This is a genomic window from Micromonospora sp. NBC_01405, from assembly GCF_045040155.1.
GTDB lineage: Bacteria > Actinomycetota > Actinomycetes > Mycobacteriales > Micromonosporaceae > Micromonospora.
Genome location: NZ_CP109532.1, coordinates 5,624,059 through 5,680,852, shown reverse-complemented (window position 1 = coordinate 5,680,852; position 56,794 = coordinate 5,624,059). Strand labels below are relative to the sequence as shown.

Below are 56,794 nucleotides of genomic sequence, written 5' to 3'. Positions count from 1 at the left end.
GGTCGGAGTAGTCGTAGCCGAACTTCTCGTGGATGTCCTTGCTGGTCCACTTCTCGCTGTGGCCGTGGAAGCGGACCACCGCCAGGTCGGCCGTCGCCTCCAGCACCGGTGGCACCGACGAGCGGTGGCCCTGCGGCATGTCCACGCAGACGTACGCCAGCTCGTGCTCGCGCAGGAAGCCCAGCGTCTCGGCGCGGTTGGCCCCGTCGAACCAGGACTCGTGCCGGAACTCGAACACGGGGCGCAGCGGCGCGCACCGGCGGGCCACCTCCAGCAGGTACTGCTTGTTGTCCCGCTTGATGGTGAACCAGGGCGGGAACTGGAACAGCAGCGCGCCCAGCCGGCCGGCCCCGACCAGCGGGTCGAGGGCGGACAGGAACCGGGTCCACACCTCCTCGTACGACTGCGCGGGCAGGTCGCCGGGGTAGACGTTGCGCTTGTCGGTGTCCGGCCGTAAATCCTTGTAGAGCGCGGAGACCCGGGTCGGGTGGCCGGTGAGCAGGCTGAACGCCTTGACGTTGAAGGTGAACCCGGCCGGCGTGCGCTCTGCCCACAGTCGGGCGGTGCGCTCGGCCGGCGGCGAGTAGTAGGTGGCGTCGACCTCGACCAGCGGGAACTTCTTCGCGTAGTACGCGAGCCGCTTCTCCGGGGTGTCCGCCGTCTGCGGGTACCACCCGGAGTCGAGCAGGGTCCGGTCGGTCCAGGACGCGGTGCCCACCTTGATCTCACCCACGGTCGGGGTTCACCGCGTCCACACACACCCGACCGGCGTCCGGCGGCCGCACGCTCAGGCGGCCCGCCGCTCCCGGTTCTGCTTGCACCCCACACAGGAGGTGGCGGACGGGTAGATCTCCAGCCGCTCCACGGGGATCGGCACCGTGCAGCCCTCGCAGAACCCGTACGTGCCCTCGTCGAGCCGGGTCAGGGCATGCTCGAACTGGGCCCGGCGGTCGAGGATGGTGCGCAGCAGTGACTGCGCGGTGTCCCGCTCGGCCGTCTTGGTGCCGCTGTCGGCCTGGTCGTCGCCGGCGGTGTCACCGACCTCCACCAACCGCAGCACCTGGCTCTGGAGCATCGCCTGCTCGTACTCCGCGGAGAGCTCGTCGTAGCGTGCCCGCAGGGACGCCCGGATCTGATCGGCGTCCGCCTGGGATCGGGCGGTGGCTACCGTGTCGTGGACGAGCATCGCTGCCTGCCTTTCGTGTGGCCTGGTGCTCCGGGAGGATGTCCCGAACCCCGCTTGCATACGCGCGAGAGATCACCCGCGCCCTGTGAGCCGGGCGATTACCCCGTCCGCCGGGCCGTCAAACCGGCGATTTTTCCGCCCCGGGGCGGGCGTCCCGGCCTCCCGCCCCGGCGGGGCTCCGACCACCGTGTCCCGGTCTCCCGACCGGGCCGGGCGGGGCTCCGACCACCGGGTCCGGTTCCCACCGTCAGTCGGGGAACACCGGCTCCACCAGGGCGGGGCGGCGGGGGTCGTCGACGCGGACCACGACGTCGGCGAAGCCGGCCGGGGCGACCTCCTCGGCGTACCGGGCGAAGGCCGGCAGGGTCCAGCGCAGCGCGGGGTCGGTGCGCCGGGCCAGCGCGGCCGGGGAGATCTCCAGGTGCACGGCGAGGTCGACGGGCAGCCCGCCGCCGAGCAGCAGCGCGCCGCTGAGCAGCACGATCCCGTCGGGCGGCAGCGTGACGTACCCGGCCCGGCTGGCCCGGTCGGCGTGGGCGTCCCAGAGCGAGGGCAGCACCCGCCCGGAGCCGCCCGGCCCGGCCGGGTCGAGGACCTCCCGGCGCAGCCCCGGCTCGTCGACCCAGCTCTCGTAGTACGCGTCGGGGTTGGTCCGGCCGAACTCCAGCCGGACCGACGCGGGCCGCAGGAAGTCCTCGGCCCGCACGTGCAGCACCGGCCTGCCGAGCGCGCGCAGCGGGGCGATCAGCGCGTCGGCCAGCGCGTCGGGGGCCGCCGCCTGGGCGCCGTCCACGGCGACCCGGAGCCGGCCGGGCGCCTCGGCGGCGACGAGCCGTTCGGTCAGCTCGGTGACGAGCCGCTCGGGGGAGATGGGTCGTACCCGCATCCGACCATGGTGCCCGGTCGCGTGACGCGCGGCCGGGCGGGCGGGTCAGGCGCTGCGGTCGATGGTGACCCGCGCGTCGTCGGCGAGCCGGTAGCCGACGCCGTAGACGGTGGTGACCAGCGGCACGTCGACCCCGACCTTGCCGCGCAGCCGGCGCACGTGCACGTCGACGGTGCGCACCCCGGCGTGCTCGTAGCCCCAGACCGCGTTGAGCAGTTGCAGCCGGGTGAACACGCGGCGCGGGTGGGCGACCAGGTGCAGCAGGAGGTCGAACTCCAGCCGGGTCAGGGGCAGCGGCTGGCCCTCGCGCAGCACCGACCGGGACGACGCCAGGATGTGCAGCGCCGGGACGATCGAGGCCAGCGGGCGGGACGGCGACCGCCCACCGGGTGCCTGGTCCGGCCGGCGCTCCGGCGCGGGGCCGGTGGAGACGACGGCCTCGCCCAGTTCGAGCATCTCCCGGGCCGCGTCGAGCAGCTGCCGGGCCGCCGGGGTCAGCGTCTCCTCGGCGGCCAGCGGGATGTGGAGGGTCACGGTGAGAACGGGCGTCGTGGTGTTCGCGGGGCGGCGCTGACCGCCGGGGGGACGACCGGGGACCGCAGGCTGGGACGTATGCCATCCGGCGCGCGACGAGGCGGGGCTGACCGACATGGTCCTCCTTGGCTGGTCCGGGTGTATCCCACGGCCCGGGACGCCGCTGCATCGATGCTTCCCGGCGCCCGGGTGAGGGTCAAGGGGCGGCTGCGTTGCATGGATGTGACAATTGACGAACACATCGGAGCCGGATGCTCGCTCTGCGTACGAGGTTTGATGATTACAGCAGAGTCATCACGATGACGGGATACGGGGGTACCCGCCGGGCCCGCCTTGCCGTTTCGGCGGCGGGGACGCCCGGCAGCACGTCGTCGCCGTCCGACACGCGGACGCGTCGCACCCCCGTGGCGGGGTACGCCGCATCCGCGCTCCCGTCGCGGGACGGCGGACGGCGGACAGCGGACAGCGGGACAGCGGGGCGGCGGGGACAGCGGGGGCGGCTCAGCGGTGGGGGTCGACGCTGACCCGGGCCTCGTCGGCGAGCCGGTAGCCGACGCCGTAGACGGTGGTGACCAGGGGCGTGGCCTCGCCGAGCTTGGCGCGCAACCGGCGCACGTGCACGTCGACGGTGCGCGCCACGGCGTGTTCGTAGCCCCAGACGCTGCTGAGCAGTTGGAGGCGGGTGAAGACCCGGCGGGGGTGCGCGGCCAGGAAGTGCAGCAGGTCGAACTCGATGCGGGTCAGCGGGATCACCCGCGAGCCCTGCCGCACCACCCGGGACGCGGCCAGGATGCGTACCTCGTCCGGGTCCTCCGGCGGCGAGGGGACGGCGTAGGGCCGCGCCCCGGTCGACACCCCGTACGGTGCCGGCCCGGCCTCCGCGGGACGACCGCGCTCCGCCGGGGCCCCCGGCTCCACCAGCACCCGACGGTGTTCCGACGGGCCGGCCAGCAGGGTGCCCTCCCCCGACTCGGCCAGCTCCCGCAGCAGCTCGACGAGCCGGGCGAGTCGGGGCGTCAACTGCCCGGGGGTGAGCTCGACGGTGACGGTCAGCGTCGGCGCGGACCGGAGGTGGGTCGGCGGGAGCCGGTCGGCCCGCCCCGTCGGGGCGCGATCGGGTCGGCCCTGCGGGGCCCGGTCGGCGCGTCCCGACGGATGGGGGCGCGGTGAGATGGCGACGACGGACATGGTGCCTCCTGCGATGGCGATGCCTCCGCCGCGCCCGGTGGGGCGCGGCGGTCAGAAGTGCGCTCGGCCGGCGGTGACCGGCGACGCGACTGACGGGGAACGGAGCGGGGGCGTGGGGCCGAGGGTGGGCAGACCGGCGATCCGCCAGGCGGCGAAGCCGCCGATCACGTCGGTGGCGCGGTGCAGCCCGATGTCCTGGAGCGCGGCGGCGGCGAGCGAGGAGGTGTAGCCCTCCTGGCAGAGGACCACCACCGGCAGGTCGTAGCCGACGGCCTGGGGCAGTCGCGCCGGACAGCGGGGGTCGAAGCGCCACTCCAGCACGTTGCGCTCGATCGCGAGAGAGCCGGGAACCGTGCCGTGCGCGGCGCGCTGCGCGGCCGGCCGGATGTCGACCAGCAGCGCGCCGCCGCGGTACGCCACGTGGGCCTGCTCCGGGTCGAGCCGGCGCAGTCGGGACCGGGCCTCGGCGAGGATCTCGTCGATGCCCCGGGAGCCGGGGGGCGGCACGGGGGCGGGACAGTCCTGGGCGTGGTCGTGCGACATTTCTCGGTCCTTCCAGGGACGGCGGGCGGTCGTCCGCCCGATCGGGGTCAATGGGGATCTCACCAGGCGACGCCGGCCTCGGCGACCTCCGCCACCCGCAGCCGCCCGTCGTCGAGCCGGTAGCGGGTCATCCGGGTCAGCGCGGGCCGGTAGACGTGCATGCTGACCGCCGGCTGGTCGCCGCGGTTGGTCACCACGTGCACGTGCCGGGTGCCGAACCGTCGGCCGGATCCGGCCGCGAGGCGGTGCGGGCGCAGCCGGCCGCCGCTGACCGTCTCCTCGGTGAGGACACCGTCGACGACCAGGAACGCCCCGGAGGACCCGCCGTGGTCGTGCAGGTCGGTGCCCTGGCCGGGCAGCCAGCTCAGCGCCCACACCTCGTGGTCGGCGGCGACGGCGAGCCGGGCGTACCACCGCTCGTCGGGGTCGAAGTGCAGCGGGACCGGCCACCCGGCCGGGTCGGCGGCGTACCGGGCGGCGACGGCGAGCAGGTCGGGCTCGGGACGGCGGCTGGTGACCATGGTGGGACCTCGCGGGGAATCGGTGACGCGTGCCCCGACAGCATAGGATGTAAACCCTATAGGTTTAGTAGGCAATACCGCATGCTGGGACACCGGCTTCGCGCTGCGCCCGGCGGGGTCGCGCCGGCTCGGCAAGCTATCAGGCCGCCCGCCGCCCCCGCCGACTAGCCTGGACGGATGAGCGACGACCTGGACGCGGAGACCCTCGCCTTCGCCCACCGCATGTTCGACCTCGCCCGAGATGGGGCCACCGAGGAGCTGAGCGGGAACGTCGACGCCGGACTGCCAGTCAACCTGACCAACGACAAGGGCGACACGCTGCTGATCCTGGCCGCGTACCACAACCACCCCGACACCGTGGCGGCTTTGCTGGACCGCGGCGCCGACCACGCCCGGGTCAACGACCGGGGCCAGACCGCGCTGGCCGCCGCGGTGTTCCGGAAGAACCCCGACACGGTCCGCGCGCTGCTGGCCGTCGGCGCCGATCCCGAGCACGGCGGCCCGTCCGCGCTGGACACCGCACGCTTCTTCGACCTGCCGGAGATGCTCGACCTGCTCACCGCCCGCTGACCCCGGGACGGTCCCGGGCGGGGTATACAGGGTCGGTGGAAGATCCCGTACCCGAACAGATGCGCACGGCCGGCGCCGCGCTGCTCGGCGCGCTCGACGAGGCGGGGCGGGCCCGCGCCGCGTACCCCTTCGACGACGCCGCCCGACGACGGCTGGAGTACCGGCCCCGGCCGCGACCGGGGGTCTGCCTGGCCGACCTGGACCGCGCCGGCCGTAAGGCCGCACACCGGCTGCTGGCCACCGGGCTCAGCCCGGCGGCGTACGCGCAGGCGATGGCCGTCGTCGCACTGGAGGAGGTGCTGGACCGGGCCGAGGGCTGGCGGCGCGGGCGGCACAGCGGCGACTACTGGGTGGCGGTCTTCGGCGACCCGGCCCGCGACGACCGGTGGGCGTGGCGATTCGAGGGGCACCACCTGTCGGTGAGCATGACCGTGGTCGACGACCAGGTCTCCCCCGCCCCGGTGTTCCTGGGCGCGAACCCGGCCACCGTCCGGCACGCCGGGCATCCGGTGTCCCGGCCCCTCGGTGTCGAGGAGGACCTGGCCCGCGCCCTGCTCGACGCGATCGGTCCGGCAGGGCGGGCGGCGGCGATCGTCGCCGACGAGGCGCCCGCCGACATCATCAGCGCCACCCGACCGGACGCACCGGGGTCGATCACGCCACTCGGGGTGCCGGCCGACCGGCTCGGCCCCACCGGCCGGGCCATGCTCGACCAACTCGTCGCCGTCTACCTCGACCGGCTGCCGCCGGAACTCGCCGTCCGGGAGGCCGGCCGGCTCGCCGACGGCCCGCTGCACTTCGCCTGGGCCGGCCCGACCCGGCCGGGCCAGCGCCACTACTACCGGGTGCAGGGCGACGACCTGCTGATCGAGTACGACAACACGAGCGACGACGGCAACCACGCGCACACCGTGCTGCGCCGCCCGGCCAGCGATTTCGGCGCGGACGTGCTCGCCGCGCACCACGCGGAGGCACACCGCTGACCGGATGACCGGGCCCGGCCCGAGGCCGCCGACCTCTCCCGGACGGTCAGCACGGTGACGCGACGGCGCGATGGTGAGACGAAGGCGCGATGGTGAGACGGAGGCGCGATGGCCCGATGGTCCGCCAGCGCTCGACGGCCCGACGGCGCTTAGGCACGGGAGGCCGCAGTTGGTGGTGGCGGTCGCGCAGCCCGGGTGGGCGGGCCCGGCAGCCCGGCAAAACGGCGCGGCGGCCCGGCGGCCCGGCAGACAAGGCGGGGGATGCCCGGCGGCCCCTATGGAGCTGCCCCGTTTGTGCTACCGCCGACCCGGTAGCACAAACGGGGCAGCTCCATAGGGGCCGATCCATAGGACCCAACGGGTACGGCCGGGCAGCCGGGCGGTGGCGGCATGATCGAGCACTAGCGGACAAGGGAACAGCGGCGGGGCCTGGCGGGTGACGGCGCAACCGGGCAGTGGCGGGCGAACGGGCAGTGGCGGGCGAACGGGCAGTGGCGGGCGAACGGGAAAGGGCAGGGAAAGTACGGGGCGGGGAACTGGCGCGGGCGGGGAAACGGGAGGGGGCGTCAGGCGGGCCGGGCCGCCTCGATCAGGAACCGCCGGGCGTGGGCGACGAACGGGCCCTCACGCTCGATCCGGTCGTGCAGGCGGGCGAGCTGCGGGCGGTACCGCGCGACGGTGAACCCTGGCACCGTCCAGACCACCTTGCGCAGAAAGTAGGTCACCGCGGCGATGTCGTAGAACACCGTGCGCAGGGTCGCCTCGCGCAGGTCCACCACGGTCAGCCCGGCCGTCTCCGCGGCGGCCACGGCCTGCTCGGGCAACTGGCGCACGGGCGGGGGCAGCGGGCCGAGCAGGGCCTCGCTCAATTCCCGTACGGTGCCGCCCCGGATCTGCTGGGACAGGAACGTCCCGCCCGGCCGCAGCACCCGGGCGACCTCGTCCCAGCGGGTGCACACCGGGTGGCGGCTGACCACCAGGTCCAGCGTGGCGTCCCGCACCGGCAGGTCGCCGCCCCCGGCGACCCACAGGACCGTCGCGCCGAGCGGGCGCAGCACGCGCCGGGCCACCTCGACGTTGGGCGGCCACGCCTCGGTGGCCAGCAGCACCCGGGGCGGGTGGGGCACCTCGGCGAGCACCTCGCCGCCGCCGGTGTCCACGTCCAGCGCCGCGCCGGCCCGCGCCATCCGGTCGGCGACCAGCCGGGCGTAGCCCCAGGGCGGCCGTTCCTCGCAGGCGCGGTCGTTCAGCCAGGAGAAGTCCCAGCCCCGTACGGGCACGGCCGCGCCCTCGGCCAGCAGTTGCTCGAAGGTCCCTCGCCCGTTCATCCCGCCAGCCTGGCCGCCCGCCGGGCGGTGGAGCAACCCGATTCGCCCCGGCCGGCGCCACCCGACCGCGCCACCCGACCGCGCCACCCGGCGGCGGCCGGCACCCGACGGCGGCCGGCACCCGACGGCGGCCGGCACCCGACGGGGCTCAGGCGCGGGGGCGGACGATCTCCACGGTCGGGCCGGCCACTCCGCCCAGCGCGTCGAGGGTGTCCGCCTCGGCGCGGGCTGACTCGAACTGGCGCATCAGGCGGGCGCCGAGCCACACGCCGACCCCGCCCACGCCGAGCGCGACCAGTTCGGCGGCGAGCATCGCGCCGGTCGCGCCGCGCTGCGGCGAGTGCGACCGGACCAGGCAGGTCAGCAGGAACAACGCGGCCATCGTGACGTTGACCAGGTTGAACGTGACCTTGGTGCGGTGGGTCCGGCCGCCGGTGGCGTCCCACAGGTCGACCATGCCGGCCACGGTGGACAGTCCGGCGGCGACCAGCGCGGCGACCGACGTCCAGTAGCCGACCTCCCCGAGGAACGCCGGGCCCCCGGCCACGTCGGCCAGGTCGAAGACCGTGGCGCTGACGAAAAGCCCGAACGGGAACGTCACCAGCATCGGTTGGATCGGGTGCCCGTGCACTCGCAGCCGGCTCTCCATCGTGGTCTCCCCTGGTCGTATCAGCTCACCGTCGTCTCAGCTCACCGGTTCCAGGGTGCTACCCCCGGAAGGCGGGAGGGAAACGACGGGCCGACCGGGGCGGGACGCACATCGGACACTGCGGGGCCCGCTGACCGCCGTCGAACGGACCGGTGGTGGGTCAGTTCTCCCGGGGGCGGGAGACCGTGGTCACGAGGCGCTCGGCGACCTCCCGCACCGGGATGCCCAGTGACAGCGCGGCGCTGCGCAGCACCTGGAGCGCCTCCGGGGCGGGGCAGCCCCGCTGGGTCATGATCACTCCGGTGGCCTGCCCGACCACGCCGTCGGCGAGTTGCGCGGCGTCCAGCGCGTGGGCCTGGGCGGTTCGCCGCTCCCGGTCCCGCACCGCCGCGAGCAGCAGCCCGGCGTGCTCGGCGAGCAGCATCGCGGTGAGCTGGTGCCGGGTGGTCAGCACCGCCGACGCCGAGGCGTACAGGTTGATCGCGCCGATGACCTGCTCGTCGACGTCGACGGGAGCGGAGATCACCCCGCGTACGCCGAGGTCGCGGGCCTGGGCCGTCCAGGCCGGCCAGCGGGACTCCCGGACCAGGTCCTCCGAGAGGATCATCTCGCGGCGGTGGATGGCGCTCATCGCCGGCGAGTCGGGGCCGGGGCGCAGGTCGTCCAGGCCGGCCAGGGCCGGGTCGGAGGCGGCCACCCCCGCCGGCTCCCCGGCCCGCAGGGCGGTGAAGCCACACCAGGTGACCCCGGCGACAGCGGCGCGGGCGATCCGGACCAGACGGGTCAGCGCCTCGTCGAAATCGGTCACGACGATGAGACCGGCGGTCAGCTCCCGCAGCAGCGCCGCAGTCTCCAGGACGCTCAGGGTCTCGGTGCCGGCGGCCTGTGTCTCCAGGTTCACCGGGCCCTCGCCCCCGTCGCGGGGCCGGCCGGTGACCGGCGCCGCGCGCCGATCTTCGGCTGTGTCATCGTCTGCTCTCTCCCGATTAGTCCGGCCCGGGCTACTACCCTCGCCGACCCGGGTCGAAACGGCCGAAAGGCGGCCTACTTTCCCGGTCAAAGCCGGGATGGAGGCCGGATCACCGCAGCCGGGACGGCTCCCCCGAGCGGGGGAGCCGTCCGACGGCGGTCAGCGCGGGGCGGAGCTGAGCCGCCGGCCCACCGACGCGATGAGCCGGTCCAGCTCCGAGCCGAACGGGTTGTCGTGGACGAGGTACGTCCAGGTGGCGCTGGGGCGGACCAGGGTCGACTCGTCCGGCTCCCAGTCGTCGTCGAAATCGGTCTCGGTGAAGGTGTCGATGGTGCGGGTCTCGATCTCCGGGACCAGCGCGTTGAAGGCCGGCACCGCCGCCCGGTGGAACTCGTCGAGCGGATCGAGCCGGCCCAGGGCGCGCAGGTGCACGCCCTCGCGCACCTCCGACAGCTCGGCCAGGTGCTCGGCCCACAGCCGGTCGAGGTGGTAGAGGGCGATCGACCGGGCCACCCGGGCGAGCAGGTCCTCGTCCATCTCCTCGGCCTTCTCCGGCACCCGCTCCAGCAGCATCAGCGCGGCGATGTCGCTGGTCAGCAGGCGCTCCCGCCGCTCGGCGAGGGCCTTACGCTGCTGCTCGATGACCACGCTGTAGCGCCAGGTGTTGCGGTGGATCTCGTGGTTGACGCCCTCGGCTACCCGCTGGGCGTGCTCCACCGCGTAGTCGACCTGCGGGTCGGTGACCAGTCCGTCGGCGTTCATCCGGGGCGAGGCCGGCACGGCGTCGCCGGCGTGCCGGACCACCAGATCGTCCTCGAGGCTGACACAGAAGACCGAGCCGCCCGGGTCGCCCTGCCGGCCGGCCCGGCCGCGCAGCTGGTCGTCGACGCGGCGGCTGTCGTGCCGGCCGCCGCCGATCACGTAGAGGCCGCCCAGCTCGGCCACGCGGTCCCGGTCGGCCTGGTCGCTGCCGCCGAGCCGGATGTCGACGCCCCGGCCGGCCATCTGGGTGGAGACGGTGACCGAGCCGTACGCGCCGGCCTCGGCGATGATCGCCGCCTCCTCGTCGTCGTTCTTGGCGTTGAGCACCACGCAGGGCACCCCGGCGGCGTCCAGCCCGGCGGCGAGCTGCTCGGACTCCTTGACGTCGAGGGTGCCGACCAGCACCGGCCGGCCCTTGTCGTGGCAGCGCTTGATCTCGTCGACCAGCGCCTCCTCCTTCTCGGCCCGGGTGGCGTAGATCCGGTCCGGCTCGTCCTCGCGGATGCAGGGGGTGTTCGGCGGAATCACCGCCACCTCCAGGCCGAAGAACTCGCGCAGCTGGTCGCCGACCAGCACCGCCGTGGCGGTCATGCCGCACAGCTTCGGGTAGAGCGCGATGTACGCCTGCACGGCGATGGTGCCCAGCACCTCGCCCTCGGCGGTGGCGTCCAGGCCTTCCTTCGCCTCGACCGCCGCCTGGAGGCCATCGGGCCAGCGGCGGCGCTGCGCGACCCGGCCGCGCATCTCGTCGATCAGCTCCACCGAGCCGTCCCGGACGATGTAGTCGACGTCGCGGTGCAACAGGGCGTGTGCGTGCAGCGCCACGTTGACCGCGGAGAGCTGCCCGACGTGGTCGGAGTCGTACAGGTCGATGCCGCCCAGCTTGGCCTCGACGGCGGCCAGGCCGACGGAGGTGAAGGCGACGCTGCGGCCGTCCTCGGCCACCGTGTAGTGCCTGCCCTTGCGCAGGCCGCGGATCAACGCCGCGGCGGTGTGCACCGGGTCCTGCTCTCCGCCGACCGCGCCCGCGAGGACCATCGGCACCCGGGCCTCGTCGATCAGGATCGAGTCGGCCTCGTCGACGATGGCCGTGGCCAGCGGCGGCTGGACCCGGTCGTCGATGTCGGTGACGAGCTGGTCGCGCAGGTAGTCGAAGCCGGCCTCGCTGACCGAGACGTAGGTGACGTCGCGGGCGTACGCGTCGCGCCGCTCCTGCGGGGTGGACGCCTCGTTGACCCAGCCGACGGTCAGCCCGAGCAGGGCATAGACCGGCTCCATCCACTGGGCGTCGCGGCGGGCCAGGTAGTCGTTGACGGTGAGCACGTGCACCGGGCCGTTGCCGAGCCGGACGTGCCCGTACGCGGCGATCGTGGCGGTGAGGGTCTTGCCCTCACCGGTGGCCATCTCGGCGACCTTGCCGGAGAGCAGGGCCATCGCGCCGAGCAGCTGCACGTCGTACGGCCGCTGGTCAAGCCCTCGCCGGGCGGCCTCCCGGCCGACGGCGCAGATCTCCTCGTACCCGGTGGCGACGCCGGCGGCCTCGGTGAGATCGGCGTCGGTCAGCGCCGACAGCTCCTCCTCGCGGGCCTCGATGGCCGGCAGCAGCTTCTCCAGCGGGCCCAGATCGACCGTGGTGCCGGGCCGCTGGAGGAACCGCCGGAACCTGCTCTTGAACCGTTGCGACACGCCCATGAGCCGCAACGGTACGCGACCCGGGCCGGCTTTCGTGGCCCGGCCGGGCCACGGCGGGGCGAGGTGCCCGCCACGGCCCGCCACGATCAGCCGGCCAGCACCACCTGAAGCTCCTGGCGGCGGCGCTCGGCCAGGTCGGTGAGCAGCGAAGGGGCCTGCTCGAACGGCACCACCGCCGACACCAGGTGCTTGCGGATCACGTCGCCGTACGCCCGCAGCAGCTCGATCGTCTCGGCCGAGAGCCGCTCCCGGTCCCAGGTCGGGGCGAGCCCGCGCGGCACCCGCCCGATCTGGGCGCAGCGCAGCGACAGCCCGTTGTGGTGGAACTCCTCGCCGAACCGGACGGCGTCGGCACCGGCCTGGTAGAAGGCCAGGTCGATCACGGTGCCCTGGGGGCGCAGCAGGCGCAACGCGAGCTGCAACGCCCACGCCTGGCCCCGGCACTGGAAGACCACGTCGGCACCCCGGTCGCCGGCGGCGTGGTTCCACCGGGTCTTGAGCACCACCGCCGGGTCGTCGGCGTCCGGGTCGAGGGTCTCGAGGCCGAGCGCCTCGGCGACTGCCCGGCGCTGCGGGGTCGGGTCGAGCACGACCACCGAGGCCGCGCCGTGCCGCTTCGCGAACAGGGCGGTGAGCAGGGCCACCACCCCGCTGCCGACCACCGCGACCCGGCGCCCGCGCACCCCGTCACCGAGCGACCGGACGTCGGTGCCGCAGAGGTCGGCGGCGGCGTGCAGCACCCCGTTGGCGCAGATCGGGCCCATGTGCGCGACGTACACGCCGAGCAGCGGGTCGAGGTCGTCGGGCAGCGGGACGAACCGCTCGGCGACCGGGTCGGCGACGTACCCGGTGCGGTGGCCGTAGGTCATCGCACCGACGGTGCCCACGGCGACCGCCGGGGTTCGGCTCTCCACCACCCGCCCCACCTGCATGTAGCCCAGCCGGTCGACCGGGTACGGGGTGCTGGCCTCCCCGGGCTGGAACAGCCCGAGGCCGGCGTTCCAGGTGACGTTGAGGTACGGGTTGGTGCCCTTGACGAAGCTCAGCTCGGTGCCGGCGGACACCCCGCTGTACAGCGTCTCCACCCGGAACGTGCCGTCCCGCAGCTCACCGGCGTCCTGCTCGACCAGCTCGACCTTTCCGGGGCCGCTGACCACCACCACCCGGTCACGCATCGACGCCCACCCCCACCGGGGCCGCCGCGGTGGCCGTCCGGGGTGTCGCGGCCGGGCCGGTGGGCAGCGCCACCGGCCGGCCGGTGGCCGCCGACTCGGCGACCGCGAGGGCCAGTCGCTGGGTGCCGAGCGCCTCGGCGTACGGGACCCGGACGTCGTCGCCGACGCCGCGTACCGCGTCGACGAAGGCCCGGTCGACGGCGATCCGAGCGCCGTCGGGGTCGGCGGGCAGGTGCCGCTCGCCGTCGGCGTCGCGGATCGTCAGGCCGTCCTCGGCCAGTGACAGGGCCAGCCCGTCGGCGAGGATCTCCAGCCCGGCCCGGTGCTTCCAGCCGAGCACGCAGGCGGCGGCGAGGGTGCCCACCGCCCCGTCGGCGAAGCGCAGGGCGGCCGTGGTCACCGAGTCGATGTCGGCCCCGTCGACCGGTGGCGGGGTGCCGTCGCCGTACGCGGTGACCTCGGCGACCTCGCCGACCAGCGCGCGCATCAGGTCCAGCACGTGTGCCGCCTGCTCGACCACCGGGCCGCCGGAGCGGTCCCGGCGGGCCCACCAGGCCACCGGCGGCACCTTGTCCAGCCAGGCCCCGCTGACCATCCGCACCGGCCGGCCGGTGAGCAACTCGCGGGCCTGGTCCACCACGTGCAGGTACCGCCAGTGGTGGCCGACCCCGGTGAGCAGCCCGCGCCGGGCCACCAGGTCGGCGATCCGCTCGGCGGTGTCCAGGTCCACCGAGACGGGTTTCTCCACGAACATCGGCACCCCGGCGGCGACGATCGCCTCCTCCACCGGGCCGTGCGCGAACGGCGGCACGCAGACGTACACCACGTCCGGGCCGGCCGCGAGCAGCTCGTCCACGTCGGCGAACGTCGCGGCGCCGTGCGCGTCGGCCAACTCGGCCGCCGCGCTGCGCGTCACGTCGGTCACGCCGAGAATCTCCACGTCCTCGAAGCCGCCCAACACCCGGGCGTGGCGCTGCGCCACCCCGCCGGCCCCGACCAGTCCCACCCGGCACACGCGCATCGACAAACCCTCTCACCACGGTTTCACGTATCCGCGTAGAGCACTCCCCCCGTGGCGGCGCAACCAAACGTTCATTGCTGTGAAACGGCCCGGTGCGCGGCCCGTGATCAAGCTGTTAGGGATGATTCGGGTTAGCGCGTGGATGGTTTTGGGAAAACACCACATTGCGTTTTCCGCAACGATCTTGGGGGGTGGTGTCTGTGCGGGATACTGAATCGAGCGTCTCACCGGTGGTGGAGGCGTGGGCGACATACCGGACCACCTCGGCGACCGAGTGGACGCCGCGGCGCCTGATGCGCGCCAAGGGCGACAGCCGGGTCAGCGTGGTGCTGCCGGCGCACAACGAGGAGACGACGGTCGGCGCAATCGTGTCGACCATCCGCGAGCACCTGATGGACCGGGTGGCCCTGGTCGACGAGCTGATCGTGGTCGACTCCCGGTCGACCGACCGGACCGCGCAGGTGGCCCGGGCGGCCGGCGCGGAGGTGGTCGGCCAGGACGAGATGACCCGGGGCCTGCCCCGGCTGACCGGCAAGGGCGACGCGCTCTGGGCGGGCCTGGCCGCCGCCGAGGGGGACGTGGTCGCGTTCGTCGACGCCGACCTGCGCGAGTTCCGCCCGCACTTCGTCACGGGCCTGCTCGGCCCGCTGCTGACCGACCCGTCGGTGGAGTTCGTCAAGGGCTTCTACCACCGGCCGCTGGTCGGCGCGACCAGCGTGGAGGCCGACGGTGGGGGCCGGGTCACCGAGCTGATGGCCCGCCCGCTGCTCAACCTGTTCTGGCCGGAACTGGCCGGCTTCGTCCAGCCCCTCGCCGGCGAGTACGCCGGCCGGCGCGACGTGCTGGAGCGGGTGCCGTTCGTCTCCGGGTACGGGGTCGAGACGGCGATGCTGATCGACCTGCTGGACCTCGTCGGGTTGGACGCGCTGGCCCAGGTGGACCTGGGCGAGCGCAAGCACCGCCACCAGGACACGGCGGCGCTGGGCCGGATGTCGGCACAGATCATGCTGACCGCGTGGTCCCGGTTGCAGCGACGCGGCTGGGCCAGCCCGGACACCGCGCCGGTGTCCCTGCTCACCCAGTTCCGCCGGGGCGGTTCCGAGGCGCTGCCCAACCTGGAGCGGGAGATCGTGGTCAGCGACGTCTCGGTCGAGGAGCGGCCCCCGTTGGCGGAGTTGCGTCACCGGCTGCCGCGTCGACGGGTGGCGGCGTGAGGGGCCGCGGGCGCGGTTCGACGGTTAAGGGCGGGTGACCCGCCCCGGTCACCCGCTCGGGGTGACCGTGCCGCTCGGGGCAGGCGTGCCGCTCGGGGTGGCATGGCGTGACCACGCCCGCTGCGGGGCACGTAGATGGCACACAGCGGTCGGCCGACGGGGGCCCCGCCGAGGGAAGGAACGCAGCATGAGCCTGACCGTCCTGATGAACGCCGGGCCCTGGCTGTCCGTGCCGCCGCCCGGCTACGGCGGCATCGAGAACATCATCGCCACCCTGGTGCCGGAGCTGCGCAGGCTCGGCGTGCGGGTGGTCCTCGCCTCCGTCGACAGCAGCACCCTGCCGGTGGACGAGAAGATCTCCGTCTTCCCCGACGGCCAGTTCGAGGCCCTCCAGCGGCCGTACAACCAGGTGTGCGGCATCGCCCAGGCGCACCTGGGCGGGGTGGTGCGGGCGCTGCACACCCGCGACGACATCGACCTGGTCCACGACCACGTGGAGGCGGTCGGCCTGGCGACCCTCGCCGCCATGGGCCCGGACGCCCCGCCGGCCCTGCACACCCTGCACTGGGACCTGGCCAAGCATCCGGCCCTCTACGGCAACCTCGACGGCGGCGACCGGGTCCGGGTCAACGGGGTGTCCGCCTCACAGCTCGCCCGCGCCCCCCGGGCGCTGCGCGACCACTCGGTCGGCCATGTGCACCTGTCCACCCCGCTCGCGGTCGACGCGGACCGGCGCCCCCGGCCGGACAAGGGCGACTACCTGATCATCCTGGGCCGGATCAACCCCGGCAAGGGCCAGGACGTCGGCGCCCGACTCGCCCAGCGCGTCGGCGTGCCGCTGGTGCTCGCCGGCCCGGTCGGGCCGTACCACCGGCCGGAGGACCTGGCCGCGGCCGGTGACGAGGCCCGGCAGAACCCGGACGTGCGGTTCTTCTACGACGAGGTGGCCCCGCACGTCGACGGCGACCTCGTCCGCTGGGTCGGCACCGTCGCCGGGCAGGAGCGCGACGACCTGCTGGCCGGCGCCCGCGCCTCGCTGTTCCCGCTGCGCTGGGAGGAGCCCGGCGGCACGGCGGTGGTCGAGTCGCTGGCCCTGGGCACCCCGGTGGTGGCGACCACCCGCGGCTGCCTGCCGGAGCTGATCGAGCACGGCCGCACCGGCCTGCTCACCACCGACGAGGAGGAACTGGCCGACCTGGTCCTGGCCGCGGGCGCGTTGGACGCCGACGAGTGCCGGCGGGAGGCCGCGACGCGGTTCACCCCGACGGTCATGGCGCAGCGCTACGTCGGGCTGTACGAGCAGGTCCGCCGGGGCGCCACCGCACGCCGCCTGCAACCCGCCTGACATCGGCGGCAGGGCCCCTGCCGGGTACGCGGGACGGCAGGGGCCCTGCGCAACCCCCGGCCCGGCGGCCGGTTTGCGGACGACGGCAGCGGGAACGCGCGCCGCGAGACTTCCCTACCCGGTGAGGAGATCGCGGTGACCGGTCCGATGGCCCACTCGCGGGCCCGACGCAACCCTGCTGACGGCCGCGCCCTCGTGCGTCGTGTCGCGGCCATCGTCGGCGTGGTGTTCCTGGTGATCGGGGTGCTCGGATTCATCCCCGGGGTCACCACGTACTACAGCGACCTGCGTTTCGCCGGGCACGACTCGGAGGCGAAACTGTTCGGGCTGTTCCAGGTGTCGGTCCTGCACAACATCGTGCACCTGCTGTTCGGGGTCGCGGGCCTGGCGCTGGCGCGCACGGTCTCCGGGGCGCGCACGTTCCTCGTCGGCGGCGGGGCCATCTACCTCGTGCTGTGGCTGTACGGCCTGGTGGTCGACCACTCCAGCGGGGCCAACTTCATCCCCGTCAACGGTGCCGACAACTGGCTGCACCTGTTCCTCGGCGTCGGGATGATCGCGCTGGGCGTGCTCACCACCCGCCGCCCGAGTCGCCACTGACGGGGGCCCGCCCCGTTTCACCCCGTCCCGTGCCGGGTACCTGCGAATCACCCCCGATACGGACGGAAGCGAGGACCGCGCATGTCGAGTCGGATCACGTGCGAGGTCCGCGACGAGTCGCCGGTGACCGTCGTACGGCTCAGCGGCGCGCTCGACCTGGGCACCATGCGCCCGGTGCACCACGTCCTGGAACGGTGCCTCGCCGACCAGCCCGACGCGCTGGTCGTCGACCTCGGCTCCGTCGACGTGCGCGACCGGTTGGCGCTGTCGGTGTTCGCCGCCGCCGCCCGGCGGGCCGCCGACTGGCCGGCCGTGCCGTTCGTGCTCTGTGCCGCGCCGCCCGACGCGGCGAGCTGGCTGGCTGGCTCGACCGTGGGCCGGGTGGTGCCGGTGCGGCGGGACTGCGCCGAGGCCACCCGGACGGCGGGGGCCGCCGCCGCGCCCCGGCTGCGCGCCCGGCTGGAGCCGGTCGCGGGGGCCTGCCGGCGGGCCCGGGAGCTGGTCGCCGACGCCTGCGGGCGGTGGAACCTGCCGGAGCTGGTCGGCCCCGCCTCGGTGGTGCTCAGCGAACTGGTCGGCAATGTCGTGCGACACGCCGGCACCCCGATGCAGGTGACGCTCACGCTGCGCCGGTCGTACCTGCAGGTCGCCGTGGCCGACGGCAGCAGCGGGGCGATCCGCCCGAGCATGGGCACCGACCCGCGCGCCGAGGGCGGCCGAGGGCTGCTGCTGGTCCGCGAGCTGGCCCAGCGGTGGGGCAGCTCGCCGGTCGGGGACGGCAAGGTCGTCTGGGCGATGCTGCCCGCCACCTGAGCCGCTCACCCCGAATTGACCGAAATTACCGCTCTCACCTGGTTACATGATGGGTGGGCCGGGTAGGCACGCCCGTCCTTTTCTGTCGTGACGACGGGGTGAGGAACCATGCCCAAGCGGGTAACCACGGAACCCGGACGAGACCGAGGCCCCGCGATCCTCGCGCCGGCCCGCTTCGGCGGCTTCCCCGGCCCGCTGCGGCCGACGCTGCCCGGGGCCAAGCTGCTCAAGCTGCTCGGCACGACGGACGCCAAGCAGATCGGCCTGCTGTACCTGGTCACCTCGTTCGTCTTCTTCCTCATCGGCGGGGTGCTGGCGCTGCTGATCCGGGCCGAACTGGCCCGGCCCGAGATGCAGTTCCTCTCCCCCGAGCAGTACAACCAGGCGTTCACCATGCACGGCACGATCATGCTGCTGCTGTTCGCGACGCCCCTGGTGTTCGCGTTCGGCAACTACATCGTCCCGTTGCAGATCGGCGCCCCGGACGTGGCCTTCCCCCGGCTCAACGCCTTCGCCTACTGGCTGTACCTGTTCGGCGGGACCATGGTGGTCGCCGGGTTCTTCACCCCGAACGGGGCCGCCGACTTCGGCTGGACCGCCTACACCCCGCTGAGCCAGCAGCAGCACTCCCCCGGCATCGGCGGGAACCTGTGGGTCGTCGGCCTGGTCATCTCCGGCCTCGGCACCATCCTCGGCGCGGTCAACCTGATCACCACCACGCTGACGCTGCGCGCCCCCGGCATGACCATGTTCCGGATGCCGATCTTCACCTGGAACCTGCTGCTCACCAGCGTGCTGGTGATCCTGGTCTTCCCGCTGCTGGCCGCCACGCTGCTGGCGCTCGCCGCCGACCGGCTGCTCGACGCGCACGTGTTCGACCCGGCCACCGCCGGGCCGATGCTGTGGCAGCACCTCTTCTGGTTCTTCGGCCATCCCGAGGTGTACATCATCGCGCTGCCGTTCTTCGGCATCATCACCGAGATCATCCCGGTGTTCGCCCGCAAGCCGATCTTCGGCTACACGGGACTGGTGCTGGCCACCATCGCGATCACGGTGCTGTCGATGACGGTCTGGGCGCACCACATGTTCGCCACCGGTCAGGTGCTGCTGCCGTTCTTCAGCATCCTGAGTTATCTGATCGCGGTGCCCACCGGGGTGAAGTTCTTCAACTGGATCGGCACCCTGTGGAAGGGTCAGCTCACCTTCGAGACGCCGATGCTGTTCGCCATCGGCTTCCTGGTCACCTTCCTGCTCGGCGGGCTCACCGGGGTGCTGCTGGCCAGCCCGCCCGCCGACTTCCAGGTCACCGACACGTACTTCGTGGTGGCGCACTTCCACTACGTGATGTTCGGCACCATCGTCTTCGCCGCGTTCGGCGGGGTGTACTTCTGGTTCCCGAAGATGACCGGCCGGCTGCTCGACGAGCGGCTCGGTAAGATCCACTTCTGGACCATGTTTGTCGGCTTCCACGCCACCTTCCTGGTGCAGCACTGGCTGGGCGGCGCGGGCATGGCTCGCCGGTACGCCGACTACCTGCCCGGCGACGGCTTCACCACCCTGAACATGATCTCCACGGTGGGGTCGTTCGTCCTCGGCGCGTCCACGCTGTTCTTCATGTACAACGTGTGGAAGTCCTGGCGGTTCGGGGCGATGGTGACGGTGGACGACCCCTGGGGCTACGGCAACTCCCTCGAATGGGCGACCACCTGCCCGCCGCCGCTGCGCAACTTCGACCGGATGCCGCGGATCCGCTCCGAGCGCCCCGCGTTCGACCTCAAGTACGGCCACCTCGTCGCCGACCTCGGCCGGGACCTGCCGCAGCGCACCACGAAGCCGCCGCAGAGCTTCGCCGAGGAGCTGCACTCCGCGCGACACGTGCCGGAGTCCCCCTCGGGTGAGGGCGCGCACGGCGCGCGGAAGGCCGTCGAGTACAGGCCGGCGCCGCAGTCGGGGGCGCGGCCGGTGGACGTGCCGGAGCCGGAGGAGATCCGCCGGCCCAGCTTCGAGCAGACCGACGCGCCGGAGACCGAGCCGCCCGGCGGGGAGCGTCCGCAGGAGAACGAGCGTTGGCGCCACCCGCACAGCCGGGACGACACCCCGGAGCGCTGAGCCCCGAGCGACGCGCGGCGGGGGCGGGCCGGTCACCCGGTCCGCCCCCGCCCCGCACTGCGGCTCAGTCGCGGGGCAGCTGCGGGGCGGCCACCCGGTCGCCGTTGTGCCGCACCGGGATCCGCGCCTTGCCCGCCTCGGACTCGGCCGCGCCGTTCTGCCACGGCGACGCGGCGTCGGCGAGCATGGCCTGCCGCAGCCAGGTCAGCGCCCGCGACAGCAGGCGGGACACGTGCATCTGGGAGATGCCGAACCGGGCGGCGATCTCGGCCTGGGTCTGGTTGCCGTAGAAGCGCATCGCCAGGATGCGCCGCTCCCGCCAGGGCAGCCGGTGCAGCAGCCCGCTGACGGTGACCCGGTCGTCGACCGACTCCAGCGCGTTGTCGCTCTCGCCGACCAGGTCGCCGAACTCGGCCGAGCTCTCCCCGCCGACGGGCGCGTTGAGCGAGGCCGGGCTGTACCCGGCGGCGGACTCCAGGGCCGCGAGGATCTCCTCCTTCGGGGTCTCCAGCCGCTCGGCCAGCTCCGCCACCGACGGGGCCCGGGACAACTCGCTGGTCAGCGCCGCGGTGGCCTGGCCGACCTCCAGGATCAGGTCGCGCAGCCGGCGGGGCACGTGCACACCCCAGGTCCGGTCCCGGAAGTGCCGCTTGATCTCGCCGACGATGGTGATCGCCGCGTACGCGGTGAACGAGCCGCGCTCCGGGTCGTACCGATCGACGGCGTTGACCAGTCCGAGCCGGGCCACCTGCTCCAGATCCTCCAACGGCTCACCCCGCCCCCGGTACCGGCGGGCGAGCCGGCCGGCGAACGGCAGCGCGAAGCGGACCAGGTCGTCGCGCGCCTCCTGCCGCCGCTCGGGGGGCAGGCCCTCGATCCGCGCCGCGTACGCCAGCGCCGCCGCGTCGAGGTCCTCCAGACCCCGTTCGGTGGGTGGTGGTGTGGTCGTGGTGGTCTGTCCGAACATCCGCGCCTCCCTCAGGAAGGTCCCCGCCTGATCGGGAAAGCCGGTCGCGTACGTGGTCTGGCCACGCACCGGGCCGGAAAGTGGGTCACCTGACGTGAATCGTCGAGGAGCGTCTACCACAGGCTGCGCGGCGTGGCCGGGCCGTCGCAGCCAGCGGTGTTCCCGCTCCGTAGGTACTCAACCACGGCGGCCCGGGGTCGCGAGGATGTTTCGGCCGGCTGGTGCGACCGGCCTCGGCGTGGCTGCGCGGCGGGCGGTTCGACACCGGCCGGGCGCCGCTCCAGGCACGGCGGATCGGGTCAGCAGACCACCAGTCCCTGGTGGCCGGCCCCGTCGCGCAGCGCCTCGACGGCGGTCTCGATGGGCAGCGGCGGCGGCACCGGCAGGTCGTACGGCTGGGCCCGCAGCACCTCGGTGGCCCGGCGGGTGGGTACCGCCGTGACCGGGTAGCCCCGGGCCGCGGTGCGGTCCAGGGCCCGACGGCGGCGGCCGAAGGCGGCCACGGCCAGCCACTGCGGCAGCCCGGCCAGGGCCGGCGAGCGCATCCCCGGCGACTCCGGCAGCACGTCCACCGAGCTGAACGGCTCGCTGCCGGCCAGCCACCACTCCACCGCGTCGACGGCGCGCCGGGTGGCGTTCTCGCACCAGTACGGCACCAGCCCGGCCCGCAGCACCTGCCACGGGTCGAGCAGCCGCCCGCACTCGACGACCAGCCGGTCGCCGGTCTTGCCGGCCCGCCGCAGCCACGCCCGGTACAGGTCGGCGACCGCGGCGCTGAGCGACTCCGCCCGGGGGAACAGCACCCGGTGCAGCCGGTGCCCGCGCTGCCCGGCCCACGCCCGAACGGCGAGCTCGAACCCGGGCTCCACGCCGTGCTCGGCGTAGCCCTGCGGGGCGTGGAACTCCGGCGGCTCCCAGTGGGAACCCTCGCCGCCGACGGAGCGGAGCACCTGGCGCAGCGCGTGCGAGTCCGGGTGGAAGTCCACCGGTTCCAGCCCGCTGGCCGGGGAACCGGCTTGGAAACTGTGCCCCAGCCCGAGGTCGTGCACCGGCCAGGTCCGGGCGTCGCGCAGCAGCAGCAGCGGGGCTCCGGGCTCGACCCGGTCGGCCAGGAACCGGGCGTACGCCGCCGGCAGGCGCTGCCAGCGCACGGCGAGCGAGACGGTCGCCCCGGCGAGGGCGCCCCGGCTGGCCGGGCAGTGCACCTGCCGCACGTGCACGTCGGGGTTGCCGGCGACCAGCCGGGCGGCGAGCGTCGCGCCGTGATCGAGGGCTGCTGCGGGACGGTCCACCGCCCCCCGGGTCCAGTGCACCGTCGTCTCGAACGCGGCCGGCAGCCAGGGCACGCCCAGGGCCACCGCCAGGTGAGCCGCCGCGCCGTGCGGGGAGCCCAGCACCACGCCCGGGTAACGGCGGCGCGGGTACTGGTCGACGATCCACCGCGCGACCCGTGCGGCGTCGACCTCGGCGGTCTGGTCGGGGGTGAGCGCGACCCGTCCGGCGGCCCGGGCGGCGGCGGCCCGGCGTACGGGCTCGGGCGCGCCGGTGAACCGGGACAGCGCGCCCGGCTGGCCCATGTCGGCGCAGTCCTGCCCGCGCAGGGCCCGGGCCGCGGCGGCGACCAGGACGCGTCCGGTGCTGCCGACCGCCACCACCCGGTCCCCGGCCAGTCCGGCCCCGTCCGCCGTGAGTCCCCCACGCACCGGATGCGCGGGTCCCAGCCCGCTTCGCTCGTTCGCCACGCGGCCCGGCTTCCCGTCCCGATGGGGTCTAAACGGGGCCTCCGCCACCCGCCGGGGGCATTCTTCGATGGACGGACGCTTGCGCCCTGCGGTCCTCGGCGTGCCGGCTGGGCGTGGCGTCCGACGCCGCGCCGGATGGGCCGCGCGGGCCGGGCCGGGCGAGTTTCGACGGGCCCCCGACGGGCACGTGTGGCCATGGCTACCGACGACGACGCCCCGGCGGCGACCATCACCCCGTACCAGGACGGCCCGTTGCTGGTCCGCGGCGACTTCGCCCTGGTCACCCCCGAGGGCCGGACCATCGACGCGCGCCGGGGCACGGTGGCGCTGTGCCGGTGCGGCAGGTCGGCGCTCAAGCCGTTCTGCGACGGCACGCACAAGGCGGTGCGGTTCCGCGCCGGCACCGACCGGGAGGGCTGACCCCGCCCGGCACCGCCCGGCACGAGGCTGCTCCGCCGCCGGGGCGAGGCTGCTCCGCCGCCGGGGCGAGGCTGCTCCGCCGCCGGGGCGAGGCTGCTCCGCCGCCGGGGCGAGGCTGCTCCGCCGCCGGGGCGAGGCTGCTCCGCCGCCGGGGCGAGGCTGCTCCGGCAGCGCCGGGGCGAACGCGAGCGGTCAGGCGAGGGCGGTGACCGGCGCCGGGCGGGTTACCGGCCGCAGCGAGCTCTCCCCCCGGGCCCAGGCGTCCAGCACGTGCCCCGCGAAGAGGCCGTCGACCGCCAGCGCCGCCGCCGCGCCGAAGATCAGGTCGGGTACGAGCGCCGGTTCGGCCCGGGCCAGCCCGCCGCACAGGTCGTGCGCGGCGACCTGCTCGTGCACGGCGTCGGCCTCGACGTGCTCGTCGTAGAACCGGGTGGCAGCCTCGTCCAGGCCGAGCCGGCGCAGGCCGTTGCCGTAGCGGCGGTTCGGCAGCGAGGAGGTCATCTCGAACGCCGCCAGGTGGCCCAGCAGCGCGCCGCGCAGCCGGCGGTGCAACCCGAACAGGGAGATCAGGTTGTTCGCGGCCAGGGTGACCGCCGGGACCCGGTCCAGGTGGGCGGCGTAGCCGGTGTCCAGGCCGAGCCGGTCCATGGTGCGCCGGAACAGCTCGGCGTGCATCCGGTCCAGCCGGCCGTTGCCGTACTCGTCCATCTGGATCTCGACGAGCGCGGCCTTGGCCGGCCCACCGAGGCGGGGCAGTCCCCAGCTGTGCGGGTCCGCCTCCCGCAGGTGGTAGACCGAACGGTGCACGACGAACTCGCGGAACTGCTCCAGGTTCGCCCGGTGCTGCACCGTCACGGCCAGCGCCGGGCCGTCATCGGCGGCCACCAGCTCGGCCAGCGCCCGCGGCACGCCGGCGGGCGGCACCGCCCGCGACGGGCCGGCCAGCCGACGCAGCGCCGCCTCGAAGACCCGCTCGGCCCGGGCCCGCAGGGCCAGCAGGCCCGGCTGCCACTCCCAGTGCTCGGCCACCCCCGCCCAGCCCCGGTAGTGCAGCTCATAGCAGAGGAAGAGGGTCAGCTGAAGGTCCTCGTCGATGAGCGGGCCGGGCCCACCGTCGTCCGGGGCGAACCGGGCGGCGAGCCCCACCGGCGGGTCGTGCGGCGGCCGGCGCAGCGCCGCCACCAGCGCCGCGGAGACCGGGCCCCGGGCTCGGGGCAGGGGCGCGGGACCGTAGCGACGGTCGGCGGGCTCGGGCATGGCTCTCCTCGCGGGTGACGGCGTACCCGCGGGTGCCCCGGCCCGGCGGGACTAAACGAAGTCGTCGGCCTCGACGACGACCCGGGTGTCGAGCATCCGCTCCCGGACCAGCCGGGCCGCGTCGCCGTCGGCGAACACGCCCCGCAGGTCGGCCAGGGCCGGCTCCGGCGGGCGCAGCGACACGGTGGGGTCGACCACGGCCTCCAGCACGCTGGGCCGGTCCGCGGCGAGGGCCTCGTCCCACGCCGCGCCGACCAGTTCCGGGCGGTCCACCCGGACGCCGTGCAGGCCGAGCAGCCGGGCCCACCCGGCGTACGGCACGTCGGGCCGGCGGGCGGACGCCCGGGCGGGTGACCCGGCACCGCCCATGCCCGAGTGGTCGCGGTTGTTGAGCACCAGCACCACCAGCCGGGGATCGGGCCACTCCCGCCAGTGTCGGGCGACGGTGATCAGCTCGGCCAGGCCGTTGAGCTGCATCGCGCCGTCCCCGGCCAGCGCGATCACCGGCCGGTCCGGGCGGGCCAGCTTCGCCGCCACCGCGTACGGCAGGGCGCAGCCCGTCGAGCCGAGGGTTCCGCAGAGCTGGGCGGTCACCCCGGGCCGCAGCTCCAGGTGCCGGGCGTACCAGTAGATGACCGAACCGACGTCGACGGCGATCGCGGCCGAGCGGGGCATCCGGGCGGAGAGCTGGTGCAGCACCAGCTGCGGGTTGACCGGCTCGCCGGGCTCACCGGCCCGGGCCGCCGCCTCCTCCCGCCACCGGTCCACCGAGCTCTCCACCGTCCGGCGCCAGTCCCGCCGGGCCCGGTCGGGTACCCGGTCGAGCACCCGGTCGAGCAGCGCGCGCAGCGTCTCACCGGCGTCGCCGACCAGCGGCACGTCCACCGGGTAGCGGGTGCCGATCCGGCGACCGTCGATGTCGATCTGGATCGTGCGGGCCTGCCCGGGCATCGGGTAGTAGTCGGTCCACGGGTCGGTGGTGCCGACCATCAGCAGGGTGTCGCAGCCGCCCATGAGCTGGGCGGCGGCGGTGCTGCCGACCTCGCCGAGCACCCCGGTGTGGAAGGGCAGCCGCTCGTCCAGCACCGGTTTGCCGAGCAGGCTGGTGGCCACCCCGGCGCCGAGCCGGTCGGCCAGCGTCACGATCTCGTCGGCCGCGCCGTGCGCGCCCTGACCGACCAGGATCGCCAGCCGGCCGCCGGCGCCGAGCAGGGACGCGGCGGCGGCCAGGTCGGCGTCGTGCGGGAGCACCCGGGCCAGCGGCTCCCCCGGGGTCGCCGACGTCACCCCGGCGGCCTGCGGCAGCAGGTCGGGCACTACCGCCGCCTGCACCTCCCGGGGCAGCACCACGCAGGTGGGGCTACGGGTCGCGGCGGCGGTGCGGAACGCCTGGTCCAGCACGCCGGGGACCTGCTCGGGCGCGCGCCCGTACCGGACGAACTGGTTGCAGACGTCGCCGAAGAGCCGGCTCAGCCCGATCTCCTCGTGGGCGCCGCCGAGCGGGCCGGTGATGTCCTCCCCGACGATCGCCACCACCGGCTTGCTGTCGAGCTTGGCGTCGTACAGGCCGTTGAGCAGGTGCACGGCGCTGGGCCCCTGGGTGGCCAGGCAGACGCCGATCTCGCCGGTGAACTTGGCGTGCCCGCTGGCCATGAAGGCGGCGGTCTCCTCGTGCCGGGCGGGGACGAAATCCGGGTCCCCGCCCGAGCGGTCCAGGGCCGCGACGACCGGGGCGATGGCCTCGCCCGGGCAGCCGAAGACGCGCGGCACCCGCCAGGCCCGCAGCCGCTCCACCACCAGGTCGGCCCCCGTACGCTCAGCCATTTCCCCGCCCGGGGGTGGCGGGGTCGACGTAGCGCAGCACCGCGCCCACCCCGTCGGTCAGCTCCGGCGCCTCGTCGGGGGCCAGCACGGTCAGCTCCGCGGCGGTGCCGACCAGCGCCCGGACCAGGGCCGCGTCGGCGCGCACCCGATGCGGGTCGGGCACCGACATGGCGGTGAGCTGCCCCGGGTCGGTGGAGATGTCGGTCGGCCCCGGGCCGATCCACAGCTCCTCCGTGGAGGACGGGTCGTCCACGATCAGCATGGTGTCGACCTGGTTGCGTTGCAGCGCCGACACGACCGCGTCGAGGCCCGCCCCGACGTCCTCCTGCATGCCGAAGCGGTCCAGTGTGGCGGTGATCCGCTGGTCGGCCACCTCGGCGATGGTCTGCACGGTGAGGTCGTCCATCAGCGTCGGGTCCGCCCCGGCGTGCCGCGACCCGGCGTCGGTGCGCACCACCACGTCCTGCCAGCGCGAGGGAAGCTGGGCGGCGATCATGCCGGTGGCCCGCACGTCACCGGCGACCACCAGCACGTCAGCGCCGACCTTCTCGGCCAGCTCCACGGTGGCCGCCGCCGCGTCGCCGGCGTTGTGGTGCCACGCCTCCATGGCGGCCCGTTGGTAGCGGGACTGCGACCAGCCGCCCGGGTTGACCCGGCGCAGTTGGAACTCCTCCCGGCCGGTGACGTGGGCGCGGCGGGGCACCCCGCCCGCGCTGACCGCCACGGCATCGGCACCGGTCCGGTCGGCCAACACCCGCACCCAGGCGATCTGTTCGCCGCGCTGGGCGAGCAGCGGCATGGTGTGCGGCAGCTCCGAGACCGCCGCCAGGTCCCGCAGCGGCGGTGCGGACAGGTACTCGCTGAGCACCGCCCGGCCCCGGGTCGCGAACACGGCGATGCCGTAGTCCCCCGGCATCGGGGTGTGGCCACGGACCACCCGCTCGACGGCGTCCACGGTCGGCGCGTCGGCGCCCTGCTCAAGCAGTTCGCCCTTGAGGGCCCGCCAGCGCAGGTCGAGCGCCGGACGGGCGTCCTCGGTGTCCCGGGAGGCGTCCAGATATACCGAACACCACGGCCCGGGACGGTCGTAGAGCGGGCGCAGGAAGGACAGCTGCATGCTCGACCCCTTTCCAGCTCGGCCCCCCGCTTACCCGCGCCGGTGGCCTTGTCACCTGACCGCGCCACGAACGTGACTCGCGTTCATTCACGTCGTTCACCCGAGCGTGCGGATACGATCGGTGCAGGGAACCGGACTCTCGGTGGTGAACGACTCTCGGTGGTGCACATGGACAGCGACCTGGAATACCGGCGGATCGCTCGCCCCACGCAGCGGATCGTCACCGGCCGGGTCGTCCGGTTGCTCGACGGCTATCCCCGCGAGCTGAGAATCGGCCAGCCGGTGCTGGTCGCCGTGGTGATGGCGGCCAGTGTGATGGGCCTGCTGCTGCTGGCGTTGCGTTCCCTGCTGTCCAACGGCGGCGGGGCCCGGCGCAGCTGGAAGGCACTGCGCAAGGGCCCGGAGTTCCTGGTCACCCCGCTGCGGCTGCGCGACTCCGCCGACCGGCTCTGCGAGGTGGAGCTGCACGGGCACCTGCCGCAGAGCGCCCTGCACCCGGCCGACTGGGTGCAGATCACCCTCCGGCCGCAGGACCCGGACCTGCCGCCCCGGGTGGAGCGGATCGTCAACCTCACCACCGGGCAACTGCTGCGCCCGCGCACCGCCACCCTGTGGAGCCATCTCGGCCCGCCGCTGCTGATCCAGGCCGTGCTGGGGGCGGTGCTGATCGCCGCGATCGCCGTCGCCGTCCTGCTCACCTGACGGGCCCCTGCTCACCTCAGGGACCCCTGCTCACCTCAGGGACCTCTGGCGGAACTCCGGGCGGCGCGGGCAGCGCGCTATTGGCCGGCGCGGCGCGCCGTCCGGCTGCGGGCGAGGAATCGCTCCACCGTGGCCGCGAATGCCGACGGGTCGTCCACCCAGGGGAAGTGCCCCGCCCGGGGCTGCACCACCAGCTCGGCGTCGCCGAGCAGCGCGGCCAGCTCCCGTACCGCCGTGCGGGTCGGCCAGATGTCGTACTCACCGACCACCAGCAGCACCGGCGTCGGTAGCGCCGCGAGCCGCCCCGGCAGCGCCGGATCGGGGTCGAAGCCGGCGTAGAAACCGTCCGTCGCGGGCTGGGCGAACTGGTCCGGCTCGGCGGATGCCTGCGCCCGCGCCGCGGCGTTCCACTCGCCGTACAGCAGCGGCGCGGACAGCCAGCGGTACCGCGCCAACTCCTGCGGCGTGCCGGCCTCGGCATGCAGCGCGGCGACGGCCTCCGCGTGCCAGGGTTCGTGCGCCCGCTGGGCGAGCACCTCCGCAACGCCGAGGTCCGACTGCAGGTCGACCACCCGCAGCGACGGGTCGACCAGCACGAGGCTGTCGAGCCGGCGTGGGTACGCGGCAGCGTAGAGCAGGCAGACCCCGCCACTGGCCGAGTGCCCGAACAGGTCCATCCGGTCCAGCCCGAGGTGACGGCGCAGCGCCTCGACGTCCTCGACGATCCGGTCGACGCGATAGGTCGCCGGATCGGCCGGCACGCCGGACCCGCCCGTGCCCCGGTTGTCGAGCAGGACCAGGGTCCGGTGCGCGCTGAGCCCACCCAGCTCACCCAGATACTCGACGGCCTGCCCGGGTCCACCGGGGATGCACACCAGCGGCGGACCTGAACCAACGAGCCGGTAACCGAGGTCGGTGCCGTCCCAGGAGCGAAAGCGCTGCACGACGCCGGATTCTGCCACGCACCGGCAAGCCTTCGCCCGGAAGCTCACGACGCAGCCACCCGTACGAAAGCGTCGCTGGCACTCCCACGACCCGCTACACCCCGGCGCGCCTGCAAATTCACGGAATGAGTGGCCTTACGCGGGCGTAAGGCCACTCATTCCGTGAATTTGCGTGACCTTCAGGGCCCGGGGGGGGAGGGCCTGGTGGTCTTGGGGGCGGCGGGAGGGGTGGGGGTGGGGAGGAGCTGCGGTTTCCGGTGGGGTGGGGGCGGGCACCGGGGTGCCATGTTTGAGGGATTCGCGCTGGATGAAATCGACGTCGGAGAGGTGCGGCTGCGGGTGCGTCACGGCGGGTCGGGACCGCCGGTGGTGCTGCTGCACGGCCACCCGCGCACCCACGCCACGTGGCACCGGGTCGCGCCGCTGCTGGCCCGGGAGCACACCGTGATCTGCCCGGACCTGCGGGGCTACGGTGGCTCGTCGAAGCCGCCGAGCGACCCCGGGCACACCACGTACGCCAAGCGGGCGATGGCCCGCGACGTGGTCGGCCTGCTCGACGCGCTCGGCCACGACCGCGCGGCGGTGGTCGGACATGACCGGGGCTGTTACGTGGCGATGCGTACGGCGCTGGACCACCCCGGCCGGGTGAGCCGGCTGGGTGTGCTCGACGGGGTGCCGATCGGCGAGGCCCTGGCCCGCGCCGACGCCCGGTTCGCGGCCCGCTGGTGGCACTGGTTCTTCCTCGGCCAGTCGGACAGGCCGGCGGAGCGGATGATCACCGCCGACCCGGACGCCTGGTACGGCGGCTCGCCGGCCGTCATGGGCGCGGAGGCGTACGCCGACTACCGCCGGGCGATCCACGACCCGGCGACGGTGCACGCGATGTGCGAGGACTACCGGGCCGGGCTCGGCCCGGACCGGGCGGCCGACGACGCCGACCGGGCCGCCGGGCGGAGGATCGCCTGCCCGGTGCTGTTCTGCTGGTCGGAGCGGGACGACATGGTCGACCTGTACGGCGACCCGGCGGCGATCTGGCGGGACTGGGCCGACGACGTACGGGGGGCCTCGATCGACTCGGGCCACCACATGGCCGAGGAGGCCCCGGAGCAGCTCGCCGCCACGTTGGCCGCCTTCCTCGCCGGCTGACAGGCACCCCGGGTGGCCGTGAGCCGTGGGGCAGCGCCCCGCCGGGTAGCAGGTGAGCCGTGGCGGTGAGCCGTGGACAGATCAGCCGTGGGGCGGCACGTCGCCGGGGGCCACCCGAGCGGCCCCTGGCCGGTGGTCCCGGTGAGCGTCGGCGGCGGTCAGCCGACCGGAGTCAGCGGGCGGTCCGGCTCGGGTGCGGTGCGCAGCATGCCCCGCCGGGCGGCCCAGCGCTCGAAGAACAGGGTCGCGAACGGCGGTACGGCGCAGGCCAGCGCCACGACGGTGGGCCACAGCCGCCACCGGTGCAGCCGCGCCACGGCCAGCACCAGCAGGCCGTACACGACGAAGAGCGCGCCGTGGATCGGCCCGAAGATCTTCACCCCGATCTCGTTGTCCGGCGGCCCGTACTTGACGGCCATGCCGATCAACAGGGCCAGCCAGGAGCATGCCTCGGCGATCGCCGCCGCCACGAACAACTTGGTGATCTTCTCGCGCATCGTCACTCCCCCACCGGTTGCCGGCCATGCTAACCAGACCGGCCGGCCGATCCGGGCAGCGACGGGCGGACGCGACGGGAATCACGCGGGCCCCGGCGGGGTACGTGTAGGGACCTTCGGGTCTTCCCCGGCCCGCGCCGCCGTGCGAGGTTAGGGGGACCAACGGTGACAAGGTGGTGACGATGGGCGAGGACGTCGGCGTACGGACATTCACCCGCGAGGACCGGGCCCGCTATCGCGAGAAGGTGCGGCGGTGCCTGGACGTCTTCGCCGAGATGCTTCGGGAGTCCCGGTTCGACGTCGAGCGGCCGATGACCGGGGTGGAGATCGAGCTGAACCTGGTCGACGACGACTCGATGCCGGCGATGCGCAATTCGGAGGTGCTGACCGCCATCGAGGACCCGAGCTTCCAGACCGAGCTGGGGCAGTTCAACATCGAGATCAACGTCGCGCCGCGCCGGCTGGCCGGCACCGGCACCGCCGCGTTCGAGGAACACGTCCGGGCCAGCCTGAACGCCGCCGAGACGAAGGCCCGTGGCGTCGGCGCGCACATGGTGATGATCGGCATCCTGCCGACGCTGCGCCCCGAGCACCTGACCGCCGAGACGCTGTCGGCCAACCCGCGCTACAAGCTGCTCAACGAGCAGATCTTCGCCGCCCGCGGCGAGGACCTGCGGATCTCGATCAGCGGGGTCGAGCGGCTCGCAGTCACCGCCGACACCATCACCCCCGAGGCGGCCTGCACCAGCACCCAGTTCCACCTCCAGGTCAGCCCGGCCCAGTTCGCCGACTACTGGAACGCCGCCCAGGCGATCGCCGGCGTCCAGGTCGCCCTCGGCGCGAACTCGCCGCTGTTCTTCGGCCGGGAGCTGTGGCGCGAGACCCGCATCCCGCTGTTCCAGCAGGCCACCGACACGCGGGCGGAGGAGATCAAGGCCCAGGGGGTACGCCCACGGGTGTGGTTCGGCGAGCGGTGGATCACCACGGTGTTCGACCTGTTCGAGGAGAACGTCCGCTACTTCCCCGCGCTGCTGCCGGTGTGCGACCCGGAGGACCCGGTCGAGGCTCTCGCCCGCGGTGACGTGCCGAAGCTCGCCGAGCTGCGGCTGCACAACGGCACCGTCTACCGCTGGAACCGCCCGGTGTACGACGTGTACAAGGGCCGCCCGCACCTGCGGGTGGAGAACCGGGTGCTGCCCGCCGGCCCGACGGTGCTGGACACCGTGGCCAACGGCGCGTTCTACTTCGGGCTGGTGCGTGCCCTCGCCGAGTCGGACCGGCCGGTGTGGTCGCAGATGTCGTTCAGCGCCGCCGAGGAGAACTTCACCAGCGGCGCCCGGCACGGCATCGACGCCCAGGTGTTCTGGCCCGGCCTGGGGTACCTGCCCGTCACCGAGCTGGTGCTGCGCCGGCTGCTGCCGCTGGCCCATCACGGGCTGGACCGGTGGGGCCTGGACCCGGCCGAGCGGGACCGGCTGCTCGGCATCATCGAGCAGCGCTGCCTGACCGGCCGCAACGGGGCCACCTGGCAGGTGGAGACGCTGCACCGGCTGGAGTCCGCCGACCACCTGGACCGGCCGGCGGCGCTGCGCGAGGTGGTCCGGCACTACGTGGACCTGATGCACAGCAACCAGCCGGTCCACGAGTGGCCCATTCCCTGACCGGGCCGCCACGGGCCAGGGACCGTCACCCCGATCATCCGGAACGGGCGCGGCCGTGGCGTACGCGGTCTTGACGCTGTGGCTGGCGGGGGCCGTCGCCGACGGGGTCGCGCTCCGTGCCCGGGGACATTCACTGGCGCAGGGCGAGGGTGACTGATCCGGTCGCGGAACCGGACGGGTCGACGACGATGGTGTAGGTGCCGGTGTCCGGCAGGACGGTCGGTTCGATGCCGCCGGCGCCGTTGATGACGCAGCCGCTGCTCAGCGTCGCGCCGCCCGCGTCGCGCAACTGCAGGGGAGAGCACTGGTCGGGCAGGGTCGCGGCGGTGGCATCCAGGGTTACCGACGCGCCGGCGGCGCCGGTGAACTGATAGCGGATGACGGCGCCGGGTTGATCGACGGTGGCCACGACCGGCGGCCCGTCGACGCTGATGGCACCGGCCTGGTCCCGGGTAGCGAACAGTTTCAGCGCGACGGTGCCGATGCTGCGGTCCGACGGGTCCACCAGCACGGTGTAGGTGCCGTCGGCGGGCAGTACCGTGCCCTCGACGTCGCCGGAGCCGTTGACGACGCAGCCGGTCTTCAGCGTCCGGCCGGCCGAGTCGCCAAGTGCGAGCGGGGAACACTGGTCACGCAGGGTGCTCTCGGGCACCTCGATGAACACCCGCTGGCCGGCGCTGCCGGTGAACCGGTAGCGGGCCATCGCGCCGGGCTGTTCGATCGTCGCGGACACCGCCGGGCCGTTCGGTCGGATGGTGCCGGTGGTGTCCCGTGCGGCGTAGACCCGCACGGTAGCCCGGCCGGTGTCGCCGCTGGTGGCGTCGACCACCACCGTGTACGTGCCGTCGACGGTGAGGTCGGCACGATCGATGTAGCCGACGCCGTTGATGTTGCAGCCGCTGGCGACGTCGCTCCCGGTCGGATCGACGAGCCGGTACGGGGAACACCGGTCGGCCAGGCCGGGAGCGGTGATGTCGACGAACAGGGCGTCGCCGGCGTGTGCGGGGAAGGTCAGCCCGCCGCCGCCGGGCTTCAGCGTGGCCGTGGCGATCGGTGGCGCGGTGATCGGTGCGGCGGCGGGTGGGGCGACCTGCTCGGTGGCGGCGGCGCTGACGGCGAACTCGGGACGGCCGGTCACGGCGACGTCGAACACGCATTCGGCGAGCTGCCCGGGGTCGGTGACGCCGGCCCACCGGCACGCCTCCTCCGCCCGGGCCCGCTGGTCCGGGTCGAGGTCGGCGACGGTCATCGACCGGTCGGGGAAGGTGCGGTCGGTGAAGGACTCGGTGTTCTGGCCGTCGGCGTAGCTGAACAGGGAGCCGTCCTGGGTGATCCGCCAGCTGTCCGCGTACGACGGGTATAGCTTCTCGAACGGCACGGGTTGGGTCAGCGCGGCGCCGGACGCTGGGGCGATGTCGTTGGCCGAGTCACCGTCGAAGTCGCCGAGCAGGCCGCGCACCTTCCCGGCCCGGCTGGGCGCCAGCTTCACCAGCAGCCGATAGCCGTACGAGCCGATCTGGTCCACCGCGGCGGCGGAGCCGTCGGGCCAGCTCAGGTCGTAGCCGTCCGCGGCGCCGATGTCCGAGGCCCGGCGGGCGAGGGCGCCACCGCCGGGCAGGTCCGTCTTCCCGGGCGCCACGGCGACGAGTACGCCATCGACGCGTACCTGGGTGCCGCCGTCGACCAGGGTGAGGGCGACCCGGTGGTCACCGAGCCGGAAGGCGATCGCGGAGTTGACCGACACGGTTCGCAAGGTGTCCATCGGCGTCTGCCGGACCTGCACCGCGAGGGGGTCGCCCTCGGTCGAGGTGACCAGGGCGAACTCGCCGACGGCCTGGAAGTCGTAGTAGACCCCGTCGAAGGTCGCCAGGTGGGGGTCGCCGTTCGTGCCGCCGCAGGTGGAGCCGCCGTCCTCGCACAGGAGGATCGGGCCCTTGGTGGGCGGGGTCTTCTTCTTGGCCTTCCTGCATTCGTCTAGGCTCTTCGGCAGGGTCTTGCCCTCGTACTCCGTTCGCAGTGGCAGGCCCTTGGCCGCCCGGTACCGGTTCTCCGCCAGCGTCGCCTTGACCTCGGCGGTCTTGATCCCGGTGGAGCCGCAGTCGCCCTTCGGGACGGCGCCACGGGAGATGTCGTCGGAGTGGTTGAGCTCGTGGTAGAGCGCCGCGCAGGGGTCCCGCGCGACGCCGTCGCCGTACGGCGCGTCGGAGGTGGGGTTCCAGGTCACGGTGGACGAGCCCTTGCCGCTCTTGCTGCGCGGGGTCTCGAAGGAACCTGACCCGCCGCTGGTGGGGATGATCCGCACCCGGGGCTTGCTCTTGGCCTTGAGCCGAGGCAAGATGCCCGCCGGATCGCCGCCGGGCGCGGCGAACTCCTGGAGGCAGTCGTCGACCTTGCCCTGGAAGTCGACGCCGCTGACGGGGACGCCGGCGTTCGGGTCGACCGCGTAGTCGGCCCGGGCGGGCCGGCCTCCCCCGCCGACGAGGACGCCGGCGGCGATGAGCACCAGGGCGACGGCGGCAGCCGCGTTCCGGTGACGGCGGCGACGGCGCATCAGGAGCAGCAGCAGGAGTACGACCACCAGCGCGCCGAGGACGAGCGCCAGCAGCGCCCCGCCGAGCCAGAGCCACCGGGCGTCGCCCTGGGCGTCGTCGCCGACGGTGAAGGTGGTGGTCCGTAGGGCCGTCGCACCAGGGCAGGGGGTGACGGCACCGGTCACCGGCAGAGCCGCGTAACTCGCCGTGACCTCGTAACGTCCGGGTACGCCGACCGGCCACAGGGTGTCCAGTCCACCGCCGTCGGGGGTCGCGGCCACCGACCGCAGCACGACGTCACCGGGGTCAGCGCCGGCGTGCACGCGGACACTGGCCAGCGACACGGTCACGGTCGTGCCGGGTTCCACCGTCGCCATGCCGGAAATCGCGGCAGCGCTGATGCCGTCGTCGTAGAAGCTGCGGCCGAGAACCGGGACCAGGTCCTGCCCGTCCCGGCGTACGGAGGTCACCCGCACGGCCCCGTCTGCGGCCTTCGCCAGCCCGCAGGCCGCGCCGGTGGAGTTGGTTACCGCGAACGTCAACCGGACCGGGTCGCCCGGCCGATACGACGACTGGGTGGTGCGCAGGTCAAGGCCGAGGCCACCGTCGGCCGGCGTGGCGTGGGCCGCCATGGGCCACGCCACCAGCGCAGCCGCCAGGACGGCGACCCCGCTCGCGACCCGCGCGATCATTCTCATGGACGGCACTGTAGAGACGGCTGTCACGTGTCCACGTCTCCTTCATCGACGGTCACCACCGGTCGGCTCAGCCTTCGGCGATGGGTACAGCGCCAATGTCGGCCAATCGATTGACAGTCGATAGGTTCCGGGTGATAGTCGATGCATGTTGACTGAGCATCGAGCGGTGGCCCCGCTCAGAGTCTTTCTGGTGCTGCTGTTCGGGATCCTGGTCATGTTCCAGACCCTCTCGCTGCCCGGGCAGTTCGCGCACATGGCCAAGGAGTCCCCGAACGATGCCTACCTCAGGTGGCCGATGACCGCCGTCACGGTGTTCTGGGTGCTGTGCATCCAGGTCGTGATCGTGGCCACCTGGAAGTTGCTCACCCTGGTCAAGCGCGACCGCATCTTCAGCGACGCCGCCCTGGCCTGGGTGGACGCGATCGTGTGGGCGATCGCCGCCGCGTGGGTGGTGCTGCTGGGCGTGTTCCTCTACTTCGGCATCAACGCGTCGGACCCCGGGCTGCCGGTCCTGCTGTTCCTGATGCTGGTGGGTGTCGCCGTGCTGGGGCTCCTGATGGTGGTGATGCGGGCACTGCTGCGGCAGGCCACCACACTGCGTACCGACATGGAAGCGGTGATCTGATGCCCATCGTCGTCCGCATCGACGTCGAGCTGGCGAAACGCAAGATGAGCGTCGGTGAGTTCGCCGAACGCGTCGGGCTCACCCCGGCGAACGTGGCGGTACTGAAGAACGGTCGCGCCAAGGCCGTTCGTTTCAGCACCCTGGAGGCCATGTGCCGGGTGCTCGAATGCCAGCCCGGTGACCTGCTCGAATGGGTCGACGAATGAGGACACCGATGAGGTACCTCGTCGCCGTCCTCGCCGTCGCGATCGGCGTCGCCGGCATCGTGCTCGGGGAGGCCGACGACTCGCCGGGCCTCCAGCTCCTGGGCGTCGTGCTCATCGTCGGCGCGGTCGCGTTCGGCGTGCGGACGGCCCGGCGCGGCAGGTAGCGGCACTACGGCCCGTACGGGTCGTCCCGCACGCCCTGGGTCACGGTCCTGCTGGACGACGTCTGCGGGGGAGGCCGCGCTCAGCCCTCCCCCGCCGACGGGGCCCCGGGGTCGTCGATCACGGCGCCGGCGTGGAACACGACGCCATCGAGGACGTCCCGGACGTCGCGCCGGCGGTCGAGCCGCGCCCCGGCGAAGGTGACGTCGCCGTGGAACGAGGCGCGCCCCTCGGGACCGCCGAGCCGGAAGGCGGTCCCGGCGAACGTACTCGCGTCGAAGCGGGTGGCGCCGTGGAACTGGGTGCCCGTGAAGTCCGCGTGACCGACCTGGCACCCGCTGAGGTCGAGGTCGACCAGCGTCGCGCCGCACAGCGGCAGGTTGGTCCGCGGCCAGTGCCGTTCGCCCGCCCCGACGGATGCCGGGCGCAGGCGCTCGGCGAGCAGCCGCTGGGCGTCGCGCCGCAGCTGAACCTCCCCGGCCTGGGCGGGGGTCAGCTCGCCGGTCACGTCGAACGGCAGTGGCACCCGCAGGTACGCGCACACGGCGTCGACCACGCGCTGGCGCAGCTCCGGCCTCCCGTCACCGAGCTCGCCGAGGGCCCGCAGCCCCGCGCGTCGGACGTCGGGATCGCGGTCGGCGAGCTGACGGGAGTAGGGCGCGACGGAACCGTCCACGACGAGCGCGCACGTGCCGTCCGGGCCCGGCGCCGACGCCCAGCCGAGGGGCCAGCGCGCCGGATCGTCGCCGGCCGGGCCGACCCACCGGGCGCCGTCGAGGTCGACGGCGGGCTGGTCGAGGTGCACCGGCCCGCCGAACCAGGCGTCCCGGAACGTCGCGTCCGCGCCGAACCGCGACTTGCAGAACCAGGCGGGGCCGTCGAAGCGGACGCTCCGGAACGAGGTGTCCCCGCCGAAGCGGGCCCCGTCGCCGCCCTCCTCCCAGCCCTGGTAGTCGCCCACCAGGACGGCGACGGGCCAGCCCGGATCGTCCTCGTTCGGCTCGTCCCAGGGCGCGGGTCGGGCGTCCTCGACGGTGTCCCAGGCCGGATCGTCCTCCCACAGCTCCTCCTCGCCCCGCCCGAACCAGGCCATCGCGGCGAAGCCGACCCGTTCGAAGCTGGCCGGGCCCCGGAACCGGGCCCGTCCGAAGACGGCGTCGGCGGCGAACCGGGCGTCGTCGAACCGGGCCGGGCCGTGGAAGACGGCACGGGCGAAGATCGCGTCGCCGGTGAACCGGGCGTCGACGAACGAGGTCGCCCCGAGGAACCGGGTGTCGTCGAACCGGGCCCCGGCCAGCTCACACCCGCCGAGATCGGCCTCCACGAGGGTCGCACCGGACAGGTCCACCGCGACACCCGGCGACACCCCGCCCGCCCCCGCGTCCCCGCCCGCTCCGACGCCCTCGCCCGCCCCGGCGGCGGGGCGCAGCAACCCGACGAGCACCCGCAGGGCGTCGCGCCGTGACTCGCCGTCCGCGCCGTCCGCCGCGCCCGCTCCGGCCGCCGCAGTCGTGGCGAAGGGTGTACGAAGGTAGGCGCAGATCGCGTCCGCCGCGTCCTGGCGCAGCGTGCCGCCGCCCAGGATCGGCGCGCTCTGCGGCGCCTTGACGCCCGCCGGGTCGGCCGCGCCAGCCTCCGCCAGCCGTCGCAGGGCGTCCTCCCGCTCCGCGCCCGTCGCCTGCGCCACCTGCCGGACTGCGACCCGGAACGCCTCGACGCCTACCGCCTCGACCGGCACGTGCCCCTCCAGACCCGATGTGGCAGCCCGTACACCGGCATTCGGCCGCCAGGACCGTCCCCGACGTGCCGGCGAAGGATAGCGGCGGACGGTGACACCATCCCGGCTGTCGTCCTGCCTGTCCTGCAAGGCGGTCAGCGCGTCGAGCCGCCACCGGGCCTCCGCCGGGTGACGGCGTCCGCTCGAACTCATGCCGCAGTGGCGACGAGATTAAGGCGTATGTCGATTGATCGATTGCTTGTAGGGTGAGCCCGTTGTCACATACCCCTGGAAGGGAAGTGGACATGCCCAGAATCACCGTTCGCGTCCTCGGCGCCCTCAGCGCGAGCGTGCTCAGCGCAACTCTCGGCGTCCTGGCGGTCGCCGCGCCTGCTCAGGCGGCGGCCCGCGACGGAGTCTGCGACGCCGGCGAGTTCTGTTACTACTACAACAGCGACCACGCGGGATCAATCTCCGATCACACCGGGTCACTGGGAGACTACGGCTCGACCCAGCCGAGCTGCTACGAGTTCAAGGGCGCCGGCAGCGGCAAGGGCGTGTGCGTCAAGAACAACGCCGCCTCCGTGTGGAACCGCACCAGCAGCACGGTGCGGGTCTACTACAACAGCAACTACGACAGCACCTACGCCTACCAGAACTTCGCGCCCGGCGCGAAGGCGAACCTGAACGCCACGCTGAAGAACAACAACGCCTCCCACCAGCTCATCTCCGCCGGGACGAACTATCCGGCCAAGGACGACTACCCGTACAAGGGCGCGACCTCGGGCATCGACCCCTGGAACTTCTACAAGGGGCAGTGCACCAGTTTCGCTGCCTGGGCGGTGCGGAGCCGGGTCGGCGTGCCCTTCACCAACCAGTACGGGGGCCAGGCGCAGTGGGGTAACGCCAACCAGTGGGTCGGTGCTGCCGGGCGCGCCGGGGTGCCGGTGTACAACAGCCCGAAGGCCGGTGACGTCGCGGTCCGCCTGGGCGGCACCTACGGTCACGTCGCCTTCGTCACCAGCGTGAACTCCAACGGCACCTTCGAAATTGACGAATACAACTACGTAAGCGCGGACAAGTACAGCCACCGGACGGTGTCGGTGGGAACCGCCAACAACCAGTTCTCCAAGTTCATCCGCTTCAAGTGACCTGCCGCCTCAACTGAGGGATGCGGGCGCGCCGGCCCCCGGGGTGGGCGTGCCCGCGTCGCAGGTGACCGCCGCCGCGAATCTGCGGATTATCAAGATCGTGACCTGCGGTCCGCAGTCGCGAAAAGAGGTTGTACGAGCGCCTGTGATCCGTTTGGGTCAGTCCTCATGACCGCCCTGGATCAGCTCGTACGCCCGGATCGCTATCCCCGTTCATCGCGCTACGACCCGGCGTGGTTGCTCGGGCTCGACATGGGGCCGAACCCCCTGTGGCTGCTGGAGGACCTCGCGCGGGACCTTGACCTGCGCCCGGGGATGCGGGTGCTCGACCTTGGTTCCGGCAAGGGTGCCACGTCGGTGTTCCTCGCCCGCGAGTACGGCGTTCACGTCGTCGCCACCGACTGGTGGGTCGGCGCGGACGAGGCCGCCGCCGTCTTCGCCGAGGCCGGCGTCAGCGACCGGGTGGATGCGATACGGGCAGAGGCGCACGTCGGTTCCTGCGTCCCGGTGGACAGTTGGGTATGGCAACGCCCGCGATGACCCGTGAGATCCGCGAGCTCGGGGCTATCCCCGCCCACATCAAGAAGGTGGTCGGCTGGGAGGCGATCGCCTGGCACACGGCGCAGTGGTGGCGCTTCCACTGGGAGATCACCGAGCTGGTGACGGTCACGTCAGCGCGACTGCAACAAGACGGCTGGCACGATTGGCTGCTGTGGACCCAGGCAGGTGCCGAGGCGCAGCCGGATGGCCAGGCATCGAAGCAGCCCGTGATCGACATGCTCACCGCGGACAACGGCGAGCTTCTCACGTTCGCCTTGGTGACCGCGCGCAAGAACTGAAGCCCGTTCGGAGTCAGGTGAGTCGGGCCGGGCCCTGGCGACCGCGCCGTAGGGCACGGGCCACGCCCCGCCGGGGCAGCCCGGTCACCGGGTGAGGCCGACGAGCGTCGCCAGGCGCGCCACGCCGGCCGGCGCCGGGTGCGCCCGGGCGACCTCGGCGATCACCGTACGCGCCACCGGCCGGCACCGGACCTCGGCCGGCGCGACGCCGTCCGCGTCGACCAGCATCCGCCCGGCCGCACGCAGGTCACCGACCTGGAGGTACGCCCGCGCGGCGTCCAGCAGGTACGCGGCCCGGTACTCGGCCGGCAGCCGCCGCCACGCCTCCCCCCGTACCACCTGCTCGTGCAGACCCACCGCCTCCCCGGCCTCCCCCAGCTCGACCGCCGCCACCACCCGGGCCAACTCGACGGCGACCGGCCCGAAGCTGGTCCGGTGCGGGTCGTCGCCGGTCCCGAGCGAGGCGGCCACCCCGGCGGCCCGGTCGGCCAGCTCCCCCGCCCGGCCGGCATCGCCGCACCCGGCAGCGGCCAGGACCCCCTGGATCAGCAGGGCCCCGTGCACCGTCGACGGCACAAGGCGGCGCGCGGCGTCGCCCGTCACCGCAAGCGCCAACCGGTCGCGGCCCAGCGCGCGCAGCGCCTGCCCGACCGACACGGCCGCCGACGCCGCCAGCACCGGATCGCCGCCGGCCACGGCCACCGCCCGATCGGCGGCCAGCCACCCCAGGTCGGCCTCGCCGAGCTTCACCAGCACCGACGAGGTGATCCGATACGCCTGCACCAGCGGCCCCGGCGCGTCCTCGCGCAGGCCCCGGGCGGCGTCGAGCAGCCCCGGCAGCAGCCGCACCACCTGGGCGTAGCGCGCGTGCTGGTAGGTCAGCCAGGCATGCTCCACGTGCCGGCCCGTCTCCGCCACCGACGCTGGCGGCCGGCGGATGTCGTAGCGGGCGAGGGCGGCGCGGACCTCGTCCACCCCGTCCAGCGGGCCGGCGCTCATCGGCGGCGGGCGGTCCTCGCCAAGCAGCACCAACGGATCGACCCGCAGCACCTGGGCGACCTCCTGGATGACCGCGTACCGGTCCAGCGAGCGGACTCCCCGCTCGACCTTGTCCATCCAGCTCTTCGACCGGCCAAGCCGATCCGCGAGCACCTGCTGGGTCATCCGCCGCCGCACCCGCCAGCGCGCCACCCGGCGACCGATCGGCTCGTCAGCGCTGGCCACGTAACCACCGCCGGTCCGACACCGCCCGAGTGGTCTCCTCCACCGGTACGCGCTCCGCCTCGGCCAGGTCGAGCAGCCGCCTCCTCGCGGCCTCCCGCTCGGCCGCCTCGGCCTGCTCACCCCGACTGGTCGCCGGATTGTCGCTCTGGCCCCGCATGCCGCCTCCATCGAGCCGCTACTTGTCATCAGATATTCCCGAAGCGTGGATGCCCGACGGCTGGAGCGCGACGGGCATCCACGCTGGCGAGGACGACCCAACAGCGCCAACCGAGGGGGACGACCTCCTCAAACAACCTCCCATAGGTACCGTTGGGTAGTCAAGGGATGGCAGAGGTGGTCTACTCGTGTTGCCAACCGAGGGGAACACAGTGCCACCGCGTTACCGCTATGAGCAGATCGCCGACGACCTCGCCAAGCGCATCACGTCGGGAGAGTTCCCGCCGGGCGCGAAGCTGCCCAGCAGGCGGGAACTCATTGAGCATTACGGGGTCACCGAGCCGGTGATCGACCGCGCGATGCAGGTGTTACGGATCAAGGGCATGACTGAGACGCTCCCCGGCGTGGGCGTGTTCGTCGCGGAGTAGCGCCCGGCCGGGGCCGAGGACCAATCCGGCTGCTGCGGCCTGGGCTCGCCTTGCGTGCCTGACGAGGGCTGGTTGACCGGCGACATGCGCGCGGCACCGCCTCCGATTCTTGGACAGTTCTCGTCCAGAGTGGACGAGAACTGTCCAAGAATCGCGACTCATCAAGGGCGGCGAGGGTGGTGGGGGGTGCTGACCGCAATCAGCGTCGGGTCGGTGTTAACGGCGGTCGGTAGCCGCCAACCTACGACCTGCACCGGCGCGCATTCATGTCAGATAAGGAACGAACTGTCAACAAGCGATTCAAAATTGGGTTAGACCGAGCGGCCCGGAACTGCAAGGCATAGAGATTGCCATCTCTGCCGACAGAGTTCCTGGTTGACGAGGAGGAGCTGGTTCTATACTTGCCGCCGGAATACACTCCGGCCCATCCGGACCGAGGGGAAACACCAGTACAAGGATTTGCGTATGCGGCGGAATTCTGCTCTGCACAACGACGCTGCCGGCGCCCGTCGATCCGCGATCGCCGAGGAACAGGAGTTTCTCGACGTGGCCACGGCCCGGCGCGACAGGCTGGCCGACCACCTGCAGGCCGAGCTCTCGTCAGATGCCCTGGACGCGTTGGAACGGGCCCGGCAGCGCATGCTCCGCCAGCAGTACGAAGAGCTGCGGCGAGCACGGGAAGGGCTGGTCTTCGGCCGCCTCGACGGCCTCGACGGCACCGTGCGACACGTGGGCCGTGTCGGTCTCCGCAACGACGGCGAGGACAGTGAGCCACTGCTGGTGGACTGGCGTGCTCCCGCAGCACGGCCGTTCTACACCGCGACGGCTGTCGACCCGCAGGGTCAGGCACGGCGCCGTCACGTACGTACGGCGGGATCGGTCGTCGTCGGCGTGGACGACGAGCCACTGGACGGCACCATGACGGCGGAACTCGTCGGCGAGGGCGCTCTGCTGGCCGCCCTCGACCAGCGGCGCACCGGCCACATGTCGACGGCGATCTCCACACTGCAACGCGAGCAGGACGACATCATCCGGGCTGAGGCGACCGGCCCGCTGATCGTTCAGGGCGGTCCCGGCACCGGCAAGACCGTCGTTGCTCTGCACCGCGTCGCCTACCTGCTGTTCGCCCACCGGACGATGGCCGACCAGGCGGTCCTGGTCCTCGGTCCCTCGCCGCGCTTCCTCGAATACATCGCCCAGGTGCTGCCCGCGCTCGGCGAGACCGCCGTCGTCTCGGCGACCTGCGGCACTCTGCTGCCCGAAATCCGCGTGGGCCGCGACGAGAGCAGGCTTCTCGCCGAGATCAAGGGCCGAGCCCTCTGGCAGACCGCGCTCGACGAGTACGTCACGTCGCTGCTCCCCCGGCCCCGTGAGCTGAAGCTGCGCTGGGAGGGCGATTTCTACGTCATCCCGGCCGCCGCAGTGGCGCAGGCGCTCGCCTCGGCGGTGCAGGGACGCCCGTACCATCGCGCCCGCGCGGCGTTCGCCGAGCAGTTGCACCACCTCCTTGCCGAAGCCGTCGCCGAGCAGCGCGAGGCGCTGATGGACGAGATGGAGGAGGGCTTCGAGGACATCCTCGCCCGCTTCGACAAGGGCATGAAGCACGACCAACACGTCGGCAGGACGTCGACCGGCAGCGACGTCGACGGGTTGCTCTCCGAGGAGGAGATCGAGCAGCTCCGACTGCGTATCGCCGAGAACGCCACCATCGCCAGATACGTCGAGGCATTGTGGCCCACCCGCACCGCCGAGAATTTGCTGCGCGATCTCCTGACCGACTGCACCCTGCTGGCCCGGTTCGCCCCACAGCTGACCCCGGAGGAGATCACCGCCGTCTCGGCCGAGCCTGCCCCGAGGGCGTCGAGCGACATCCCCCTGCTCGATGCCCTCGCCGACCTGCTGGGCGAGGTCGAAGCCCCGCAACCACAGGGCGAGTTCGTCGCCGACCGCGCCCGCCGGCAACGCGGCTGGGTGTACGGCCACGTCGTCATCGACGAAGCGCAAGAGCTGTCCGAGATGCAGTGGCAGATGGTTCTGCGGCGCTGTCCCAGTCGCTCCATCACCGCGGTCGGCGACATCGACCAGGCGGAGGCGGCGCACCGGCACACCAGCTGGGCCCAAGCGGTGCAGGCGGTGTTCGGGGACCGCTGGACCCCTGCCGAGCTGACCATCTGCTACCGGACCCCGCGCGAGGTCATGGACCTCACCGAGCCGGTGCTGAGGAGAGCCGGCAGCCACAACGCGCCGCCCCGGGCGGTGCGCTCCTCCGGCATCGCCCCCTGGGAGCGCACGGTCACGCCCGCCGAGCTCGCCGCCGCCGCCGCCCAAGCTGTACGACAGTTGCAGCAGCGGTGGCACGGCGGCACGGTCGGCGTCATCGCCCCCGCCGACCGCATCGCCGAACTCCTAGCCGCACTGAGCGATGTGCCGGTGCTCACCGCGACCCAGTCCAAGGGGCTGGAGTGGGACGCGACGCTGCTCATCGACCCCCAGGGCATCGCCGCTGAACCGCGTGGCTGGAACGGCCTCTACGTCGCGCTCACCCGATGCACCCAGGAACTCGGGCAGTTGATGCTCACGTAGCAGTCGCCACGCCTATGGAAAACACGCTGACCGGTCGGCAGCCGCCCGACGGTCAGGACGGCCGGCCGCCGAACGCCCAGTTGTGCACCTCGATGTCGGCGTACCGGTCCGAGGTCAGCACGGCGCGCGCCTCGTCCGCATCCTCCGCCCGGAGCAGCGCCGCCGTACCCAGCCAGGCGGCACCGTCGTCGGACAGCAACGGCCCGTACGCGATCAGGTCGTCCCGGTCGCGCTGCGGAGAGAGGTCGAGGGCCTCCCCCGCGCCGAGGCCCAGCACCAGATACCGGTCACCACCCGTCCGTCCGCCGGGAAAGTCCCACATGGTGCGCCCCAGCGTGTTGCGCCAGCGGCGCAACAGCACATCGCGGTACGCGCCGGCCTGGTAGTTGGGCTCGTCGAAGGCGAAGGCCCGCGCGGCGGCGGAATCGGGCAGGTCCAGGATGTGCACACTGCCCGTGAGCGTGGCACCGTCGACCGCGAAGGTCGGGCCGCGAGCGATCATGTGCGCCGCGTACCGGTCCATGTACGACCAGTGCTCCTGTAGCAGCTCGCTCCGGAGCGCCGCAGAGCCGCGCCGATCACGGTGGTAGCAGAAGAACTCCATGCCCCAGATCCTGCCGCCGCGCGCCGAACACCGACGCGGAGGGGTGCCGCCCGGGTCACGTGCCACAGCAGACGGGTCATGCCCACTCGCCCCTTTGCTCTGCTGCCGTCACCGCAACACCAGCACGATGCCGCCTCATGGCACGGGCCAGCACGCACGGACGGCAGGAAACGCGGCGCACCGCGCGCGTTGCACAGGGGGCAGCAGAGCAAAGGATCCGATACAGGTATCACCAGCAGATCCTGCTTCTTCTGGAAGATCCGGTAGCCCTTGGCCGCGTCCTTCAGCGGCATCCGTGACCGGTGCGCGTGTCTTCTACGAGCGCCTCGGCTTCGCCCCTGCCGAGGCGGCGTGCCCGGGGCCGGAAAGCGGTTCCCGGCAGGTCTTCCGCCTGGCCGTCGAGGTGCCGGGCCGCTCGGCCCCCGGGCGTTCTTGTCGGTCGTCGGCCATAGAGTCACCGGCGTGACGAACACGCAGACGCACACCCTTGCCGCACCCGGCGTCGACCTGGTCTACGACGTGCGCAACCCGCTCCCGGCGTCGGCCGGGCACCGCACGCTGCTCATGGTCGGCCAGCCGATGACCGCCGAGGGCTTCGGCTCACTCGCCGAGCACTTCACCGACCGCACGGTCGTCACCTACGATCCCCGCGGCCTGGGCCGCAGCGTCCGCCGCGACGGCCGGTCGGACCACACGCCGCAGCAGCAGGCGGCCGACCTGCATGTGCTGATCGAGGCGCTCGGCACCGGCCCGGTCGACGTCTTCGCTAGCAGCGGCGGCGCGGTGACGGCGCTCGAACTGGTCGCCTCCCACCCCGGCGACGTCGGCACGCTGGTGGCGCACGAGCCGCCGATCAACGCCGTGCTTCCCGACGCCGACGCCGCCGATCGCGCCCGGGCCGCCTTCCACGAGGCGTACCAGGCGAAGGGCATGGGCGCCGGGATGGCCGCCTTCATGTTGATGACGTCCTGGCAGGGCGAGTTCACCGACGCCTACTTCGCCCAGCCCGCGCCCGACCCGGCGGCGTTCGGCCTGCCGATCGACGACGACGGCACCCGCGACGACCCACTGCTGTCGAAGGCCTCCTGGGCGATCATCGACTACCGACCCGACACGCAGGCGCTCACCGCCGCGCCGACCCGCATCGTGATCGCCGTCGGCGAGGAGACGGCGGGGACGTACACCGCACGTACGGCCGTCGCCACCGCGGCGCTGCTCGGCCAGGAGGCCACCGTGTTCCCCAGCCACCACGGCGGCTTCCTCGGCGGCGACTTCGGCTACGCGGGCAAGCCCGCCGAGTTCGCGGCGCGACTGCGCGAGGTGCTCGACGCCGGCTGACGGGCGCGGGCCTTCGCGGTGTCCGGGTTGGGGCTCCATGAACGTCTGCTGCTTCTGGAGAACTCGCCCGGCGTGTCGTCTCACAAATCAGCAAACGATCACGGTGACGGACAGAACACCTAGAGCGCCACGATTGCTGCCGTCTCCGCCGGCAGGTCGATGCGGTCCCTTGTCACCGTGACCCCCTCCCCCGTGGCCAGCAGCACCCGACGGGCCATCCCCGGCAACGTGATCCGCTGCGGCTTGGCCGCCAGGTTCGCGACCACCAGCGTCTTCCCCCGCCGCAGCAGCAGGAACTGGTCCCCGTGCCGGACGTCGACCCGGTCCAGCCGGGGATCGGACAGGTCGGCGCGGCTCTTGCGCAGCGCGATCAGCCGCCGGTGGAAGTCGTACATCTCGCGGTGTTCGGGTTCGTCCAGCTCGGCCCAGTCGAGCCGGGAGCGGGCGAAGGTCTGCGGGGCCTGCGGGTCGGGGACGTCGTTCGAGGCCCAGCCGTGGGCGGCGAACTCGCGCCGGCGGCCGGTGGCCACGGCGGTCGCCAGCTCGGGCTCGGGGTGGCTGGTGAAGAACTGCCACGGGGTGCTGGCCGCCCACTCCTCCCCCATGAACAGCATCGGGGTGAACGGGGCGGTGAACAGCAGCGTCGCCCCCACCCGGAGCAGCGCAGGGGACAGCGACGCCGAGATGCGGTCGCCGGTGGCCCGGTTGCCGATCTGGTCGTGGTTCTGGAGGTACGCCACAAACCGGTGGCCCGGGGTGCGCTGCCGGTCCACCGGTCGGCCGTGACTGCGGTTGCGGAAGCTGGACCAGGTGCCGGCGTGGAAGAACGCCCCGGTCAGCACGTCCGACAGGCACTCCAGGGAGCCGAAGTCGCCGTAGTAGCCCTGCCGCTCGCCGGTGAGCAGGGTGTGCAGGGCGTGGTGGGCGTCGTCGTTCCACTGGGCGTGCAGGCCGTACCCGCCGGCCTCCCGGGGGGTGACGAGCGTCGGGTCGTTGAGGTCGGACTCGGCGATCAGCGACAGCGGCCGGCCCAGGTGGGTGGAGAGGGTCTCCACCTCCGCCGCGATCTGCTCCAGCAGGTGGGTGGCGCGCGAGTCGGGCATGGCGTGCACGGCGTCGAGCCGCAGCCCGTCGACGTGGTAGTCGCGCAGCCACATCAGCACGCTGTCGAGGATGTAGCGGCGCACCCCGTCGGAGTGCGGGCCGTCGAGGTTGACGGTGCGGCCCCAGGCGTTGTCCTGCTCGGCGAGGTACGGCGCGAACATCGGCGCGTAGGCCCCGGAGGGCCCGAAATGGTTGTAGACGACGTCGAGGATCACCCCCAGACCCTTGGCGTGGGCGGCGTCGACGAACCGTTTCAGCCCGTCCGGGCCGCCGTAGGGCTCGTGCGGGGCGTACCAGCAGACCCCGTCGTATCCCCAGTTGTGCTCGCCGTTGAAGGCGTTGACCGGCAGCAGCTCGACCATGTCGACGCCGAGGTCGACGAGGTGGTCGAGGCGGCCGATGGCGGCGTCGAAGGTGCCCTGCGGGGTGAACGTGCCGACGTGCAGCTCGTAGAGGACGCTGCCGGGCAGCTGTCGGCCCGTCCAGCCGGTGTCGGTCCACCCGAAGGCCGCGTGGTCGTAGCGCCGGCTCGGGCCGTGCACCCCCGCCGGCTGCCAGGCCGAGCGGGGATCGGGCAGGGCCCGGTCGTCGTCGTCGATCAGGTAGGCGTAGTCGGTGCCGGGGCCGGCGGCGGGCACCTCGACCCGCCACCAGCCGTCGGGGCCGGCGCGCATCTCGTGGTCGGCGTCGCCGGGCAGGCGCAGTCGGAGGCGGGCAGCCTCCGGCGCCCACACCGTGAACTCGGTCATGACGCAGCCTCCACGAACTCGGTGGTGGGAGCCAGCAGCGCGACGGGGTAGGTGGCCAGCAGGTCGGCCAGCGGGATCTCCCCGCCACCGTAGACCCGGCCGGTGAACAGGTCGGTCAGCTCGTGAACGGGAAATGACAGGCTGGTGTCGCCCCACCCGCCGGCGCGGGCCAGCCCGAGCGGCAGCCGGGTGGCGACGGCGACCGCGCCGCCCCGGTCGAAGGCGAGCGCGTGCGCGGCGGCGGGGCCCCGGGCGGGCACCGGGCGGTAGCCGGTGAACAGCTCCGGGCGGTCGCGGCGCAGCCGCAGGGTCCGCGAGACCACGAGCAGCTTCGCCGCGCCATCGGCGTCCACCGCCGGCTGCCGACCGGCGTCGAGGCGGGCCAGCAGCTCCCGGCGTACGGCGAAGTCGACCGGGCGGCGGTTGTCCGGGTCGACCAGCGAGTTCTCCCACAGCTCGGTGCCCTGGTAGGTGTCGGGCACCCCGGGCATGGCGAGCTGGACGAGCTTCTGCCCCAGCGAGTTGGACCAGCCGGCCGGGGTGATCTCGGCGGCGAACGCGGTCAGCTCGGCGTGCAGCTCCGGGTCGTCGTACATCCGGTCGACCAGGGCGTGCATGGCGTGCTCGAAGCCGGGGTCGGGGTCGGCCCAGCTCGTGGCGACCGACGCCTCCCGGGCGGCCTTCTCGGCGTACGCGTGCAGCCGCTCCCGCTCGATCGGCCACGCCCCGACGGCGGTCTGCCAGAGCAGGTGGGCGAACGCCGGGTCGGGCAGCGGCGCGGCGGCGGTCCACCGGGCGATCCGCTCGGCCCAGCGCTCGGGCAGCTCGGACAGCACCGCGAGCCGGGCCCGGACGTCCTCGCCGCGCTTGGTGTCGTGGGTGGACAGGGTGGTCATGGCCGCGGGCCAGCGGGCCTGTCGGGCGGCGGCGAACCGGTGGAACTCGGCCGGCGGGGTGCCGAAGTGGGCGGGGCTGCCGCCGACCTCGTTGAGGGCGACGAACCGGCTCCACCGGTAGTAGGCGGTGTCCTCGACGCCCTTGGCCATCACCGCGCCGGACAGCTGCGGGAACCGCTGCCCCAGCTCGTCTTCGGGGTCGCGCAGCCGGCGGGTGACCGCGTCGAGGGCGGCGGTCAGGTCGGGGCGGCGTCGGCCGGCGTCGGAGCGGGCGTCGGCCAGGTGCCGGGCGCCGTGCGGCGGGTACCCCCGGTAGACCGGGAAGCACGCGGCCAGCTCGGCCAGGGCCGCCCGGGCCTCGGCCGGCTCCAGCTCGGGGGCGAGCGCGGCGAGCCGGGTCAGCTCGGCGGCGAGCAGCCGGGTGGCCGCCTCCAGCTTGGTGTCGTGGATCAGGTCCGACCAGGAGGTGCGGTGTCCGGTCAGCCGGGCGTCCAGGGCGGTGAAGTCGCCCTCGGCGGACCCGTCGACGAAGAGGCCACCGACGGGCGCCAGGGCGTCGTAGCCGGTGGTGCCGTCCACCGGCCAGTCGGGCAGCTCCTCGCCGTACTCGAGGATCTTCTCCACCAGCAGCCACGCGTCGGGGGCGGCGGCGCGCAGCCGGGCCAAATAGCCGGCCGGGTCGCGCAGCCCGTCGGGGTGGTCGACCCGGATGCCGTCGACCTCGCCGGCCGCCGCCCAGCGCAGCACCTCCGCGTGGGTGGCGGCGAACACCTCCGGGTCCTCCACCCGCAGGCCGGCCAGGTCGGAGACGGCGAAGAACCGGCGGTACGTCAGCTCGTGGTCCCCGCGCCGCCAGGAGACCAGCTCGTAGTGCTGCCGGTCGTGCACCTCGCGGGCGGCCCCGTCGCCGGCGCCCTCGGCGGCGCCGGTCCCTTCGGCGGTGCCGTCGGCGATCGGGAAGCGGTGTTCGTGGTAGCGCAGCTCCCCGTCGACGATCTTGAGGTCGTCGAGGGCGTCCGGGGCGTCGGAGAGCACCGGCAGCAGCAGCCGGCCCCGGTCCCAGTCGATGTCGAACCAGCGCGCGTACGCCGAGGCGCGGCCCCGGCGCAGCACGTCCCACCAGGCGGGGTTGGCCGCCGGCTGGGCCACCCCGGCGTGGTTGGGCACGATGTCGACGACCAGGCCGAGCCCGGCCGCGCGCAGCGCCCGGACCAGCCGGACCCGGCCGGCCTCGCCGCCCAGCTCGGGGTTGACCGCCCGGTGGTCGACCACGTCGTAGCCGTGCGCCGAGCCGGGGGTGGCGGTGAGCAGGGGCGCGCTGTAGAGGTGGGTGACGCCGAGGTCGGCCAGGTAGCCGGCGAGGCCGGCGGTGGCGTCGAGGTCGAAGCCGGGGCGGACCTGCACCCGGTACGTCGCGCCGAGGCGGGTGTCGGGCACCGTCAGACCATCCTCTCCAGGACCACCAGGGAACGGTCCGGTACGCAGATCGTGCCGCCCGCCTCGACGAGGGTCGGCTTGTCCGGTTCCGGTTCCGCGGTGCTGATCACCAGCTCCCACCGCTGGCCGAACTCCTCCCCGGGCAGGGTGAAGTCCAGCGCGGCGTCGTGGGCGTTGAAGCAGAGCAGGAACGAGGTGTCCCGGTGGCGCTGGCCGTACTGGCCGCGCTCGGGAATGCCGTCGCCGTTGACGAACAGGGCCACCGAGCGGCCGAAGTCGTTGCCCCAGTCCTCGCCGGTCATCTCCCGACCGTCGGGGGTGTACCAGGCCAGGTCGGGCAGGCCCGAGCCGGCGGCCCGGCCGCCCACCGGCAGGCCGGTGAAGAACCGGCGGCGGCGGAACACCTGGTGGCTGCGGCGGAACTCGACGAGCCGCCGGACGAAGCCCAGCAGCGCCTCGTCGGCGTCGTCCCAGTCGACCCAGGCCAGCTCGCTGTCCTGGCAGTACGCGTTGTTGTTGCCGCGCTGGGTGCGGCCCAGCTCGTCGCCGTGGCCGATCATCGGCACGCCCTGGGAGAGGATCAGGGTGGCCAGGAAGTTGCGCCGCTGCCGCTGCCGCAGGGCCAGCACGCCCGGGTCGTCGGTCTCGCCCTCGACGCCGCAGTTCCAGGACCGGTTGTGGCCCTCGCCGTCCCGGTTGTCCTCGCCGTTGGCCTCGTTGTGCTTGTCGTTGTACGACACCAGGTCGTTGAGGGTGAACCCGTCGTGGCAGGTGACGAAGTTGATGCTGTGGAAGGGGCGGCGGCCGTCGTCCTGGTAGAGGTCGGCGGAGCCGGAGATCCGGGAGGCGAACTCGGCGAGGGTGGCCGGCTCGCCGCGCCAGAAGTCCCGCACCGTGTCGCGGTACTTGCCGTTCCACTCGGTCCACACCGGCGGGAAGTTGCCCACCTGGTAGCCGCCGGGGCCGACGTCCCACGGCTCGGCGATCAGCTTGACCTGGCTGACCACCGGGTCCTGCTGGACCACCTCGAAGAAGGTGGACAGGCGGTCGACCTCGTAGAACTCGCGGGCCAGGGTGGCGGCCAGGTCGAAGCGGAACCCGTCGACGTGCATCTCGGTCACCCAGTAGCGCAGCGAGTCCATGATCAGTTGTAGGGAGTGGGGGCTGCGGACGTTGAGGCTGTTGCCGGTGCCGGTGTAGTCGACGAAGTACCGGCGATCCTCCTCCGAGAGCCGGTAGTAGCTGGGGTTGTCGACGCCCTTGAAGCTCAGCGTCGGGCCCAGGTGGTTGCCCTCGGCGGTGTGGTTGTAGACCACGTCGAGGATGACCTCGATGCCGGCGGCGTGCAGCGCCCTGACCATGCCCCGGAACTCCTGCACCTGCTGGCCGAGGTGGCCCAGCGCGGAGTAGCCGTGGTGCGGGGCGAAGAAGCCGATGGTGTTGTAGCCCCAGTAGTTGCGCATTCCCAGGTCGGCCAGCCGGTGGTCGTGGACGAACTGGTGCACCGGCATCAGCTCGACGGCGGTGATCCCGAGCTGCTGGAAGTACTCGATCATGACCGGGGAGGCGATCGCCGCGTACGTGCCGCGCAGCTCCTCCGGGATGCCGGGGTGGCGCATGGTCAGCCCGCGCACGTGGGCCTCGTAGATCACCGAGTGGTGGTACGGGGTGCGCGGCGGCCGGTCGTTGCCCCAGTCGAAGTACGGGTTCACCACCACCGACTTGGGCATGAACGGCGCCGAGTCGGTCTCGGACATCCGGTCCGGGTCGCCCAGCTCGTAGTCGTAGACGGCAGCGTTCCACTGCACGTCCCCGTCGACGGCTTTGGCGTACGGGTCGAGCAGGAGCTTGTGCGGGTTGCAGCGCGGCCCGTCGGCCGGGTTCCACGGGCCGTGGACCCGGTAGCCGTACCGCTGCCCCGGTTCGATGCCGGGGATGTACGCGTGCCAGACGTACGCGTCGACCTCGCGCAGCTCGACGCGGCGCTCCGCCCCGGTGTCCCACTCGTCGAACAGGCAGAGCTCGACCCGCTCGGCCACCTCCGAGAAGATCGCGAAGTTGGTGCCCATCCCGTCGTAGGTCGCCCCCAGGGGGTACCGCTCGCCCGGCCAGACCTGCATGTCGCTCCTCAGCCCATGATGATGAACGCCCCTACCGGGCGGCCCGGCGAGCGCACGCCGCTAATGCCCCGCCGGGGGTCCGCCCAATCCACCGTTTCGTGCCGTAACCAAAATCCACCCTCCTGATACCGGCCGCCCGTTTGGGTGGCGTCCGTCACCTTGGGCCCTCTCAGGATGCGGTTCGGCCCCGGATGCCCTTTCCTTGATGCGGAGGCGTGCGCCCGCGCACGCCGGCACTCGGCACTCGGCCCTCGGCCACCCCCACCACTTCCCTTTTCGCCGCCACCGTTGCCGGCGCGTTCCACCATGCATGGACGGAGTTTGATGTGACGACCCTGCGGGCCGGCGAGCAGACCGCCACCGCCACGGACCGGACCTGCCGGCCCGTTCCCACCTCCCGGCCTTTGATCCCACAGTCCGCCGGGGTCGGGGTGCCCCCGCAGACCCGCCGCATCCTGATGCTGTCCTGGGAGTACCCGCCGGTGCTCGTCGGCGGCCTCGGCCGCCACGTCCACGCCCTCTCCGTCGCCCTCGCCACCGCCGGCCACGAAGTCACCGTCATCACCCGCCACACCGACGGCGCACCCCACGAGGAATACGCCGACGGCGTACGCATCCTCCGCGCCGCCGAAGACCCCGTCACCTTCCCCCTCGCCACCAGCAGCCTCCTCGCCTGGACCATGGCCTTCAACCACACCCTCACCCGCGCCGCCCTACGCGCCACCGAGAGCAGCACCTACGACATCGTCCACGCCCACGACTGGCTCGTCGCACACACCGCCATCACCCTCCGCGACCACCTCGACATCCCACTCGTCACCACCATCCACGCCACCGAAGCCGGCCGACACCAAGGCTGGCTCCCCGAAGAGATGAACCGCACCATCCACGGCGTCGAACACTGGATCAGCGGCGAATCCAACCGGGTGATCGCCTGCTCCGGATACATGCGCGACGAGGTCAACGCGCTGTTCGGCGTGCCAACCAGCCGGGTCGACGTGGTGGCCAACGGGGTGGAGCCGCACCGCTGGAAGGTGCCGGCCTCGGCGGTCGCCTCGGCCCGGGCCCGGTTCGCCGGGGACGGCCCGCTGGTCACCTTCGCCGGCCGGCTGGTGTACGAGAAGGGCGTGCAGCACCTGCTCGCCGGGTTGCCCCGGCTGCGCGAGCGGCACCCCGGGCTGCGCGCGGTCATCGTCGGCGACGGGCCGTACAAGTCGGCCCTGGAGGCCGAGGTGCACCGGCTCGGCCTCGGCGGCATGGTGAGCATGCCGGGCTTCCTCGGCGGCACCGACCTGCCCGCCGTGATGGCCGCCTCGGACTGCTTCGCGGTGCCGAGCATCTACGAGCCGTTCGGCATGGTGGCCCTGGAGGGGGCCGCGGCCGGGGCGCCCCTGGCCGTCGCCGCGACCGGCGGGCTCGCCGAGATCGTCGAGCCGGGCGTAACCGGGATGACCTTCGCCCCGCAGGACCCGGCCGGGCTGACCGAGGCGGTGCACGCCCTGCTGTCCGACCGGGAGCACGCCCGGGCGCTGGCCCGCCGGGCTCGCGCCATGGTGCACGAGCAGTACGGCTGGGCGGCCATCGCGCGCCGCACCGCCGCCACGTACGCGGCGGCGATCGCCAAGGCCCCGGCGTTCACCGCGGAGCGCGCCGAGCGCCGGATGACCGAGGGCCGCTCCCCGGCACACATCACCGATGGCAACCTCCTCGCTGCCGCCGGCCTCCGCTGAACAACCTACGTGCCCGCGATGCGACGGCGACATGCGACGGCGCGATGCGACGGCGACATGGCGGTGTCCCCAACTCGGTGATACCGCCATGTCGCCGCAACGGCGCGGCTCGGCCTGGCCGGACGAGCGAGCACCGACACGGCTCCTGCGGGCCCTTTGGAGCTGCCCCGTCTGCGCTACCGGCCAGCCAGCACGCACCAGGGCAACCGGCCCCAGACACGCCTCCCGGTGACGCCCCGCCCCCCTGCCCGCCCACGGCAGGTTGGGAAACCGCCCGGCTCGCTTCCCCGGGGTACCCCGGTCGGGCAGGGGCGCACCGGCCGGGCGCACTGGGCGCGCACCGCCCCGGCGCACTGGCCGCGCGCACCGCCGAGTTTCGGCGTGCCCGTGGCGGGGCGTCCGACACCGCCACGGCCCGGGACGATCGTTCTGTCGACCGGCGGTGGCGGTAGCGCAAACGGGGCAGCTCCATAGGACCCGCAGTCACCGACTGGGGTGCGCGGACCGGACGCGCGGACGCGCCAGTCGCCGACCGGAGGCGACCCGCCGCCCGGATATGGATGACCCGACGACCGAACGGGCCGCCCACCCCGGCTGGGGTAGCGGCCCGTCGTCCTGGTGCCCGTGGCCGGGTCAGCGCTCCGTGAGCGGGGTGTACGCCCGTTCGGGGGCCCCGGTGTAGAGCTGCCGGGGACGGCCGATCTTGGTCTCCGGGTCGTTGATCATCTCGCGCCACTGGGCGATCCAGCCGGGGAGCCGGCCGAGGGCGAAGAGCACGGTGAACATCTTCGTCGGGAAACCCATGGCCTTGTAGATCAGGCCGGTGTAGAAGTCCACGTTCGGGTAGAGCCGGCGGGACACGAAGAAGTCGTCGGCGAGCGCGATCTCCTCCAGCTTCATCGCGATGTCCAGCAGCGGGTCCGGCTTGGCCATCCGGCCGAGCACGTCCTGGGCGGCCTTCTTCACGATGGCGGCGCGCGGGTCGTAGTTCTTGTAGACCCGGTGGCCGAAGCCCATCAGCTTCACGCCGTCCTGCTTGTCCTTCACCTTGCGGACGAAGGACTGCACGTCGCCGCCGTCGGCCTCGATCTTGCTCAGCATCTCCAGAACGGCCTGGTTGGCCCCGCCGTGCAGCGGCCCGAAGAGCGCGTTCACCCCGGCCGAGACCGAGGCGAAGAGGTTGGCGTTGCTGGAGCCGACCAGCCGCACGGTCGACGTGGAGCAGTTCTGCTCGTGGTCGGCGTGCAGGATGAACAGCATGTCCAGGACCTTCGACATGACCGGGTCGACCTCGTACGGCTCCGCCGGCACGCCGAACGTCATCCGCAGCAAGTTGTCCACGTAGCCGAGCGAGTTGTCCGGGTACAGCAGCGGCTGGCCGATGGACTTCTTGTACGCGTACGAGGCGATGGTGGGGACCTTGGCCATCAGCCGGACCGTGGACATCTCGACGTGGTCGGAGTCGAACGGGTCCAGGCTGTCCTGGTAGAAGGTCGAGATGGCGCTGACAGCCGAGGAGAGCACGGCCATCGGGTGCGCGTCGCGCGGGAAGCCGTCGAAGAACCGGCGCATCTCCTCGTGCAGCAGCGAGTGCCGCCGGATCCGCTCGCTGAACTCGGTCAGCTCCTGCTGGCCGGGCAGCTCGCCGTAGATCAACAGGTAGGAGACCTCCAGGAAGGAGGACTTCTCGGCCAGCTGCTCGATCGGGTAGCCCCGGTACCGCAGGATGCCCGCGTCGCCGTCGATGTAGGTGATCTCGGAGGAGCAGGCCGCGGTGTTGACGAAACCGGGATCGTACGTGGTCATCCCGGTTTCCTTGAGAAGCTTGCTCACGCCGATGCCGGCGGGGCCCTCGACCGCCGAGTGCACCGGCATCGACAGCTGCCCACCGGGGTGATCGAGCTTGACTTCCGTCATGTGGTTCCTCGCTTCGCCGGCAGATCTACGTTGAAATTGCCTTCGCATTCACCGTAAACACGGTTGCGGTAACACCGCTCGCCGTGGTTCGGCGGTGAGGTATGCGTCACCCGATTCCCGACCCGCAGGCGGGGAAACCCGGCGGGCGCGAGCCGGGCGACGAAACGGGGCAAAGCGCCACGAGGGGCCCACTTGGGCGTGTCACACGCCGGC

49 protein-coding genes and 1 pseudogene (1 of these 50 cut by a window edge) are annotated in these 56,794 nt (G+C 73.2%); 21 read left to right on the top strand and 29 right to left on the bottom strand.

Annotation, left to right across the window (positions count from 1 at the left end; translation table 11 throughout):
- The 7 genes from OG559_RS24555 to OG559_RS24525 all read right to left on the bottom strand — a co-directional run.
- On the bottom strand, positions 1–733 hold the 5' portion of the coding sequence (locus OG559_RS24555; RefSeq protein ID WP_405107551.1) for a DUF72 domain-containing protein. The gene continues 137 nt to the left of window position 1, outside the view; 733 of the gene's 870 nt are visible here — the first part of the coding sequence; the start codon lies at positions 731–733; the stop codon falls past the left edge of the window.
- Positions 734–787: 54 nt separating this feature from the next.
- Positions 788–1,186: a TraR/DksA family transcriptional regulator gene (locus tag OG559_RS24550; RefSeq protein WP_405107548.1), complete on the bottom strand. Its 399-nt coding sequence runs from the start codon at positions 1,184–1,186 to the stop codon at positions 788–790.
- Positions 1,187–1,433: 247 nt separating this feature from the next.
- A complete protein-coding gene (locus OG559_RS24545) occupies positions 1,434–2,072 on the bottom strand; it encodes a uridine kinase (protein ID WP_405107545.1) in 639 nt (212 codons plus the stop codon).
- Positions 2,073–2,117: 45 nt separating this feature from the next.
- A complete protein-coding gene (locus OG559_RS24540; RefSeq protein ID WP_405107542.1) occupies positions 2,118–2,723 on the bottom strand; it encodes a winged helix-turn-helix domain-containing protein in 606 nt (201 codons plus the stop codon).
- Positions 2,724–3,107: 384 nt separating this feature from the next.
- On the bottom strand, positions 3,108–3,794 hold the full coding sequence (locus OG559_RS24535) for a winged helix-turn-helix domain-containing protein (protein ID WP_405107540.1): 687 nt from the start codon (positions 3,792–3,794) through the stop codon (positions 3,108–3,110).
- Between the two features lie 51 nt (positions 3,795–3,845).
- Positions 3,846–4,337, bottom strand: coding sequence for a rhodanese-like domain-containing protein (locus OG559_RS24530; protein WP_405107537.1), 492 nt, complete (start codon positions 4,335–4,337; stop codon positions 3,846–3,848).
- 59 nt (positions 4,338–4,396) lie between these two features.
- A complete protein-coding gene (locus OG559_RS24525; RefSeq protein WP_405107534.1) occupies positions 4,397–4,858 on the bottom strand; it encodes a cysteine dioxygenase in 462 nt (153 codons plus the stop codon).
- Positions 4,859–5,035: 177 nt separating this feature from the next.
- On the opposite strand from OG559_RS24525, the gene OG559_RS24520 reads away from it, so the two are divergent.
- Both OG559_RS24520 and OG559_RS24515 read left to right on the top strand, forming a co-directional pair.
- Positions 5,036–5,428, top strand: a complete 393-nt coding sequence (locus tag OG559_RS24520) for an ankyrin repeat domain-containing protein (RefSeq protein WP_405107531.1) — start codon at positions 5,036–5,038, stop codon at positions 5,426–5,428.
- A 59-nt stretch (positions 5,429–5,487) separates the two neighbouring features.
- A complete protein-coding gene (locus tag OG559_RS24515) occupies positions 5,488–6,411 on the top strand; it encodes a DUF3500 domain-containing protein (RefSeq protein ID WP_405116935.1) in 924 nt (307 codons plus the stop codon).
- Positions 6,412–6,977: 566 nt separating this feature from the next.
- Here the strand turns inward: OG559_RS24515 and OG559_RS24510 are convergent.
- From OG559_RS24510 to OG559_RS24485, 6 genes are all read right to left on the bottom strand, one after another.
- Positions 6,978–7,739, bottom strand: a complete 762-nt coding sequence (locus tag OG559_RS24510) for a methyltransferase domain-containing protein (protein ID WP_405107528.1) — start codon at positions 7,737–7,739, stop codon at positions 6,978–6,980.
- Positions 7,740–7,887: 148 nt separating this feature from the next.
- The gene (locus OG559_RS24505; RefSeq protein WP_405107525.1) at positions 7,888–8,388 is read right to left on the bottom strand and encodes a DUF2231 domain-containing protein; all 501 of its coding nucleotides are present in this window, start codon (positions 8,386–8,388) and stop codon (positions 7,888–7,890) included.
- Positions 8,389–8,548: 160 nt separating this feature from the next.
- The gene (locus OG559_RS24500) at positions 8,549–9,289 is read right to left on the bottom strand and encodes a GAF domain-containing protein (RefSeq protein WP_405107522.1); all 741 of its coding nucleotides are present in this window, start codon (positions 9,287–9,289) and stop codon (positions 8,549–8,551) included.
- A 228-nt stretch (positions 9,290–9,517) separates the two neighbouring features.
- A complete protein-coding gene (secA2, locus tag OG559_RS24495) occupies positions 9,518–11,812 on the bottom strand; it encodes an accessory Sec system translocase SecA2 (protein ID WP_405107519.1) in 2,295 nt (764 codons plus the stop codon).
- A gap of 86 nt (positions 11,813–11,898) precedes the next feature.
- Entirely contained in the window at positions 11,899–12,987 is a 1,089-nt protein-coding gene (locus OG559_RS24490; RefSeq protein ID WP_405107516.1) for a zinc-binding dehydrogenase, read from the bottom strand.
- On the bottom strand, positions 12,980–14,008 hold the full coding sequence (locus OG559_RS24485) for a Gfo/Idh/MocA family protein (RefSeq protein ID WP_405107513.1): 1,029 nt from the start codon (positions 14,006–14,008) through the stop codon (positions 12,980–12,982). Before OG559_RS24485 ends, OG559_RS24490 begins: the two co-directional genes overlap by 8 nt.
- 233 nt (positions 14,009–14,241) lie before the next feature.
- On the opposite strand from OG559_RS24485, the gene OG559_RS24480 reads away from it, so the two are divergent.
- From OG559_RS24480 to ctaD, 5 genes are all read left to right on the top strand, one after another.
- Entirely contained in the window at positions 14,242–15,222 is a 981-nt protein-coding gene (locus OG559_RS24480) for a glucosyl-3-phosphoglycerate synthase (RefSeq protein WP_405116932.1), read from the top strand.
- A 187-nt stretch (positions 15,223–15,409) separates the two neighbouring features.
- Positions 15,410–16,567 carry a glycosyltransferase gene (locus tag OG559_RS24475; RefSeq protein ID WP_405107510.1) on the top strand — a complete coding sequence of 386 codons (1,158 nt, stop codon included), beginning with the start codon at positions 15,410–15,412 and terminating at the stop codon, positions 16,565–16,567.
- A 147-nt stretch (positions 16,568–16,714) separates the two neighbouring features.
- Positions 16,715–17,167, top strand: coding sequence for a DUF4383 domain-containing protein (locus OG559_RS24470; protein ID WP_405116930.1), 453 nt, complete (start codon positions 16,715–16,717; stop codon positions 17,165–17,167).
- 81 nt (positions 17,168–17,248) lie between these two features.
- On the top strand, positions 17,249–17,980 hold the full coding sequence (locus OG559_RS24465) for an ATP-binding protein (protein WP_405107508.1): 732 nt from the start codon (positions 17,249–17,251) through the stop codon (positions 17,978–17,980).
- Between the two features lie 108 nt (positions 17,981–18,088).
- On the top strand, positions 18,089–20,089 hold the full coding sequence (ctaD, locus tag OG559_RS24460) for a cytochrome c oxidase subunit I (RefSeq protein WP_405107505.1): 2,001 nt from the start codon (positions 18,089–18,091) through the stop codon (positions 20,087–20,089).
- Between the two features lie 91 nt (positions 20,090–20,180).
- Here the strand turns inward: ctaD and OG559_RS24455 are convergent.
- Together OG559_RS24455 and OG559_RS24450 are read right to left on the bottom strand one after the other, a co-directional pair.
- A pseudogene (locus tag OG559_RS24455) lies at positions 20,181–21,056 on the bottom strand (SigB/SigF/SigG family RNA polymerase sigma factor); the annotation flags it as partial.
- Positions 21,057–21,355: 299 nt separating this feature from the next.
- Positions 21,356–22,759 (bottom strand): hypothetical protein, encoded by a 1,404-nt coding sequence (locus OG559_RS24450; RefSeq protein ID WP_405107502.1) that lies wholly within the window; start codon positions 22,757–22,759, stop codon positions 21,356–21,358.
- A gap of 234 nt (positions 22,760–22,993) precedes the next feature.
- Between OG559_RS24450 and OG559_RS24445 the strand changes: the two genes are divergently transcribed.
- Positions 22,994–23,218 (top strand): CDGSH iron-sulfur domain-containing protein, encoded by a 225-nt coding sequence (locus OG559_RS24445; RefSeq protein ID WP_350883003.1) that lies wholly within the window; start codon positions 22,994–22,996, stop codon positions 23,216–23,218.
- 192 nt (positions 23,219–23,410) lie between these two features.
- Here the strand turns inward: OG559_RS24445 and OG559_RS24440 are convergent, their stop codons facing one another.
- The 3 genes from OG559_RS24440 to OG559_RS24430 are packed head-to-tail and all read right to left on the bottom strand — an operon-like array spanning position 23,411 to position 27,416.
- Positions 23,411–24,475: an iron-containing redox enzyme family protein gene (locus OG559_RS24440; RefSeq protein ID WP_405107499.1), complete on the bottom strand. Its 1,065-nt coding sequence runs from the start codon at positions 24,473–24,475 to the stop codon at positions 23,411–23,413.
- 51 nt (positions 24,476–24,526) lie between these two features.
- Entirely contained in the window at positions 24,527–26,299 is a 1,773-nt protein-coding gene (locus OG559_RS24435; protein WP_405107496.1) for a thiamine pyrophosphate-binding protein, read from the bottom strand.
- On the bottom strand, positions 26,292–27,416 hold the full coding sequence (locus OG559_RS24430; RefSeq protein WP_405107493.1) for a Vms1/Ankzf1 family peptidyl-tRNA hydrolase: 1,125 nt from the start codon (positions 27,414–27,416) through the stop codon (positions 26,292–26,294). The genes OG559_RS24435 and OG559_RS24430 overlap by 8 nt, the downstream gene beginning before the upstream one ends.
- Before the next feature lie 159 nt (positions 27,417–27,575).
- Between OG559_RS24430 and OG559_RS24425 the strand changes: the two genes are divergently transcribed.
- A complete protein-coding gene (locus OG559_RS24425; RefSeq protein WP_405107490.1) occupies positions 27,576–28,118 on the top strand; it encodes a hypothetical protein in 543 nt (180 codons plus the stop codon).
- A gap of 77 nt (positions 28,119–28,195) precedes the next feature.
- On the opposite strand, the gene OG559_RS24420 is transcribed toward OG559_RS24425, so the two are convergent.
- Complete coding sequence (locus tag OG559_RS24420; RefSeq protein ID WP_405107487.1) at positions 28,196–29,062, bottom strand: alpha/beta fold hydrolase; 867 nt, start codon at positions 29,060–29,062, stop codon at positions 28,196–28,198.
- Positions 29,063–29,347: 285 nt separating this feature from the next.
- Between OG559_RS24420 and OG559_RS24415 the strand changes: the two genes are divergently transcribed.
- Entirely contained in the window at positions 29,348–30,208 is an 861-nt protein-coding gene (locus tag OG559_RS24415; RefSeq protein ID WP_405107484.1) for an alpha/beta fold hydrolase, read from the top strand.
- A 158-nt stretch (positions 30,209–30,366) separates the two neighbouring features.
- On the opposite strand, the gene OG559_RS24410 is transcribed toward OG559_RS24415, so the two are convergent.
- A complete protein-coding gene (locus OG559_RS24410) occupies positions 30,367–30,705 on the bottom strand; it encodes a DUF3817 domain-containing protein (protein ID WP_405107481.1) in 339 nt (112 codons plus the stop codon).
- Positions 30,706–30,887: 182 nt separating this feature from the next.
- Here OG559_RS24410 and OG559_RS24405 point away from each other — a divergent pair, with 182 nt between their 5' ends.
- Positions 30,888–32,366, top strand: a complete 1,479-nt coding sequence (locus OG559_RS24405) for a glutamate--cysteine ligase (RefSeq protein WP_405107478.1) — start codon at positions 30,888–30,890, stop codon at positions 32,364–32,366.
- A 130-nt stretch (positions 32,367–32,496) separates the two neighbouring features.
- Here the strand turns inward: OG559_RS24405 and OG559_RS24400 are convergent, their stop codons facing one another.
- Positions 32,497–35,595 carry a VWD domain-containing protein gene (locus tag OG559_RS24400; RefSeq protein WP_405107476.1) on the bottom strand — a complete coding sequence of 1,033 codons (3,099 nt, stop codon included), beginning with the start codon at positions 35,593–35,595 and terminating at the stop codon, positions 32,497–32,499.
- Positions 35,596–35,761: 166 nt separating this feature from the next.
- Here OG559_RS24400 and OG559_RS24395 point away from each other — a divergent pair, with 166 nt between their 5' ends.
- From OG559_RS24395 to OG559_RS24385, 3 genes are read left to right on the top strand one after another with little or no spacing between them, the layout of a single operon-like run.
- Entirely contained in the window at positions 35,762–36,220 is a 459-nt protein-coding gene (locus OG559_RS24395) for a DUF2975 domain-containing protein (protein WP_405107473.1), read from the top strand.
- Positions 36,220–36,426, top strand: a complete 207-nt coding sequence (locus OG559_RS24390) for a helix-turn-helix transcriptional regulator (protein WP_120783492.1) — start codon at positions 36,220–36,222, stop codon at positions 36,424–36,426. Before OG559_RS24395 ends, OG559_RS24390 begins: the two co-directional genes overlap by 1 nt.
- Positions 36,427–36,434: 8 nt before the next feature.
- A complete protein-coding gene (locus tag OG559_RS24385) occupies positions 36,435–36,590 on the top strand; it encodes a hypothetical protein (protein ID WP_405107470.1) in 156 nt (51 codons plus the stop codon).
- Between the two features lie 80 nt (positions 36,591–36,670).
- On the opposite strand, the gene OG559_RS24380 is transcribed toward OG559_RS24385, so the two are convergent.
- Entirely contained in the window at positions 36,671–38,326 is a 1,656-nt protein-coding gene (locus OG559_RS24380; protein ID WP_405107467.1) for a pentapeptide repeat-containing protein, read from the bottom strand.
- 284 nt (positions 38,327–38,610) lie between these two features.
- Between OG559_RS24380 and OG559_RS24375 the strand changes: the two genes are divergently transcribed.
- The 3 genes from OG559_RS24375 to OG559_RS24365 all read left to right on the top strand — a co-directional run bounded on the left by OG559_RS24375 (position 38,611) and on the right by OG559_RS24365 (position 40,295).
- Complete coding sequence (locus OG559_RS24375; protein ID WP_405107464.1) at positions 38,611–39,456, top strand: CHAP domain-containing protein; 846 nt, start codon at positions 38,611–38,613, stop codon at positions 39,454–39,456.
- A gap of 168 nt (positions 39,457–39,624) precedes the next feature.
- Complete coding sequence (locus tag OG559_RS24370) at positions 39,625–39,996, top strand: SAM-dependent methyltransferase (protein WP_405107461.1); 372 nt, start codon at positions 39,625–39,627, stop codon at positions 39,994–39,996.
- Positions 39,993–40,295: a hypothetical protein gene (locus OG559_RS24365; protein WP_405107458.1), complete on the top strand. Its 303-nt coding sequence runs from the start codon at positions 39,993–39,995 to the stop codon at positions 40,293–40,295. Before OG559_RS24370 ends, OG559_RS24365 begins: the two co-directional genes overlap by 4 nt.
- 84 nt (positions 40,296–40,379) lie before the next feature.
- On the opposite strand, the gene OG559_RS24360 is transcribed toward OG559_RS24365, so the two are convergent.
- Positions 40,380–41,519, bottom strand: coding sequence for a helix-turn-helix domain-containing protein (locus OG559_RS24360; RefSeq protein ID WP_405107455.1), 1,140 nt, complete (start codon positions 41,517–41,519; stop codon positions 40,380–40,382).
- Positions 41,506–41,676: a hypothetical protein gene (locus OG559_RS24355; protein WP_405107454.1), complete on the bottom strand. Its 171-nt coding sequence runs from the start codon at positions 41,674–41,676 to the stop codon at positions 41,506–41,508. Before OG559_RS24355 ends, OG559_RS24360 begins: the two co-directional genes overlap by 14 nt.
- A 187-nt stretch (positions 41,677–41,863) precedes the next feature.
- Between OG559_RS24355 and OG559_RS24350 the strand changes: the two genes are divergently transcribed.
- Positions 41,864–42,103 (top strand): winged helix-turn-helix domain-containing protein, encoded by a 240-nt coding sequence (locus OG559_RS24350; protein WP_405095844.1) that lies wholly within the window; start codon positions 41,864–41,866, stop codon positions 42,101–42,103.
- A 465-nt stretch (positions 42,104–42,568) separates the two neighbouring features.
- Complete coding sequence (locus tag OG559_RS24345) at positions 42,569–44,686, top strand: HelD family protein (RefSeq protein WP_405107451.1); 2,118 nt, start codon at positions 42,569–42,571, stop codon at positions 44,684–44,686.
- A gap of 52 nt (positions 44,687–44,738) precedes the next feature.
- Here OG559_RS24345 and OG559_RS24340 read toward each other — a convergent pair whose 3' ends face one another.
- Positions 44,739–45,290 carry a YciI family protein gene (locus OG559_RS24340; RefSeq protein ID WP_405107448.1) on the bottom strand — a complete coding sequence of 184 codons (552 nt, stop codon included), beginning with the start codon at positions 45,288–45,290 and terminating at the stop codon, positions 44,739–44,741.
- 462 nt (positions 45,291–45,752) lie between these two features.
- Between OG559_RS24340 and OG559_RS24335 the strand changes: the two genes are divergently transcribed.
- Complete coding sequence (locus tag OG559_RS24335; RefSeq protein ID WP_405107445.1) at positions 45,753–46,628, top strand: alpha/beta fold hydrolase; 876 nt, start codon at positions 45,753–45,755, stop codon at positions 46,626–46,628.
- A gap of 119 nt (positions 46,629–46,747) precedes the next feature.
- Here OG559_RS24335 and treZ read toward each other — a convergent pair whose 3' ends face one another.
- The 3 genes from treZ to glgX are packed head-to-tail and all read right to left on the bottom strand — an operon-like array spanning position 46,748 to position 52,934.
- A complete protein-coding gene (treZ, locus tag OG559_RS24330; RefSeq protein WP_405107442.1) occupies positions 46,748–48,481 on the bottom strand; it encodes a malto-oligosyltrehalose trehalohydrolase in 1,734 nt (577 codons plus the stop codon).
- Positions 48,478–50,814, bottom strand: a complete 2,337-nt coding sequence (gene treY, locus OG559_RS24325; protein ID WP_405107439.1) for a malto-oligosyltrehalose synthase — start codon at positions 50,812–50,814, stop codon at positions 48,478–48,480. Before treY ends, treZ begins: the two co-directional genes overlap by 4 nt.
- Before the next feature lie 2 nt (positions 50,815–50,816).
- On the bottom strand, positions 50,817–52,934 hold the full coding sequence (glgX, locus tag OG559_RS24320; RefSeq protein WP_405107436.1) for a glycogen debranching protein GlgX: 2,118 nt from the start codon (positions 52,932–52,934) through the stop codon (positions 50,817–50,819).
- Between the two features lie 326 nt (positions 52,935–53,260).
- Here glgX and OG559_RS24315 point away from each other — a divergent pair, with 326 nt between their 5' ends.
- On the top strand, positions 53,261–54,664 hold the full coding sequence (locus tag OG559_RS24315; RefSeq protein WP_405107433.1) for a glycosyltransferase family 4 protein: 1,404 nt from the start codon (positions 53,261–53,263) through the stop codon (positions 54,662–54,664).
- A gap of 633 nt (positions 54,665–55,297) precedes the next feature.
- Here OG559_RS24315 and OG559_RS24310 read toward each other — a convergent pair.
- Positions 55,298–56,581: a citrate synthase gene (locus OG559_RS24310; protein ID WP_405107430.1), complete on the bottom strand. Its 1,284-nt coding sequence runs from the start codon at positions 56,579–56,581 to the stop codon at positions 55,298–55,300.
- Positions 56,582–56,794 lie beyond the last annotated feature (213 nt).

Coding starts and splice junctions, on each gene's coding strand:
- OG559_RS24550 (WP_405107548.1), bottom strand. CDS start 1,186: ATGCTCGTCCACGACACGGTAGCCACCGCCCGATCCCAGGCGGACGCC.
- OG559_RS24545 (WP_405107545.1), bottom strand. CDS start 2,072: ATGCGGGTACGACCCATCTCCCCCGAGCGGCTCGTCACCGAGCTGACC.
- OG559_RS24540 (WP_405107542.1), bottom strand. CDS start 2,723: ATGTCGGTCAGCCCCGCCTCGTCGCGCGCCGGATGGCATACGTCCCAG.
- OG559_RS24535 (WP_405107540.1), bottom strand. CDS start 3,794: ATGTCCGTCGTCGCCATCTCACCGCGCCCCCATCCGTCGGGACGCGCC.
- OG559_RS24530 (WP_405107537.1), bottom strand. CDS start 4,337: ATGTCGCACGACCACGCCCAGGACTGTCCCGCCCCCGTGCCGCCCCCC.
- OG559_RS24525 (WP_405107534.1), bottom strand. CDS start 4,858: ATGGTCACCAGCCGCCGTCCCGAGCCCGACCTGCTCGCCGTCGCCGCC.
- OG559_RS24520 (WP_405107531.1), top strand. CDS start 5,036: ATGAGCGACGACCTGGACGCGGAGACCCTCGCCTTCGCCCACCGCATG.
- OG559_RS24515 (WP_405116935.1), top strand. CDS start 5,488: ATGCGCACGGCCGGCGCCGCGCTGCTCGGCGCGCTCGACGAGGCGGGG.
- OG559_RS24510 (WP_405107528.1), bottom strand. CDS start 7,739: ATGAACGGGCGAGGGACCTTCGAGCAACTGCTGGCCGAGGGCGCGGCC.
- OG559_RS24505 (WP_405107525.1), bottom strand. CDS start 8,388: ATGGAGAGCCGGCTGCGAGTGCACGGGCACCCGATCCAACCGATGCTG.
- secA2 (WP_405107519.1), bottom strand. CDS start 11,812: ATGGGCGTGTCGCAACGGTTCAAGAGCAGGTTCCGGCGGTTCCTCCAG.
- OG559_RS24490 (WP_405107516.1), bottom strand. CDS start 12,987: ATGCGTGACCGGGTGGTGGTGGTCAGCGGCCCCGGAAAGGTCGAGCTG.
- OG559_RS24485 (WP_405107513.1), bottom strand. CDS start 14,008: ATGCGCGTGTGCCGGGTGGGACTGGTCGGGGCCGGCGGGGTGGCGCAG.
- OG559_RS24475 (WP_405107510.1), top strand. CDS start 15,410: ATGAGCCTGACCGTCCTGATGAACGCCGGGCCCTGGCTGTCCGTGCCG.
- OG559_RS24470 (WP_405116930.1), top strand. CDS start 16,715: ATGGCCCACTCGCGGGCCCGACGCAACCCTGCTGACGGCCGCGCCCTC.
- OG559_RS24465 (WP_405107508.1), top strand. CDS start 17,249: ATGTCGAGTCGGATCACGTGCGAGGTCCGCGACGAGTCGCCGGTGACC.
- ctaD (WP_405107505.1), top strand. CDS start 18,089: ATGCCCAAGCGGGTAACCACGGAACCCGGACGAGACCGAGGCCCCGCG.
- OG559_RS24445 (WP_350883003.1), top strand. CDS start 22,994: ATGGCTACCGACGACGACGCCCCGGCGGCGACCATCACCCCGTACCAG.
- OG559_RS24440 (WP_405107499.1), bottom strand. CDS start 24,475: ATGCCCGAGCCCGCCGACCGTCGCTACGGTCCCGCGCCCCTGCCCCGA.
- OG559_RS24435 (WP_405107496.1), bottom strand. CDS start 26,299: ATGGCTGAGCGTACGGGGGCCGACCTGGTGGTGGAGCGGCTGCGGGCC.
- OG559_RS24430 (WP_405107493.1), bottom strand. CDS start 27,416: ATGCAGCTGTCCTTCCTGCGCCCGCTCTACGACCGTCCCGGGCCGTGG.
- OG559_RS24415 (WP_405107484.1), top strand. CDS start 29,348: ATGTTTGAGGGATTCGCGCTGGATGAAATCGACGTCGGAGAGGTGCGG.
- OG559_RS24410 (WP_405107481.1), bottom strand. CDS start 30,705: ATGCGCGAGAAGATCACCAAGTTGTTCGTGGCGGCGGCGATCGCCGAG.
- OG559_RS24405 (WP_405107478.1), top strand. CDS start 30,888: ATGGGCGAGGACGTCGGCGTACGGACATTCACCCGCGAGGACCGGGCC.
- OG559_RS24400 (WP_405107476.1), bottom strand. CDS start 35,595: ATGAGAATGATCGCGCGGGTCGCGAGCGGGGTCGCCGTCCTGGCGGCT.
- OG559_RS24390 (WP_120783492.1), top strand. CDS start 36,220: ATGCCCATCGTCGTCCGCATCGACGTCGAGCTGGCGAAACGCAAGATG.
- OG559_RS24385 (WP_405107470.1), top strand. CDS start 36,435: ATGAGGTACCTCGTCGCCGTCCTCGCCGTCGCGATCGGCGTCGCCGGC.
- OG559_RS24375 (WP_405107464.1), top strand. CDS start 38,611: ATGCCCAGAATCACCGTTCGCGTCCTCGGCGCCCTCAGCGCGAGCGTG.
- OG559_RS24370 (WP_405107461.1), top strand. CDS start 39,625: ATGACCGCCCTGGATCAGCTCGTACGCCCGGATCGCTATCCCCGTTCA.
- OG559_RS24365 (WP_405107458.1), top strand. CDS start 39,993: ATGACCCGTGAGATCCGCGAGCTCGGGGCTATCCCCGCCCACATCAAG.
- OG559_RS24355 (WP_405107454.1), bottom strand. CDS start 41,676: ATGCGGGGCCAGAGCGACAATCCGGCGACCAGTCGGGGTGAGCAGGCC.
- OG559_RS24345 (WP_405107451.1), top strand. CDS start 42,569: ATGCGGCGGAATTCTGCTCTGCACAACGACGCTGCCGGCGCCCGTCGA.
- OG559_RS24340 (WP_405107448.1), bottom strand. CDS start 45,290: ATGGAGTTCTTCTGCTACCACCGTGATCGGCGCGGCTCTGCGGCGCTC.
- treZ (WP_405107442.1), bottom strand. CDS start 48,481: ATGACCGAGTTCACGGTGTGGGCGCCGGAGGCTGCCCGCCTCCGACTG.
- glgX (WP_405107436.1), bottom strand. CDS start 52,934: ATGCAGGTCTGGCCGGGCGAGCGGTACCCCCTGGGGGCGACCTACGAC.
- OG559_RS24310 (WP_405107430.1), bottom strand. CDS start 56,581: ATGACGGAAGTCAAGCTCGATCACCCCGGTGGGCAGCTGTCGATGCCG.